Annotated in this window: 59 protein-coding genes and 1 tRNA gene (1 of these 60 only partly in view); 37 read left to right on the forward strand and 23 right to left on the reverse strand. The window is 42.8% G+C overall.

Features of this window, described 5'->3' with window-relative positions; translation table 11 throughout:
- On the forward strand, window positions 1-1,432 hold the 3' portion of the coding sequence (locus ACKWCA_RS08520) for a glycoside hydrolase family 32 protein (protein WP_413977754.1). 68 nt of this gene lie to the left of the window's left edge; only the last 1,432 of its 1,500 coding nucleotides appear in the window; its start codon lies off the left edge, out of view; the stop codon is at window positions 1,430-1,432.
- Here the strand turns inward: ACKWCA_RS08520 and ACKWCA_RS08525 are convergent, their stop codons facing one another.
- The 4 genes from ACKWCA_RS08525 to ACKWCA_RS08540 all read right to left on the reverse strand — a co-directional run bounded on the left by ACKWCA_RS08525 (window position 1,433) and on the right by ACKWCA_RS08540 (window position 4,502).
- Window positions 1,433-2,719 carry an ADP-ribosylglycohydrolase family protein gene (locus tag ACKWCA_RS08525; RefSeq protein ID WP_413977755.1) on the reverse strand — a complete coding sequence of 429 codons (1,287 nt, stop codon included), beginning with the start codon at window positions 2,717-2,719 and terminating at the stop codon, window positions 1,433-1,435. It abuts the gene before it with no gap.
- Window positions 2,716-3,687 carry a phosphotransferase gene (locus tag ACKWCA_RS08530; protein ID WP_413977756.1) on the reverse strand — a complete coding sequence of 324 codons (972 nt, stop codon included), beginning with the start codon at window positions 3,685-3,687 and terminating at the stop codon, window positions 2,716-2,718. The genes ACKWCA_RS08525 and ACKWCA_RS08530 overlap by 4 nt, the downstream gene beginning before the upstream one ends.
- A gap of 10 nt (window positions 3,688-3,697) precedes the next feature.
- The gene (locus ACKWCA_RS08535) at window positions 3,698-4,144 is read right to left on the reverse strand and encodes a DinB family protein (RefSeq protein WP_413977757.1); all 447 of its coding nucleotides are present in this window, start codon (window positions 4,142-4,144) and stop codon (window positions 3,698-3,700) included.
- 187 nt (window positions 4,145-4,331) lie between these two features.
- Window positions 4,332-4,502, reverse strand: coding sequence for a DUF6747 family protein (locus ACKWCA_RS08540; protein ID WP_413977758.1), 171 nt, complete (start codon window positions 4,500-4,502; stop codon window positions 4,332-4,334).
- Window positions 4,503-4,911: 409 nt separating this feature from the next.
- Between ACKWCA_RS08540 and ACKWCA_RS08545 the strand changes: the two genes are divergently transcribed.
- The 14 genes from ACKWCA_RS08545 (at window position 4,912) to ACKWCA_RS08610 (ending at window position 15,278) form a co-directional block, all read left to right on the forward strand.
- Window positions 4,912-6,180, forward strand: coding sequence for a tyrosine-type recombinase/integrase (locus ACKWCA_RS08545; protein ID WP_413977759.1), 1,269 nt, complete (start codon window positions 4,912-4,914; stop codon window positions 6,178-6,180).
- Window positions 6,177-6,914, forward strand: a complete 738-nt coding sequence (locus ACKWCA_RS08550; protein ID WP_413977760.1) for a hypothetical protein — start codon at window positions 6,177-6,179, stop codon at window positions 6,912-6,914. Before ACKWCA_RS08545 ends, ACKWCA_RS08550 begins: the two co-directional genes overlap by 4 nt.
- A gap of 88 nt (window positions 6,915-7,002) precedes the next feature.
- The gene (locus tag ACKWCA_RS08555; protein ID WP_413977761.1) at window positions 7,003-7,281 is read left to right on the forward strand and encodes a helix-turn-helix domain-containing protein; all 279 of its coding nucleotides are present in this window, start codon (window positions 7,003-7,005) and stop codon (window positions 7,279-7,281) included.
- Window positions 7,282-7,342: 61 nt separating this feature from the next.
- Window positions 7,343-8,191 (forward strand): BT4734/BF3469 family protein, encoded by an 849-nt coding sequence (locus tag ACKWCA_RS08560; RefSeq protein WP_413977762.1) that lies wholly within the window; start codon window positions 7,343-7,345, stop codon window positions 8,189-8,191.
- Window positions 8,192-9,430 (forward strand): VapE domain-containing protein, encoded by a 1,239-nt coding sequence (locus ACKWCA_RS08565; protein ID WP_413977763.1) that lies wholly within the window; start codon window positions 8,192-8,194, stop codon window positions 9,428-9,430.
- Window positions 9,431-9,881: 451 nt separating this feature from the next.
- Window positions 9,882-10,139 carry a hypothetical protein gene (locus tag ACKWCA_RS08570; protein ID WP_413977764.1) on the forward strand — a complete coding sequence of 86 codons (258 nt, stop codon included), beginning with the start codon at window positions 9,882-9,884 and terminating at the stop codon, window positions 10,137-10,139.
- 11 nt (window positions 10,140-10,150) lie between these two features.
- Entirely contained in the window at window positions 10,151-11,401 is a 1,251-nt protein-coding gene (locus tag ACKWCA_RS08575) for a terminase large subunit domain-containing protein (RefSeq protein ID WP_413977765.1), read from the forward strand.
- A 158-nt stretch (window positions 11,402-11,559) separates the two neighbouring features.
- The gene (locus ACKWCA_RS08580; protein WP_413977766.1) at window positions 11,560-11,703 is read left to right on the forward strand and encodes a hypothetical protein; all 144 of its coding nucleotides are present in this window, start codon (window positions 11,560-11,562) and stop codon (window positions 11,701-11,703) included.
- A gap of 41 nt (window positions 11,704-11,744) precedes the next feature.
- Window positions 11,745-11,885 (forward strand): hypothetical protein, encoded by a 141-nt coding sequence (locus tag ACKWCA_RS08585; RefSeq protein WP_413977767.1) that lies wholly within the window; start codon window positions 11,745-11,747, stop codon window positions 11,883-11,885.
- Complete coding sequence (locus ACKWCA_RS08590; protein WP_413977768.1) at window positions 11,885-12,469, forward strand: hypothetical protein; 585 nt, start codon at window positions 11,885-11,887, stop codon at window positions 12,467-12,469. The genes ACKWCA_RS08585 and ACKWCA_RS08590 overlap by 1 nt, the downstream gene beginning before the upstream one ends.
- Window positions 12,466-12,681, forward strand: coding sequence for a hypothetical protein (locus ACKWCA_RS08595; RefSeq protein WP_413977769.1), 216 nt, complete (start codon window positions 12,466-12,468; stop codon window positions 12,679-12,681). The genes ACKWCA_RS08590 and ACKWCA_RS08595 overlap by 4 nt, the downstream gene beginning before the upstream one ends.
- Before the next feature lie 68 nt (window positions 12,682-12,749).
- On the forward strand, window positions 12,750-13,019 hold the full coding sequence (locus ACKWCA_RS08600; protein WP_413977770.1) for a hypothetical protein: 270 nt from the start codon (window positions 12,750-12,752) through the stop codon (window positions 13,017-13,019).
- Window positions 13,001-14,497: a hypothetical protein gene (locus ACKWCA_RS08605; RefSeq protein WP_413977771.1), complete on the forward strand. Its 1,497-nt coding sequence runs from the start codon at window positions 13,001-13,003 to the stop codon at window positions 14,495-14,497. The genes ACKWCA_RS08600 and ACKWCA_RS08605 overlap by 19 nt, the downstream gene beginning before the upstream one ends.
- A 37-nt stretch (window positions 14,498-14,534) precedes the next feature.
- Window positions 14,535-15,278, forward strand: coding sequence for a hypothetical protein (locus ACKWCA_RS08610; RefSeq protein ID WP_413977772.1), 744 nt, complete (start codon window positions 14,535-14,537; stop codon window positions 15,276-15,278).
- 370 nt (window positions 15,279-15,648) lie between these two features.
- Here the strand turns inward: ACKWCA_RS08610 and ACKWCA_RS08615 are convergent, their stop codons facing one another.
- On the reverse strand, window positions 15,649-16,467 hold the full coding sequence (locus ACKWCA_RS08615; RefSeq protein WP_413977773.1) for an SOS response-associated peptidase: 819 nt from the start codon (window positions 16,465-16,467) through the stop codon (window positions 15,649-15,651).
- Between the two features lie 89 nt (window positions 16,468-16,556).
- Here ACKWCA_RS08615 and ACKWCA_RS08620 point away from each other — a divergent pair, with 89 nt between their 5' ends.
- Window positions 16,557-16,841 (forward strand): hypothetical protein, encoded by a 285-nt coding sequence (locus ACKWCA_RS08620; RefSeq protein WP_413977774.1) that lies wholly within the window; start codon window positions 16,557-16,559, stop codon window positions 16,839-16,841.
- A 98-nt stretch (window positions 16,842-16,939) separates the two neighbouring features.
- Window positions 16,940-17,269, forward strand: coding sequence for a YegP family protein (locus ACKWCA_RS08625; protein WP_413977775.1), 330 nt, complete (start codon window positions 16,940-16,942; stop codon window positions 17,267-17,269).
- Window positions 17,270-17,343: 74 nt separating this feature from the next.
- Here ACKWCA_RS08625 and ACKWCA_RS08630 read toward each other — a convergent pair whose 3' ends face one another.
- Entirely contained in the window at window positions 17,344-17,631 is a 288-nt protein-coding gene (locus ACKWCA_RS08630; protein WP_413977776.1) for a helix-turn-helix domain-containing protein, read from the reverse strand.
- 151 nt (window positions 17,632-17,782) lie between these two features.
- Between ACKWCA_RS08630 and ACKWCA_RS08635 the strand changes: the two genes are divergently transcribed.
- From ACKWCA_RS08635 to ACKWCA_RS08645, 3 genes are read left to right on the forward strand one after another with little or no spacing between them, the layout of a single operon-like run.
- Window positions 17,783-18,091 (forward strand): SH3 beta-barrel fold-containing protein, encoded by a 309-nt coding sequence (locus ACKWCA_RS08635; protein ID WP_413977777.1) that lies wholly within the window; start codon window positions 17,783-17,785, stop codon window positions 18,089-18,091.
- A gap of 15 nt (window positions 18,092-18,106) precedes the next feature.
- The gene (locus ACKWCA_RS08640) at window positions 18,107-18,478 is read left to right on the forward strand and encodes a hypothetical protein (protein WP_413977778.1); all 372 of its coding nucleotides are present in this window, start codon (window positions 18,107-18,109) and stop codon (window positions 18,476-18,478) included.
- A gap of 1 nt (window position 18,479) precedes the next feature.
- Window positions 18,480-18,773 carry a hypothetical protein gene (locus ACKWCA_RS08645; protein WP_413977779.1) on the forward strand — a complete coding sequence of 98 codons (294 nt, stop codon included), beginning with the start codon at window positions 18,480-18,482 and terminating at the stop codon, window positions 18,771-18,773.
- An 83-nt stretch (window positions 18,774-18,856) separates the two neighbouring features.
- On the opposite strand, the gene ACKWCA_RS08650 is transcribed toward ACKWCA_RS08645, so the two are convergent.
- A tRNA-Phe gene (locus ACKWCA_RS08650) sits at window positions 18,857-18,929 on the reverse strand.
- A gap of 126 nt (window positions 18,930-19,055) precedes the next feature.
- Here ACKWCA_RS08650 and ACKWCA_RS08655 point away from each other — a divergent pair.
- From ACKWCA_RS08655 to ACKWCA_RS08685, 7 genes are all read left to right on the forward strand, one after another.
- Window positions 19,056-19,784 (forward strand): type III pantothenate kinase, encoded by a 729-nt coding sequence (locus ACKWCA_RS08655; protein WP_413977780.1) that lies wholly within the window; start codon window positions 19,056-19,058, stop codon window positions 19,782-19,784.
- Window positions 19,785-21,089: a hypothetical protein gene (locus ACKWCA_RS08660; protein ID WP_413977781.1), complete on the forward strand. Its 1,305-nt coding sequence runs from the start codon at window positions 19,785-19,787 to the stop codon at window positions 21,087-21,089.
- A 40-nt stretch (window positions 21,090-21,129) separates the two neighbouring features.
- On the forward strand, window positions 21,130-22,503 hold the full coding sequence (locus tag ACKWCA_RS08665) for a tetratricopeptide repeat protein (protein ID WP_413977782.1): 1,374 nt from the start codon (window positions 21,130-21,132) through the stop codon (window positions 22,501-22,503).
- 1 nt (window position 22,504) lies between these two features.
- A complete protein-coding gene (lptC, locus tag ACKWCA_RS08670; RefSeq protein ID WP_413977783.1) occupies window positions 22,505-23,131 on the forward strand; it encodes an LPS export ABC transporter periplasmic protein LptC in 627 nt (208 codons plus the stop codon).
- Entirely contained in the window at window positions 23,124-23,327 is a 204-nt protein-coding gene (locus ACKWCA_RS08675) for a hypothetical protein (protein ID WP_413977784.1), read from the forward strand. Before lptC ends, ACKWCA_RS08675 begins: the two co-directional genes overlap by 8 nt.
- A 2-nt stretch (window positions 23,328-23,329) precedes the next feature.
- Window positions 23,330-24,619 (forward strand): hemolysin family protein, encoded by a 1,290-nt coding sequence (locus ACKWCA_RS08680; RefSeq protein WP_413977785.1) that lies wholly within the window; start codon window positions 23,330-23,332, stop codon window positions 24,617-24,619.
- Between the two features lie 180 nt (window positions 24,620-24,799).
- On the forward strand, window positions 24,800-26,923 hold the full coding sequence (locus ACKWCA_RS08685) for a peptidylprolyl isomerase (RefSeq protein WP_413977786.1): 2,124 nt from the start codon (window positions 24,800-24,802) through the stop codon (window positions 26,921-26,923).
- A gap of 51 nt (window positions 26,924-26,974) precedes the next feature.
- Here ACKWCA_RS08685 and ACKWCA_RS08690 read toward each other — a convergent pair whose 3' ends face one another.
- Together ACKWCA_RS08690 and ACKWCA_RS08695 are read right to left on the reverse strand one after the other, a co-directional pair.
- Entirely contained in the window at window positions 26,975-27,883 is a 909-nt protein-coding gene (locus ACKWCA_RS08690) for a GYDIA family GHMP kinase (protein WP_413977787.1), read from the reverse strand.
- Window positions 27,883-29,259: a hydroxymethylglutaryl-CoA reductase, degradative gene (locus tag ACKWCA_RS08695; protein ID WP_413977788.1), complete on the reverse strand. Its 1,377-nt coding sequence runs from the start codon at window positions 29,257-29,259 to the stop codon at window positions 27,883-27,885. Before ACKWCA_RS08695 ends, ACKWCA_RS08690 begins: the two co-directional genes overlap by 1 nt.
- A 94-nt stretch (window positions 29,260-29,353) precedes the next feature.
- Between ACKWCA_RS08695 and ACKWCA_RS08700 the strand changes: the two genes are divergently transcribed.
- Together ACKWCA_RS08700 and ACKWCA_RS08705 are read left to right on the forward strand one after the other, a co-directional pair.
- The gene (locus ACKWCA_RS08700) at window positions 29,354-31,519 is read left to right on the forward strand and encodes a S9 family peptidase (RefSeq protein ID WP_413977789.1); all 2,166 of its coding nucleotides are present in this window, start codon (window positions 29,354-29,356) and stop codon (window positions 31,517-31,519) included.
- Between the two features lie 18 nt (window positions 31,520-31,537).
- Window positions 31,538-33,070, forward strand: a complete 1,533-nt coding sequence (locus ACKWCA_RS08705) for a peptide MFS transporter (protein ID WP_413977790.1) — start codon at window positions 31,538-31,540, stop codon at window positions 33,068-33,070.
- A gap of 14 nt (window positions 33,071-33,084) precedes the next feature.
- Here the strand turns inward: ACKWCA_RS08705 and ACKWCA_RS08710 are convergent, their stop codons facing one another.
- From ACKWCA_RS08710 to surE, 5 genes are all read right to left on the reverse strand, one after another.
- Window positions 33,085-35,097 carry a ComEC/Rec2 family competence protein gene (locus ACKWCA_RS08710; protein ID WP_413977791.1) on the reverse strand — a complete coding sequence of 671 codons (2,013 nt, stop codon included), beginning with the start codon at window positions 35,095-35,097 and terminating at the stop codon, window positions 33,085-33,087.
- A 42-nt stretch (window positions 35,098-35,139) separates the two neighbouring features.
- Window positions 35,140-35,709, reverse strand: coding sequence for a C40 family peptidase (locus ACKWCA_RS08715; RefSeq protein WP_413977792.1), 570 nt, complete (start codon window positions 35,707-35,709; stop codon window positions 35,140-35,142).
- Between the two features lie 175 nt (window positions 35,710-35,884).
- The gene (lpxB, locus tag ACKWCA_RS08720; protein WP_413977793.1) at window positions 35,885-37,006 is read right to left on the reverse strand and encodes a lipid-A-disaccharide synthase; all 1,122 of its coding nucleotides are present in this window, start codon (window positions 37,004-37,006) and stop codon (window positions 35,885-35,887) included.
- Window positions 37,007-37,038: 32 nt separating this feature from the next.
- A complete protein-coding gene (locus ACKWCA_RS08725; RefSeq protein WP_413977794.1) occupies window positions 37,039-37,338 on the reverse strand; it encodes a hypothetical protein in 300 nt (99 codons plus the stop codon).
- Between the two features lie 49 nt (window positions 37,339-37,387).
- Entirely contained in the window at window positions 37,388-38,167 is a 780-nt protein-coding gene (surE, locus tag ACKWCA_RS08730; protein WP_413977795.1) for a 5'/3'-nucleotidase SurE, read from the reverse strand.
- A gap of 197 nt (window positions 38,168-38,364) precedes the next feature.
- Here surE and ACKWCA_RS08735 point away from each other — a divergent pair, with 197 nt between their 5' ends.
- Complete coding sequence (locus ACKWCA_RS08735; RefSeq protein WP_413977796.1) at window positions 38,365-40,524, forward strand: carboxy terminal-processing peptidase; 2,160 nt, start codon at window positions 38,365-38,367, stop codon at window positions 40,522-40,524.
- A gap of 124 nt (window positions 40,525-40,648) precedes the next feature.
- The gene (locus tag ACKWCA_RS08740; protein ID WP_413977797.1) at window positions 40,649-41,467 is read left to right on the forward strand and encodes a DNA/RNA non-specific endonuclease; all 819 of its coding nucleotides are present in this window, start codon (window positions 40,649-40,651) and stop codon (window positions 41,465-41,467) included.
- Window positions 41,468-41,490: 23 nt separating this feature from the next.
- Here ACKWCA_RS08740 and rodA read toward each other — a convergent pair whose 3' ends face one another.
- From rodA to ACKWCA_RS08780, 8 genes are all read right to left on the reverse strand, one after another.
- Entirely contained in the window at window positions 41,491-42,774 is a 1,284-nt protein-coding gene (gene rodA, locus ACKWCA_RS08745; protein ID WP_413977798.1) for a rod shape-determining protein RodA, read from the reverse strand.
- A 6-nt stretch (window positions 42,775-42,780) separates the two neighbouring features.
- Window positions 42,781-44,703, reverse strand: coding sequence for a peptidoglycan D,D-transpeptidase FtsI family protein (locus tag ACKWCA_RS08750; protein WP_413977799.1), 1,923 nt, complete (start codon window positions 44,701-44,703; stop codon window positions 42,781-42,783).
- Window positions 44,700-45,209 carry a rod shape-determining protein MreD gene (locus ACKWCA_RS08755; protein WP_413977800.1) on the reverse strand — a complete coding sequence of 170 codons (510 nt, stop codon included), beginning with the start codon at window positions 45,207-45,209 and terminating at the stop codon, window positions 44,700-44,702. Before ACKWCA_RS08755 ends, ACKWCA_RS08750 begins: the two co-directional genes overlap by 4 nt.
- On the reverse strand, window positions 45,202-46,023 hold the full coding sequence (gene mreC, locus ACKWCA_RS08760) for a rod shape-determining protein MreC (RefSeq protein WP_413977801.1): 822 nt from the start codon (window positions 46,021-46,023) through the stop codon (window positions 45,202-45,204). Before mreC ends, ACKWCA_RS08755 begins: the two co-directional genes overlap by 8 nt.
- A 75-nt stretch (window positions 46,024-46,098) precedes the next feature.
- Window positions 46,099-47,127 carry a rod shape-determining protein gene (locus tag ACKWCA_RS08765; RefSeq protein WP_138657482.1) on the reverse strand — a complete coding sequence of 343 codons (1,029 nt, stop codon included), beginning with the start codon at window positions 47,125-47,127 and terminating at the stop codon, window positions 46,099-46,101.
- Window positions 47,128-47,192: 65 nt separating this feature from the next.
- Window positions 47,193-48,722: a bifunctional phosphoribosylaminoimidazolecarboxamide formyltransferase/IMP cyclohydrolase gene (gene purH / locus ACKWCA_RS08770; protein WP_413977802.1), complete on the reverse strand. Its 1,530-nt coding sequence runs from the start codon at window positions 48,720-48,722 to the stop codon at window positions 47,193-47,195.
- Window positions 48,723-48,909: 187 nt separating this feature from the next.
- Window positions 48,910-49,365: a GAF domain-containing protein gene (locus ACKWCA_RS08775; RefSeq protein WP_413977803.1), complete on the reverse strand. Its 456-nt coding sequence runs from the start codon at window positions 49,363-49,365 to the stop codon at window positions 48,910-48,912.
- A gap of 98 nt (window positions 49,366-49,463) precedes the next feature.
- Complete coding sequence (locus tag ACKWCA_RS08780; protein ID WP_413977804.1) at window positions 49,464-50,573, reverse strand: hypothetical protein; 1,110 nt, start codon at window positions 50,571-50,573, stop codon at window positions 49,464-49,466.
- A gap of 250 nt (window positions 50,574-50,823) precedes the next feature.
- On the opposite strand from ACKWCA_RS08780, the gene ACKWCA_RS08785 reads away from it, so the two are divergent.
- The 6 genes from ACKWCA_RS08785 to ACKWCA_RS08810 all read left to right on the forward strand — a co-directional run bounded on the left by ACKWCA_RS08785 (window position 50,824) and on the right by ACKWCA_RS08810 (window position 57,014).
- Entirely contained in the window at window positions 50,824-51,243 is a 420-nt protein-coding gene (locus ACKWCA_RS08785) for an HYC_CC_PP family protein (RefSeq protein ID WP_413977805.1), read from the forward strand.
- A 127-nt stretch (window positions 51,244-51,370) separates the two neighbouring features.
- Complete coding sequence (locus tag ACKWCA_RS08790; RefSeq protein WP_413977806.1) at window positions 51,371-52,093, forward strand: heavy-metal-associated domain-containing protein; 723 nt, start codon at window positions 51,371-51,373, stop codon at window positions 52,091-52,093.
- Between the two features lie 29 nt (window positions 52,094-52,122).
- On the forward strand, window positions 52,123-54,393 hold the full coding sequence (locus ACKWCA_RS08795; protein WP_413977807.1) for a TonB-dependent receptor: 2,271 nt from the start codon (window positions 52,123-52,125) through the stop codon (window positions 54,391-54,393).
- Between the two features lie 79 nt (window positions 54,394-54,472).
- Window positions 54,473-54,829: a heavy-metal-associated domain-containing protein gene (locus ACKWCA_RS08800; RefSeq protein WP_413977808.1), complete on the forward strand. Its 357-nt coding sequence runs from the start codon at window positions 54,473-54,475 to the stop codon at window positions 54,827-54,829.
- Window positions 54,830-54,981: 152 nt separating this feature from the next.
- Window positions 54,982-55,935 carry a hypothetical protein gene (locus tag ACKWCA_RS08805; protein ID WP_413977809.1) on the forward strand — a complete coding sequence of 318 codons (954 nt, stop codon included), beginning with the start codon at window positions 54,982-54,984 and terminating at the stop codon, window positions 55,933-55,935.
- 20 nt (window positions 55,936-55,955) lie between these two features.
- On the forward strand, window positions 55,956-57,014 hold the full coding sequence (locus ACKWCA_RS08810) for a DUF3179 domain-containing protein (RefSeq protein ID WP_413977810.1): 1,059 nt from the start codon (window positions 55,956-55,958) through the stop codon (window positions 57,012-57,014).
- 25 nt (window positions 57,015-57,039) lie between these two features.
- On the opposite strand, the gene ACKWCA_RS08815 is transcribed toward ACKWCA_RS08810, so the two are convergent.
- The gene (locus tag ACKWCA_RS08815; RefSeq protein ID WP_413977811.1) at window positions 57,040-57,369 is read right to left on the reverse strand and encodes an RrF2 family transcriptional regulator; all 330 of its coding nucleotides are present in this window, start codon (window positions 57,367-57,369) and stop codon (window positions 57,040-57,042) included.
- Window positions 57,370-57,671: the final 302 nt, after the last annotated feature.

Here is a 57,671-nt window from a genome sequence, read left to right on the forward strand (position 1 = left end):
CGATCCGAATGGTATGGTGTATCATAAAGGCGTCTATCACCTGTTTTATCAATATTACCCAGATGATATCGTTTGGGGTCCTATGCATTGGGGACATGCTACCAGTGAAGATTTAGTGCATTGGCAACACAAGCCGATCGCTCTTTTTCCGGACAAACACGGATTGATATTTTCCGGGAGTGCCGTGGTCGATTTTAACAATACTTCCGGGTTCGGCACAACAGACAATCCGCCATTGGTTGCCATTTTCACCTACCATTTGATGGAAGGGGAGAAAGCGGGGAGAACTGATTTTCAAACCCAGGGCATCGCATACAGTTTGGATAACGGCGCTACTTGGACAAAATACGAAGAGAATCCGGTGATTGGGAATCCTGGAATCAAGGATTTTCGAGATCCGAAGGTTTTTTGGGATGCTGAAAACGACCAATGGATGATGAGCTTGGTCGCCGGTGATCATTTGCAACTCTGGGCATCGGAGGATCTAAAGAATTGGTCGAAACGCAGTGAATTCGGAAAAGACAAAGGCGCACACGGTGGCGTATGGGAGTGTCCGGATCTCTTTCCTTTGAAAGTCGCGGGTAGCGAAGAAGAAAAATGGGTGTTGCTCATCAGTATCAACCCCGGAGCGCCAAACGGAGGCAGTGGGACGCAATATTTCATCGGCGATTTTGATGGTAGCCAATTTACCACCGAACAGACCGAGGTCAAGTGGATCGACTGGGGAACTGACAATTACGCGGGGGTAACCTACAATGTGCTTCCTAAAGGGTTTTATGGCGAAACCTATACGAATGATCCCGGACAAGACCGGATTTTTATCGGTTGGATGAGCAACTGGACCTATGCTCGTGATACTCCTACGGAGACTTGGCGTAGTGCCATGACGGTGCCGAGAAAACTAACGTTGAGAAAAGTAGGTCAGGGGTATGATCTGTTCAACTATCCCATTGCCGATTTAGATACGATTATCGACGCAGTGGCACCATCGGACATCATAATCGAGGCAGAAAAAGGAAAGGATTTCAAGTTTGATCAACTCAATCAAGCGGAGGTAAAATTCAAAACGACCAAAGGTGATCTCTCATTTGGTTTTCAAAATGACCTGAAAGAAACACTTCTGTTGACGTTCGATACAGACGAAAACCTATTTTCTTTAGATAGAAGTACCTCTGGAGAAGTCGATTTTCAGGAAGATTTTGGTAAGGGAATTCAAAAAATGCCCGTACCTGATTTGCCGAATGGTGAGTTTGAAGTGCGCATCCTGTTGGATGCCTCATCTATAGAAGTATTTCTAAATAAAGGCCAATATGTGATGACCGCACAGCTCTTTCCGAGAGAAAATTACGATACACTTCACGTAGAGAATACCTCGAATGTATCGATGAAGCTTGGCGATTTTGCGATAAGCCCAGTTAACCGTATTTGGTAGTCAAGGCCCGACCAATTCTTTGGCCAAGGCTTCCAAATCGATACCGATCTGTTCTCTACTGACCAGCACCACCTCTTCCCTTAGGGCTTTGGGTAAGTTCGAATACCCTTCTTTGGCTCCGAGAATCATTCCCGCGACCGCCGCAACGGTATCATTATCACGCCCGTAGTTGACAATGAATTGCATGGTTTTATCAAAATCACCTTCCCCGAACTGGAGTCCGGTAATCAAAATTTGCCAAATCTCGCCGGCATGAAAAGCAATACCTTTTTTATCTTTTTCAAGTAATTGGTACACCATCTCTTGACGCACCCATTCTTTTTGGGTTCCGGGAAACTCTTCCGGACGTCTAAAAACCAAGGTGTCTTTAGCTACTAAAGAATCAATGAGAACCAAATTTTTGATGCGAAGTACATTTTTTACCGAAGCATCGGCCGTGGCATGTGAAATTCTACCCACCAACCTGCTGTCCTGATAACCATAAGGATCGATAAAGGTCGCGGTATTGATAATGGAATCCATATTTTGGGTACGCATTGCCATTTGTGTCATCGCGGCAACCAGTGCCGAAATATCCTTGGCATAACCCAAATCGAATAAGGTGTGATCGTAAGCCATGGTGTACGCTTCTTCAGGATTCGGTGCTACCAATCCGAACATGGGGGTGTATAATTGTCCTGCACATGACATTTCACCGCCATAAAATCTATTTTGCGCCCTCTGGTAGGCTTCCGCACTTTCTTGATACGCTAAAGTGACGCGAGCCCATTCTTTTATCCAATCGATTTTTTCATTTTGATCGTCCAACAAATCAGGATTCGTCCGTATTCTAGAATCTGATAGGCCTGCAGCCAATTCGCCATAATAGCTGGAAATAAATTTCGCGAAAAGTTCAGGATTCAAGGCGTCGCCATGGGCCGAGAAGTATTTCACCATAGCATATTTCCACCGGGTATCGTCTGTAGTGGCACCGGGCAAAAGATTGTGTTCCCATGTGCCTTCCGGTGATTGCTCGCGTACGGCAGGTGTTAGCCCTGTGATGTATTGATACTTCAATTGAATATCATTGCGATGCCACATTTCGGTAGAGGCACCCATGGCATCACCGATTGCAGAGCCAACAAGAGCACCCAGTACTTTGTCATAGCGCTGGTCTTTCGACAAGTCGAAGGTTTCGGACGTGTAGGTGGTTTTTGTCGGACTATTGATTTCGATGTTGGTATCGGCCTCTTTACAGCTCAAGAAGAAGGCTAGGAAACTTAAGACAACGAGTTGCATTTTTTTCATGACAGCACCATTTTTCGGGCGAGTGTCAAAAGATACTGTTTTTCATCAAGAGTTCGTTCCAAAGGTAGTTGGGCCAGACCAATGATGCGTCGCATAATTTCGATTCCTGCGACTTTGGCGATCAAGGTCTTTTCGGCCTTGCCTTCGTACGACTCAAAAATGAGGTCGATGTAGCGTTCATCTGCCGTGGCCATGATACAGTGTGCTGTCATAACGCCTAAATCAAATTCGGCGAAGCCTGAAAAGCCGAATTCAGGATCGATGATGTATAGGTGGTCTTCAGCGGTCATCCAACTACCGGGATAGTAATCGCCATGCAACAGGGTATCACCTGACGAGAGGTACTTTTCTCCGATTTCACCAATAATCGATTTGAGGTGTTCGTCCTGTTTGTACCCCATGGAGAGCTCTTGCAATCCTTCTTGAATATCATTGAGTTGAAATCCGTTATCCGTTAAAAAGGGGAGCACGAAAATATGTTGGTGATTCAACCTTCGCATCTCCAGATTTTGCGGAAAATCTTTGGGGACTTTGGTGCGGTGTATGTGACCAATGGCGCTCATGAGTTGCTCCAGAATGACCGGGGCTATTGAGCGGTCCGAATAGAGGTAAGACATGTCTTCGCAATCGCCAAGATCTTGTAATAACAAAACATGCTCTTCTTCATCGTACCCTAGTATTTTTGGAAGGTGGGCAGCCAAAGCTTCATTTTGCAATACGTTATAGAACTGGTGCTCCACGGCAATCCGATCAACAGGTGCTTCAATTTGTTGGTATTTCTGTACAAAGGGGCGTGACTGTTTGAGAATGAAAGATCGTTCGTCCAAGATAATGCGAAGTACGACATTCATATTGCCCTCTCCTGGTTTTTCGACAGCTAAGATGCGTTCATCTGAAGTAATCCAATCTCTGGCGACTAGGTAACTGTGCAGTGTTGTTGTAGAAGTGTTGTTGTCTAAATAATTCAAAATGCGATATTTAATGGTCCAATAATCGGCGATGGTAGTTGATCTGTCCTAAGTGGTAGGTGAGGTGAGTCGCCAAATGTGTCAAAAAATAACCCGTGGTCATGGTTTTTTTGAATACAGGTATCGGATATTCTTTGTTGAGGTCCTCTTCCGACAATTCCTCAAGCGTACATTCGATCATGGCCATGGTACCATCGATCTGCATCAACAGTTCCTCTTTAGGTACGTCGCGTAGTGAAAACTCCAATTCACGTTGCCGTACATAGCCCGTGTTGCCCAGTTCCGTTCCTATAAAGGCATTTAAATTTCCTAGTAAGTGAAGACATAGGTTGCCTCCGCTATTGCGAATACCTTTGTTGGTAGTCCACAGATGATGTTCATGGTGATAGGCTTCGATTTCCCTTTTTAATTTTTGAAGATCCCTTTGGAACAGTGATTTGAGTATCGAGATATGCATAAACGAAATACGGGTCGTTGTAATTATATGGATTGCATCGCGGAAAATAATAAAAGCCGCGACTAAATATAGCGCGGCTTTTTCAATAAATACATATGGGCACGATCAAAAATGTAAATGATGCCAACAAGGTGTCAACATGCAAGTTTCCATGTTTAGAAACCTTATATTCTTTTTAACTGTTAAGCTAGTCAAAAGCAAAACCGGTCGAGACTCTAAAAATAAAGGCGTAGAGCACAACAATGAACATGATAAAACTGAACCATGCAAAAATTTTAAAATACCTCTTCACAACGAAGTTTCCGAGGTTTTTAAATCCATCAAGATAGATTTCTTTCAATAGTAAAGCTACTTTCATAATCTGGTTATTTTAGGGATTAATAGGGGACAAAGATTTAACCTTTGGTTTGAGTAAAGGAAAAATTCAGACCAAATGAACGCAATGCTTGTTGATCGGTCTGGTGCAGGGATAAAATTCGAATAATCGGGATGAACGGTTGTCGGACAATTCTTCACGAATTGGCAAACGGCATTAAAATGCGGTAAGTGGCACAGCAGGTCTTCGGGAAAACCATTGGCAAACAAAAAATCCCCGCAAAAGCGGGGATCTAGTGTGGTGCCTCCAGTTATTGAACTATTTGCAGGTTAATAACTCCTAACAACTCCAATACCTTTGAACCCTATAGAAACCGGGTATTTCGTAAATTTAAATATAGATAGGAAACATGTTTAACCATAAGATTTCTGTCAACTAAATTGTCAACCGTATGTCAACTATAAATTCCACATTCTTTTTAAAAAAGCCAAAATCGGATAAGGAAACATTGATACTCTTCTCGTCATACTTCAAGTTCGAGGAAAAGAAATTCGTTTACTCCACGGGAGAGAAAATCAACCCAAAATCATGGGATTTCAAAAACCGTCAACCAATAGCGCACGGAAAGAATAAATCAGGGGAATACAGCTCGATAAGAAGGCAGCTTAATCGTTACACGGATAAATTCGGCGAGCTTCAAGCTAGATCCAAGATATATGGTGAGGAGTTCACTTCTCAAATTGTTCGTATCGAATTCGATAAGGAATTCAAGAAAGCCAAATCAGGTAAGAACCTGTTTTTCAAAGCCTATGACAAGTTTATGGAGGACAATCAAAAACAGCAGAAATGGTCGCTCAATACGATTAAGAGATATAACAACATCAAAGGTATCTTGGAGGACTTCGAGCGGGACACGGGCTACAAGTTAAGTTTTAAGAGCATTACAAAGCGTTTTCACATCGAGTTCACCGAGTACTCGATGAACGTAAAGAAACACGCGACAAATACCTTTAGGAGGAATTTGGGACTGTTCAAGACCTTCATGTTCTATGCCTTGGATAACGGGTATACCTATCAGGACGATTTCAGGAAATTCCAGAAGATGAAAGAGGCATTTACGGAGAAGGTAGCGCTCAAAGCGGAAGACCTGGCCAACATTATGGAACATCAGTTCGAACTTCCGAGGTTGGAGCGGGCTCGAGACGTTTTCGTTTTTGCATGCACAACCGGAATGCGATTTGGGGAACTCAAACTCATAGGTCGCCACAATGTAATAGACGGTAGCATTTTATTGAAGGAGGAGAAAGGCGTGAACAAGAAACCAAGGGAAATTCCTCTGAACAATGTTTCCGAGATGATATTACGGAAATACGACTATGATCTTCCCCTGATAGCGAACCAAAAACAGAACAAGTATATTAAAGAGGTTTTCGAAGCTGCGGGATATACACAGGAGTCTGAAAGAGTAATCGTCAAAGGTAAAACAGTCGTTCGTGAAAAGATGCCGCTATTCGAAAGAATTAGTACTCATACCGCACGAAGAACCTTTATAACGATGATGAAGAGACAGAAAGTCTCCGATAAGCTTATTGCTTCAATTTCAGGCCATAAGGATCTGAAAACATTAAACACCTATTATCAGGTGGACCAAGAGGCAAAGAAAGAGGCTGTGGCAGATGTGTTCGATAATATTGTTCAACCATTAAGAAAAGTCAATTGAAAAGACCGGCCAAAAGGAAGAAGGACGACACGGCGGAGATTGAAGTTAAACTCAAGCACTTGTTCGCGAAGGATAAGTTTGCCAGGGTGAAACCGAATGGGACGAACGTTAATGAAATTTTCGAGAACAACCTCAAGATTTGGTTGCTCAACAATAGTGACGAAACTCAGGTGCTTCATGGTGAGTCGGTCGTTATCTCAAATGGAGTTATGGAAAATCCTGAAAATGTGATAACAGGCAACACAAAAGAAGGTTTTGAATTAACAGCAACTGATTTTATCAGCGCGGAACTAGATTTTCTTTCCGGCCTTAGTGCCAATTACTATTCAATTGTAGAGGGCAAACAATTAGCTATTTACAAGGGCTATCTAGAGCAACAAAGGAAAGTTAAGGCCGAATTTAAAATATCATTCCGTGACTCTTTCTACGAGGTTTCGGATTACGAAAAGGTTATGGCGCAACTAAATGAATACAGTATAGCCAGTAAAGTTGGAAACAAACACACATGGAATGTCGGAAGCGAATCTAGGTTGACCTTGATGACTGCATTTTACGATACATTACTTGACAACGGCTTAATTAGAAAACATCGCACACTTCAAGAAGCTGCTGACGCAATTAACAATCACTTCCACATAAATTATCATCGTGGGTATTTTAAACGTCATAGAGAGTATGAATGGTATGAAGGAATGCGAAACGACTTCCATTTTATACCAAAAAGAGTTAAATAATCAGTTTCTACTGTTACCGTAACTTGTAACAGATAATTACATATCCACATATATAAATTAGCCTTGTATAACTATAAAAACAAGGCATATGTATCTACCATTAGAGGAGCTGCTGGAGGCTCAAAAATCAAATTCCAGTCGTCTACAGAGAATTGAGCAACTATTGCTGAGTAATCCCATAAAAAGATATTCCCCTCAAGAAATCTCAGAAAATACGCCCCTTAGCACTCAGACAGTGCTCGCCGCAATTAAGGACGGTAGAATCAAAGCTCAAAGATTCGGAAGAAAGTATTTGATAACCGCAGAAGAGTTTGAACGGGTTTGTAAGGATGCAAAATCCTTAAAATATAAACGTTCGGTAGCTTAAAGAAAAAAAGCCCAGAATAGTCCACCAAAGACTCTGGGCTTAACTTTTTTACATAAACGGTATGGAGACAAATTTACTAAAAAACACGGTAATATCACAATTTAATAGGGTTAGCGATACCTTAGGGGAGAAAAGGGAACTAGAACTCGTATTGAATGAAATCAGATCAAATAAATATGTAAAGCTTATAAGTGGAATTCGCGCTACTAGCGAAAAAAAGAGGCGCACTTCATTGAAAATGCAATTGCCGGCCGTCACCTTTGCCGGAACTTTTTCAAAAAGGGCTAAAGCCTTTTGTACACAACCATCAGGGTTGATTTGTCTTGATTTCGATGGCCTGAGGAATGCGGGTATCGTAAAGGAAAAACTGGCCAGGAGCAAGTATTGTCTTTGCATATTTATATCCCCTTCGGGAAATGGTCTAAAAATGCTCGTACGCATTCCTTTGGTAATAGGCGACGAACGTTATAAGGAATATTACAATGCCGCACTTCTTCATTATGGTGACTTCAGGCCCGATACCTCCACGAAGGATATCTCCAGGTTGTGTTTCCTCAGCCATGACCCTAAACTTTACCTGAACGAAAACGCAGAGGTCTTTACAAAAAGGTTTATCGCTCCGGTCTCACGTCCAAAAGTCAGGAACCTTAAATCCATTGGTAGTGCCACCGAGGGCGCAAGAATCAAAGGACTTTTCAAATGGTGGAAAAACAACCACTGGGATCCATCCGCAAGGAACAATAGTCTGTACAAGCTTGCTGCTGCCTTTTGTGAATACGGTGTATCCCTTGATTCTGCATGGGCGGTTATCAGGACATACGAAGAGCCGGATCTCGATCAATATGAGCTTAAAAAGCTAACGGATTCGGCCTACAAGAGAATAACGTTCAACGCAAAAGAATTTGTTTAGATGGAGGCAGTGAAGAAAATGGATGTACACTCAAAAGCGATGAGCAAAGTAATTGAGATAACCAAGAATGATAAAATCGACAAGCTAGAACAGTTTCTCAAAAGATTCGGCTTACGACATAATTCAATTACTCGGGAAATCGAATTAGATGGTGACGCGATTATCGATAGGGATATCAACACCATCTACACCAAAGCCATGCGCGAGATTAACTATAATATAAGCAAAAACAAAATATGGGACTACATCAACAGCGACTTCACTAAAACGTATAATCCGTTCCTGGATTTCTTCGAAAAGTACCAAGAGATGAAACCTGTGGGGCGGGTAAAAGAACTGCTGGATTGTATCGAATACGAGAAACCCGATCTTTCATTGGACAGCTTGTCCGAGGACGAATCAAATGCTGATTTCTTGGAGGTGTTCATGGAAAGATGGCTGCTAAGCATTATTGCATCTATGCACGGGACATACTCTTTACTTGTACTTGTCCTCACCGGGCCACAGGCAAGCGGTAAGAGTCGGTTCTTCCGGGAGTTGCTTCCCATAGAACTGAGACCCTACTATGCGGAAAGTAAATTGGACAGCGGGAAGGATGATGAGATATTGATGGCCAAGAAACTGATCGTTCTAGATGACGAGTTTTCCGGGAAGTCCAAAAAAGAGGCCGCAAAGCTCAAAGATCTTTCCTCAAAGGATTCCTTTACGGTCAGGAAGCCTTATGGCAAAGCACATGAGACCCTCAAGCGCCACGCTGTACTATGTGGAACTAGTAATGAGGAACAAATACTCAATGACCCGACCGGAAACCGAAGGCTTATCCCTATCAACGTGAAAAGCATAGACCTGGAGAAGTACTCCAAGATTGATAAGGTAGAACTCTTCATGGAACTATACCATACCTATCAAGAAATCGGCGACGGGTGGATGTTGGGACGAAATGAAATCGATTACCTAAATAAATGTACTTCGAGAAACGAGCAGCCCGACGTGGTTAAGGAGATGGTGCAGCAATACTTCGAACCAGTAGAAATGGAAGGTGGAAGGGCTATTAAACTCACTTCTACTGAGATAAAGAACAAGCTCGAAACAAGGACAAGGGAAACCATCAGTATCTACAAATTGGGGAGCATTATGAAATCCCTTGGGTACAGACAGGTGAAAGTGTACGACAGTAATACAAAGAACAGCAAAAGATGCTATTTGATGATAGATAAGACTAACGAGAGCCAATCATGACACTATTGACAATATGTAATGACACGATACGAACTCAACGGATGCGGGGGCTGAGGAGCATATCTTGTCACCTTGTCATCATGTCACTTGTTTTTGTAAAACCATACGCCTATACCCCTCTCTATATTAAACTAATATTTACCCTTTTATAATGACACTACTGACAAGATACTTTGGGAGGTCAACAAACATGGGACATAGGTTCGTGTCAATTGGTACAAATTCAAATGACAAGACAGTGACAAGAATGACAAGGTTCGAGGACATAGAAATACCACTGGGCGCCCCCATTTCCATCGAAAAATTGAATAAAAATCATGCTTTATACCAACCAACCTGTCAACTAAAATTGTAAAACATTGAAAATCAATAATATAAAATCACATATGTGGTGCCATAAAGTATCGAACCCCAAAAAAATATCATTATTAATCAATTAATTATCAAAGATATGCAAGGAGGAAAAAGACCCGGTGCGGGCAGACCTAAAGGGTCTAAGAACAAAAAGACCGAAAGGATACGCGAGCATTTCGAGAAGTTCATTTCGGACAACTTGGTACAAATGCAAGAGGACTATGATAAACTGGATCCGAACCAAAGATTGCAGTTCATCTCATTATTGACGAAGTATGTCCTACCATCGATGAAAGCCGTAGAAATGACCGGAACAGTTGAAAGCCCTGTGATAGATATGAGCAAATGGAAATAAGACCTCCAAAGTTGACATCCTATCAGAAGGAGATTATCTTTTCAAAGGCGCGGTTTACTATAACAGAGGCAAGTACCAAGTCAGGCAAGACCTATAGCCACATTGTATGGCTATTCATGAAGGCCCACGAGAAAGGTATCGATCATGATGGTCGCAACTATTGGTGGTGTGCTCCAATATACAACCAGGCCAAGATAGCTTTCGATAGATTCAGGAAGTATCTTTCACCTTCCGGTATATACAGGTTCAATGAGACCCACTTGGTCATATATTGCCCCAATGGAGCAAGGATATATTTCAAGTCGGCCGAAAAACCCGATAACCTTTATGGGGAGGATGTGTTTGCTGCTGTGTTTGACGAAGCTCCTAGGGCAAAAGAGGCTACGTGGCACGCACTTCGAACGACCTTAACTGCAACCGAGGCATCCTGTAAACTTATAGGCAACTTCGGAGGACAAAGCAATTGGGTACATCTGCTAAAAGAAAAGGCCAGTTCCGATGACACTTATGAGTACTTCAGGATAACTTGTTGGGAGGCCATAAAAGAGGGCATTATTTCAGAGAAGGAAGTGCAACAGGCTAAGAGAGACCTTCCTGAAAAAACATTCAAGGCTCTATACGAGGCCGAGGCCAGCGAAGATGAGGGTCAACTTATTAGCTATACGGCCATCAAGAAAATGTTCGAGGAAAGAGAGCTTAAATTCGAGAGGAGATATATTACCGCGGACATCGCAAGGTTCGGAAAGGACAGTACAGTCATAATGGTCTGGAGTGGTTTCACGGTTATCTATGTTAAGTCCCTACAGTCATCCTCGATTGATCAATGTGTGGAAGCCATCAGATCCATACAAAGGCTGCACGATGTCGATGTCAAAGATGTAATCGTGGATGAGGACGGTGTGGGCGCGGGTGTCAAAGATTATCTAAAATGCAAAGGCTTCGTTAACGGTTCAAAAGCTGTTAGGATAAAAGGCAAGGAGGAGAATTTCGCCAACCTAAAGACCCAGTGTTATTTCAAACTGGCCGAAATGATAAACGATGGACTCATACATGTCAGGTGTTCTCCGGAAGTGGAGAAATCGTTATCCCAAGAGCTGGAGTGGGTAAGGCTGCCCAAGGAAATCGACACTTCGAAGATTACGATACTTAGCAAGGAAAGAATAAAAGAATATTTAGGCCGTTCCCCGGACTATTCCGATGCGCTAATGATGAGGATGTGGTTCATTCTTCGGCCGAACTTTGGCATATACGCCGTTCGTTAGCGAAAAAAGCATTTCCGAGTAATGTTGTAAAATAATGATAATCAAAAAGATACGAAGTATTATTAGCCAATAAACCATTATTTGCGTCTTATATGTGTAAAAAAGTTTGAAAAATAGACAAAAACACAACTTATGTGTTATATGTAAAAGCAGGAAACATGGAATCCGAAACCAAATTACAGAGGCACGTCTATCTCACAGTGGACAATATCGAAAAAATAAAGCGTGTATCGAAGACCTTAGGTATAACCTACTCCGGGTCTATCAATTATATGCTCAATAAAGTGGAACTGCCGGAATGAATGGCTTCTCGGTCTTAAGGAATTAAATCTCAAAAAAAGATATGAAGATTAAACAACGTCCCGATTTCCTGGAAATAGCTCTAGGAAAGGCAAGGGTAGCGAACGCAAAATACGAAGCGAAACACGGTAATCCCTTTATGAAGATCCTAAGGGATTCGGAACTATTTAAAAAGAAGAAGTAATGGAAGATAGAATTATTGGATACAGGGACGACGCGTACGACCCATTATCGAAAAGGGAGAGCGCCCTTAGAGAGGCTCACGAGACTTTGGTTACAAAAACCGAAGCGATACAGGGAAAAGAAGGGATTGATGATTATTTGCTGTTAATCGAAGACCCTGTAAAGTATAATATCGATAAGTTCTTCGAGAACTACGGAAGCAACGAACCGCCTCACACGAATAGAGAGCGTTTCCTTAGATCAAAGGTAGATGCGAACCTATTGGAATTGGGTAAGATCAAATCTACGATTAACGACCTGACCAAAAGGATGATGAAGTATGCCCCTACTATCGCAAAAGATGGCATTACCTATAACCTTGAATCCATGAAAAAGGATTTCGACCTAATCCTAGATCCCGCAAAAGAAGATGAATACAACGCCTTGCAGAAACTCCTTGCTGCGGCCTTGGAGCTTAAAGAGAACCACGCGGAGTACAGTACAATGTGTAGGGCAGTGGATATAGTGAGCTACCACCCCGGGCTAAGATGGGAGATGAGCAAAAACCAAGTCTATATCGACGCTCGTCGTTACGCAAAGAAATGAACTTAAGATACAAGGAATACCGAATAAAGAATTACAATAAGTACAGTGATTCCCAACTGCATGAGGAGCTTAGGACACAACGTTCGAGACTGCGAAAGATAGACCCGGAAACGATGCGGGAAGAGGAGGAAACCATCCTTCTGAACATCGCCTTGAGCATTGACGAACTGAAGTCTCAACTGTGGTGTAGAAATAATTCAAAATTTTTCTGATTTCTTCATTTTTTTATTATTAACCATCCCCCTTGCTGTTATGGTGAGGGGGATTTAAAAAAAATCTTATGCCTCGTGTCAAGAAAAAACAAATTCAGGTTAAGGACTATGTTGATTTCTCTATCGATGAGATTATTACGGAGTTTACAAAGCTTAATGAGTTGAGCATGACGAATCTCGATCTCGGCCCTATTGAGATAATGACCCAAAGCTTCCACATAATATCGGAGCAATTGGAACTGATCGAGGAAATGAAAAGAAGAACAGGATTGAACAACAGGGAACTTAACTCATTGTTCCCTAAAATCGACAAGAGCCAATGGTTACCAAGACAATAACGATAAACGTTCAGGACGGGGAACTTGATGAACTGAACAAGGATCTCCGAAAGACCAAATCGAATATCGACAAAGTAGAGGATTCCGCGCAGAAAGCGGACGGGGGACTCAAGAAAGTCGGGGAGAACAGCGGGGCCATAGCCACGTTGGACGCGCTCACAGGTGGGGCCGCCTCTAGGATACGTGACGCCGCCGAGGCAAGTAAACTTTTCTCGATCAACCTTAAAGGTGTACAGGCGGCAATCGCCGCTACCGGAATAGGTGCCCTAGTTGTTTCATTGGGGCTTATAGTGGCCTATTGGGACGATATAAAGGGAGCGGTCACCGGGATCAATTCGGAACTTAACGACCAGATCGAGCTACAGGCGCAAATAACGGACGAGGCCCGCTTCCAATTAAAGTCCTATGAGGCTGGTGAAAATGTCCTTCGTTTGCAAGGGAAGACGGAGAAAGAGATTATCGAATTAAAGAAAGAACGCATCCAACAGGTGCTCGATACTACGAAAGTCGAGCTTGAGTACCAGAAACAACAATTGGAGGGCCAACTTGAGGCCGAGAAGAACGCTAAAACCATATTTTATGCGGTAACGGAAGCGGGGAACCAGTTCTTTACGTTCATCGCGCGGGGTATGGACTCATTGTTGTCCAACCTTGGTATAGATATAGGGCTTGAGGGCAAGGTAGGCGAGATCCGGGGCAGTGTCTTCGACTCCCTATTCGGAAGTGCGGAGTCCATAGAGACCCGTAAAAAGGAGATAGAGGAACTGACCCTTGCGATCATAGGCCAACAGGACAAACTGGCCGCTATGGAGCTTGCTAGGCAAGGTGAAGGCTCCAGGGGGCCGGATCAAGAGACCGCAGCAATCCTTCCATTAACGGGATTGGCCGGCTTCGATAGCCTTGACCAGACACTTAGCGCCGAATTCGATGCTATTTTTCTTGCCGAGACCGCTAGGACCAACCTTGAAAGGGAGCAGAGCGAAATTAGAAAGACCATAGCCGAAGGGGAGAAAGAGGCAAAGATACTGGCCCTGCAACAAGTGGGCGCGATATTCGAGAACCTATCCAGTATTGCCGGCAAACAGACCGAGGTAGGTAAGGCATTGGCCGTGGCCTCTACGCTGATCAATACCTTTGTTTCGGCGACCTTGGCATATAAGGCGGGACTTGAAACGGGAGGGCCGCTAGGAATCGCATTAGGGATCGCTTCATCGGCGGCGGCAGTAGCTGCCGGACTTCAGAACGTCAAGAAGATACAACAGGTAAAAGTGCCGGGCGGTGGCGGTGGCGGATCCATCGGGCCTACACCTAGTGCCCCTCCGGCATTCAATGTCGTTGAGAGCAATCCCCAAAATCAATTGAACCAAAGTTTATTGGAGCAGAACGATCAACCGGTTCAGGCATTCGTGGTTGAAGGCCATGTGACAACTGCCCAGGCATTGAGAAGGAATGCGATTGAAAGTTCTAGTTTAGGGTAATTCTGTAGGGAGTTTATTTTTGATATATTTATCAAATATGAAACAGAACTGGAATAAAATTACAAGAGGTTTGTTATGGTATTTGCTGTTGATGTGTGTTGAAATCATTGTTATTGTTTCGGTATTCATATACTTTTTCAAAGACCAAGAGGTTTCTAATAATATTGCGGACTGGGGAAGCTTTGGGGATTTTATAGGCGGGGTTCTGAATCCATTAATCGCCTTTTTTAGTCTCATCTTATTGGGTACTATTACTTGGTTACTGGGTAAAAGGAATGAAGATAGCAGCTTAGAGCTTAATTTGAGGTTGAAGAAAATAGATGCTTATGAGCTAATTGTAAAGCAGGTTTCTGCCGTGCATGATTTTCATAATGTACTATTTAATTATGCTCTACTCATGAAAAGCATTGGAAAAAGCAAAGCGACTCGATTACAAATTGTTGAGTTACTTCAAGGGAAGGCAAAAGAAATGAACCAAATAACCGCTCAGTGCGGAAAAGTCAGGACTATAATCGAATCCTATTCATACAGGTTTTCACATTTATTCAGAAGAAATCTAAAAGATTTGAAATTCGATGATCTTGTTGATAAAGTTAGGGTTTATGTTGAAATATGTGAAAGAATGAACGTTGTCGCTCAACACATAGGTCTTAATGATTCAGAGGATGACAGATTGACCCAAGAATTTAACGAATTAGCTGAAGAAATGATGGGGCTGAGGTCGGAATTTCTAGAATCATATATGACATTTGCGTATGAACTGAGAAAGGAATTGAGCTAAACCAGATCACGTTTTTACTCCCTTTGATAGACTTTTTGTACCTGCCACCCCAATTAGTTGTTGTGCGCCGTACCCACTGGTGGGGACGGAAAAGGACAGGGGTTTGATTAAAAAAGTTAAATGCTAATTGTCCCCGCATACTTATCCATTCTAAAGCCATGAATGAATGGATGCAGTCCTAGTATTTTGTCTGTTTCAACACATAACTCTATCTCGACAAAGAATTTGTGCAGTGCGTATAAAGTAAACTTGCTATCTATGCTGCAATAGTTATTTAAGTGTGTTCCATTATCCCAGAGCACGTCCCACTGCTCTTCCTTAGATAGCGATAAATAATCTTCCAAAGTCATTTGGTCAGTAGTTTAAAGGATTAGCCGAATAGATCCTGTTGTGGTTTGTTCTCGTAATCGATAGCTATTTCGAGATGATGAACTGGAGTGGTTATATCCGGTCTGTTGGAATCCTCATTAGGTCTGTAAAGATCCCTGCTTATGGGTTGGGCATAAATAAGCTCGTCAGGCATGTCATTATCGATCAAATTTTCAAGGTCGCTTCGTGATGAGCTACTATCCAACCATCCCTCGACCTGATCATCATGTAATATTACCGGCCTTCTTTTCTTGGTATGGTGGATTTTCTCAAAAAGTGGTGTCGCCGGTTTGGTGATAATCGCGAACGTGGCGTGCCCATCTTTTGTAAAACTATAGATACCTGCAAGTTTCGTTATTTCCTTATCCCGTCTTTCAAAGAAGAAAGGTATCGAAAACGGTTTCTTGACATGGGTAACGCGATAGGGTTCATAAAATCCAGTTACCGGAACGATACATCTTCTATTCTCGGCACTATCCATGAACATACGTGAAGTAAATATCTTTTCACTTGTGGCGTTCAGACCGGAACCCACCCCTCTTGTATCGGCATAATACCGTTCCGCATTCTCTCCCAGCTCCCAGCTTGGAATGAACCCCCACATCAATGGCGCAAGGAATTTGGGGTTCTCCTGGGGCTGTATGGCCATTATAGGGTGAATGGATTCCTTTGTCCCGCCCTTCAATGACTGCCTTGCAAAACCGTTGATATGGTATTGCTGAAGGTCGTCATCATCAAGGTATTCGGGTAACTTAGCAACGGCGTTCAAGGCTTTCTCCAGTTCCGAAAGGGGCTTTCCCTGTTGGGTCGAATAACACATGTTCATTGGTTTAGGATCAAGATAAAAATTTTTGTGTTAAAACAGATCGTGTTCTTTCAAAATATGGAAATATACCTAATATTTGGAATATGTCCGAACCATATAATGTACATCGCGAACTTGTCGCCCTGTGGATCAGGCAAGCAGTCCATTTCGAAGGGGATTTTATGGTGAAGAACGCGGGCAGAAGTTATCTTTCCGTAGTCAAGGGTAAAGCAGTGTTCTGTGATAATGGGCTTCTCACCAACTATAGAAGAAAGCCAGAAGTATTGGAAAAGATATTGCATGGATTGGTAGACAAGTATCATAATTTCACACATAGCGGATACTATTACTTTTATTCAAGAGGGGAATGGCGGCGGTTCAAGCCTTGAATTAACGATGTTAAATTTCCTATTTGATTGAAAATGTTCTTTTTAAATAATAATTTTAGGAAGATCCAGTTATCAATTAAACTTAAAAACAAAAACCAATGGGAAAATTCGAAATCAAAAAGGACAAATCCGGCCAGTTCAGGTTCAACCTTAAGGCGGGTAACGGCCAAGTAATCTTAAGCAGTGAAGCCTACAAAACAAAATCATCCTGTGACAACGGTATAGAATCCGTTAGGAAGAATTCGCAAGATGACGGGAAATACGATAGGAAAACTGCAAAGGACGGAAGCCCGTATTTTAATCTAAAGGCATCAAATGGTCAGGTTATAGGAAGTAGTGAAATGTATTCAGGTACTTCCGCTATGGAAAACGGAATAACCTCTGTGAAAAAGAACGCTCCCGATGCATCCGTGACGGATAATTCATAGTATATTTACAATCACTCTTAATATCCCGAAAGGGTTGTTATATGAAAGGCGGCCCTTGTTCAAGGCCGTCTTTTTTATTCTCCTTTCGTAAGCTCAAGCAGCTTTTCAAGATCTTCTGTCGAGCCAATTTCGTGAATTGTGTTTCCAACTTTTACGAAACCCTTTATCGGAATGTCCTCGTTCGAAGAAACAAAGAAGTCTTTTACATCTACCCTCAGGACTTCGGCGATTTTACCCAAGGTCTCAATGGTGGGGTTGCCATTTATATTTCTACTCAACGACACCCTATTGATGCCTAAGGTGTTGGCGATTTCCTCCATCGAAATTCCTTTCTCCTTCGCGACTTCCTTTATTCTCAACACTGTATATGGATTAACAATTAACTATACAAAGTTACAAATTAAATATAATTTAACATTAAATAGTTAAATATATTTGTATACGTAACTTTTAAATGCTACATTTGAATTATAATTATAGCATTAAAGAGTTAATTTTTTTAAAACCACCATCATGGACAAATCACATTTATTCAAACAAGCCTGGGTAATCGCAAAGGCGACAGGCAAATCATTCCGTATCGCACTAGTAAAGGCTTGGAGCATCTACAAACTGAAAATGGAAATGCTCAAGCGCAAGGTAAAGATAGCGTACGAGAAAAAGGACGGCAGCCTACGCTATGCAATGGCAACCATGCAATCCAAGTTCCTAGGGGATATCAAGGGGCTACGCGCACCCAATCCCAAAGTAGTTACCTACTATGACCTTGATTCAATGGCGTTCCGTTGCTTCAAGGCGGAGAATCTAATCCAAGTCTATTAATCTATAAACCAAAACATGAAAACAATCGATAAAAAATTAAAGGAAGAGATCATTCTTGATATTCTAAATGACCATATCATTTGGCACCGATTAAAAAGAGGAATGAGAAAAATACTGAACGCTTACCATCCCGGAGGAGATGAAATCGAATTCGAGACAGATTGGAAATATGTCGGGTATGGCTCCGCCCTCAAGTTAATGGGAGTTGACAATATCCCAACAAAAAAGGGTGCGGACATCCATGAGAACTTTTATGATATACTTCGTGGGGTCTTGAAAAGTGATGAAAAATCAAGCGTACTAGCCAAAAGACTCTACAATGATTGGCTGGCTGAAATCGTAAGATTTTATACGGATGAACTGGAACTAAAACCACAAAAACAATAACATGAAAACCACTATTTCAAAGGAAAACGCAATTGACATCCTGGAACAAGTAATAGTATCCCGGAGTTTTAAAGAGAAGATGGATAAAGCAAGTATAAACTTGGACAATTACTGGGAGAACATAAATGCTTTTACTAGGGGTCTTTTCAATATCGAAGAGGAAGACGAAATTGATGACATGGTACACGAAATATTCTCAATGACAGTGCTCCATCCATACGGTTCAGCAAAGAAAAAAGCGGAAACCCTATATTTCATATTCTCACAAATAGCCTTATCACAAGCAGCAAAGTGAGAATGAGGTATTTAAATATGTCAACCGGATTGTCAACCAAAAATAGAAACCCCCGTAGTTATTGAAACTACAGGGGTTTAAGGTGGTGCCTCCAGGAATCGAACCAGGGACACATGGATTTTCAGTCCATTGCTCTACCAACTGAGCTAAGGCACCATACCATTTCTAGAAGCGAAACATATTCGCCCAAAACGGGGTGCAAATATAATTTCAAATTTAGGATATACAAACAAAAACCGTAAAAAAGGAAATTGTTTTTTCTGAAATTATGATCTTTGATACATGAACCTGATTGTCGACGTTGGAAATACAGCCACCAAGCTTGCCGTGTTTCACGGTCAAAAGCTGTTGTTTGATACAGTTTTGGAGAAAAAGGGACTTATCGATGAGGTGAAGGAAATCTTTGATCAATACCCCAATATTCGTAGGGCCATGGTTTCTTCGGTGGGTGAGTTCGATACAAAGCAATTGGCCGCCCTTTCCATTTTTTGTAAAGTGTATGTCTTGAATCATACCACACGTACTCCATTTAAAAATTCGTATGCTACCCCACAATCTTTGGGTGTGGACCGTATTGCCTTGGCCGCTGCGGCTTTTTATCGAAATCCCAATGGCAATATCTTAGTGGTGGATGCGGGTACCTGTATCACATATGATATGGTGAATGACTACGGCGAATATCTTGGCGGGGCCATTTCACCTGGAATCCATATGCGCTATCGCGCCATGCACGATCAAACTGCGAAATTGCCACTATTGCGAAAGGAAATACCTATGGATCTCATTGGAAATTCAACCGAAACCAGCATGCATAGCGGCGTTGTCAACGGTGTCTGCGCCGAAATTGACGGGGTAATCGACCAATATAAATCGCGTTTTGCACATTTAACAGTTATTTTAACAGGCGGCGACTCCCAATTTTTGTCAAAACGATTAAAAAATACCATATTTGCGGATTCCAAATTTCTCCTTCGAGGACTAAATTACCTACTGGAATACAACAAGCACTGAATGATCAAAAAAATTGGATTTGCAATAGTGTGCCTGACCTTTTTCGGCGCGTATGCTCAAGATGGTACGGTATCTCCCTATTCCTATTTTGGTATTGGCGAATTGAGATCGACCACGACGATCGAAAACCAAATGATGGGTGGTATTGGCGTCTATACCGATAGTATACATGTCAATCTGCAGAATCCGGCGGCCTATGCCGACCTAGGGGTGCAATTTGGCGAAACATTTGGGTTAACGACATACACGGCTGGTGTTTCATATAACCAGCTTACCCTTTCAAGTGCTACGGCCGAAGAGAGTAGTAGCGTCACTAATCTTGAGTATTTGGCCCTCGCCTTTACGCTACGGGAAAATTTAGGTATAGGTATAGGTCTTATGCCGCTTTCATCGGTAGGGTACAACTTTGAATCCGCTATTGACGGGGTGGGAGATGACCCCAATATTGTCAACCGCTTTTCGGGCACAGGAGGACTTAATAGGGTCTATGCCTCTATCGGTTGGGGTATTACCGATAATCTGAAACTAGGGGTTACGGCCAATTTCAATTTTGGTACCTTAGAGAGTGAACGTCTGCAGCTGGTGGAAGATGTGCAATTGGCTACTTTCGATGAAAGATCATCGCGTATCAATGGGATGGACTTGAACTACGCGTTGAACTATACCCCGCGATTCAAGGATAAATACAGACTTCATACCTCTATTCGTATAAATACCCAAGCGAACCTGACGGCACGCAATACACAACGGATCGGTTCGGTAGTAGCCGATGAAGATAGCCCCGTCTTAGGTACGGAGCTAGAAAGTTCCGATGTAAACTTAGACGCGCTCGGACTCAAGGAGACCGCGGTAAAAATACCGACGACGCTGACCATGGGCCTCGGTTTCGGTGAGGATAGAAAGTGGTTTTTGGGAGGTGAATATAGTGTCCAGGATCTGGGTGATTATGTCAACCCGTTTTTGCAGTTCGAAAACCTACAATATCAAAATGCAAGTACCATCGCTTTTGGTGGTTTTTGGGTTCCCGATCATACGTCTTTCAAATATCTGAAACGCATTACATACCGCGCCGGCGTGCGGATGGAGAACAGCGGTATGCTTGTTAACGACACGGAAATAAACAACTTTGGCATAACTTTTGGAGTTGGACTACCACTGGGACGAAGTCTCTCAAACCTCAACCTAGGTTTCGAACTAGGACAACGAGGTACGACAGATGCCAATTTAATAGAAGAAGGATACTTTAAAATAAATGTAAGTCTTTCACTGAATGACCAATGGTTCCGTAAGGCAAAAATAAACTGAGAAAAATTTAGTACATTAACCGCTTTAAACAGATATCAAAATGAAAACAACATTCTACTCTACGGTATTTATGCTTCTTGGATGTATGATGATGGGTAATGCCCAGGCTCAAAATCCGGAGTGTATGACCAATCTTTCAATTTACACTGAGCACGTAAAGGTGAAAAACTATGACGCTGCCTATACGCCATGGAAAATGGTTTATGAGACCTGTCCTGAACTGAATTATGCGAATTTTCTGTATGGAGAGCGAATCCTTAAGGATAAGATTAAAAAATCGTCTGGAGCTGAAAAAGATGGTTATATCAGTGATTTATTGGCGCTTTTCGATGGTAGCATGAAGTATTTTCCAAAGAAGGCCAAATTGGCTTCGGTCATTATAGATAAGGTATTGTTGAAATACGACAACAAAATGATTTCTGATGATGAAATCTATTCGATGTTGGGCAAGGCTTTTACTGAAGATTTGGCCAACTTTAAAAATCCAAAAGCCCTCTATCTGTATTTCTCAAGTTTGGTAGATTTGCACAAATCAAATAAGAAAGATCTTCAAGAAGTTTTCGATGTATATGATAACGTTACCGAAAAAATCGAGGACGAGAATGCAAAGCTTACAGGTGCAATTGCGAAGTTGATTCCAAAAGATTCCGCTGGTACCTTGACCTCAAAGGAGAAAAAAAGGTTTAAGGCATATAATACCAATTCCGCATCCTTTGGTAAGATTGCAGGAAGTATCGATACCAAGCTAGGTGATTTGGCCGACTGTGGAAACTTGATTCCGTTATATCAAAAGAATTTTAGTGAAAAGAAAGGTGATGTGGTATGGGTGAAAAGAGCGGTGAGCAGAATGTTCAACAAAGAATGTACGGATGATCCCTTATTTAGTCAGATGGTCGAGGTTCAGGCCGAACTAGATCCATCAGCCGATGTTTATGTGTATCTCGGAACTTTAAAGTCAAAAGCCGGTGATACCCAAGGGGCCATTGCCGATTTCGACAAGGCGTTGGAATTAGAAACGGATGCTCGAAAAAGATCTAATATCGCTTACAAAGTTGCTACGCTCTTCAGAAGAAAAGGCAGCAAGTCGTCGGCTAGAAAATACGCCCAGAAAGCGATTGATGCCAGTGGTTCAAATGGAAAAGCGTATTTGTTGATTGCAAACCTTTATGCGACCAGTGCCAACAATTGTGGTAAAGATACCTTTGAGAAAAGGGCAATGTACTGGAAAGCAGCGGATATGGCTAGTAGAGCGGGGCGTGTAGATCCTTCCCTTGGTTCAAGAGCTAGGAAATCGGCCAGCAGTTATCAGCAAAAAGCTCCGGACAAAGCGATGATTTTCCAGAAGGGAATGTCAGGTAAAACCGTATCCTTCAGTTGTTGGGTCGGAGGCAGTGTAAAAGTGCCTAATTTGTAAAATGAACTTACTTTTAAAGTTGAATATACCAAGCATTGCCATGATTTTCATGGCAATGCTTTTTTGGTCTTGCTCGGATAACTATACCCGGGTAGGTGATGAAGCACAAAAAAAAATCTTCCCTCAAGGGATAGCCGAGAATTTTGTCATGACCTACACCGAAGTTAGGGAGAACCTAGAGCCCGAAGATTCGGAACCTTCTCGAGTCATTTCCGTTCTTACGAGTGATAAAAGCGAGGATTTTACGAATTTGACGTTTCCGTATCAGACCTTTCCCGATGGTTTGGTTCTTGATATCTACGACGCCGAAAATAGAAAAAGTGTAATACGGGCAGATTATGGTATCATCTATTCTGCAACTGATTTAATAGATTTGCGTGGTAATGTGGTTGTAGACAGTTACGATGGAAAAAAATTGGAATCACCACAACTTTACTATGATCAAATCAATGAATGGATATTTACTCAGGAAAAGTTCAAGTATACAAACCCTGAGGAAGGTACCATTATGGATGGTGAGGGAATGGATCTCAAATACGACAAAAGTCTAAGCTATGTCAGCGCGCATAAAACATACGGACTTATGTTAATCAAAGACGAAGCACTCAAAGAAGATACTGATGAATAAATACCTTAAATACACAATTTATGTGAACTTGGTAGTGGCCGTACTCTCGGCTATCATGGCCTTTAACACATGGAATACAGATCGTTCAAGATCGTATATTTTTATCTTTTTGGCGGTGATTACCGGCTTTATGTTCTTTTTTAGAAGGCATTACCTGAAGAAATTTGAACAAAGAAAACGTGACAACCAACAGTAGCCTTGGATACCTCTATAGTTATTATTGTCCTTTCCTTATTGTTTTCCGCCTTTTTTTCGGGTATGGAAATCGCCTTTATATCGGCCAATAAGATTCATATAGAGATTGAGAAAAAGCAAGAGGGCTTTCTAGCGAATATACTGACCAGACTTACCAAGAAACCTTCCAAGTTCATAGCAACCATGCTGATCGGCAATAATATTGCCTTGGTTATCTATGGTATTTTTATGGGCGACTTTCTAACGGATTGGCTCCTGCACTTTTCCATGAATAGCGACATAGGCTTTTTGACCTATTTGACGGAGTTCAGTTTACTCACCAAAACGATAATATCCACCTTGGTCATCCTGTTCACTGCCGAATTTCTGCCCAAGGTGCTATTTCAGATCTATTCGAACACCTTGCTTAAATTGTTCGCATTGCCGGCTTATCTATTTTACCTTTTGTTTTCGTTGATTTCTGAATTCGTGATTAAAATCTCTGATTTTATCTTAAAGGCCTTCTTCAAAACCGAGGGCGATGAGGTGCAATTGGCGTTCAGCAAGTTGGAATTGGGCGACTATATCACGGAACAAATGGAAACCGTAGAAGAGGAAGATGAAGTGGATTCGGAGATTCAGATTTTTCAAAATGCACTGGAATTCAGTGCGGTAAAGGCACGTGAAGTTATGGTGCCTCGAACTGAGATCATGGCCGTGGAACTGCATGAAACCCCTAAAAACCTCACCAGGATCTTTTCGGAAACCGGGTATTCGAAAATCTTGATTTTTAAAGATACCGTAGATAATATCATCGGCTATGTGCATTCCTACGAGATGTTCAAAAAACCGAAAACGGTAAAAAGTATCCTCCTGCCCGTCGAGTTCGTACCGGAGACCATGTTGATTCATGACATTCTGAATGTGCTGACCAAAAAGCGTAAAAGTATTGCAGTGGTTTTGGACGAATACGGTGGTACTTCGGGGATCATAACCGTGGAAGATATCGTAGAGGAACTTTTTGGGGAAATAGAAGATGAACACGATACCACAGATTTGATAGAAGAACAGATCGAAGATCGTACGTATAAGTTCTCCGCAAGGCTTGAGGTAGACTTCCTAAATGAAAATTACAAGCTTGAACTACCTGAGGGAGATGAATACGAGACGTTGGGAGGGCTCATCGTAAACGAAACCGGTGAAATTCCTGAGCAGGACACCGAGATAACCCTGGAAAATTTTCGTTTCACTATCCTTGAGGTCTCCAATACAAAAATCGATTTGGTCAAACTTGAGGTGTTGGAAGGGGAATAAAAACGAATTCCGGTTAAACCTATTTTCTGTTGATTTATACCATAATAAAAGGCGTCAACTATAATGATAGCTAACTGATTATAGGGCTATTTACTGGTGGAATAAATTTGAACAGATGAAAAGAAAATGGTAATTTCGCACCCCAATAGTGAAGAATAGAATTTAAAACATTCCATAAAGATGGCGATTTTAGAAAATATAAGAAAACGAACCACCATATTGATATTGATCATTGGTATGGCGTTGTTCGCATTTGTGATTTCAGGTGTTTTCACAAGTAGTAATTTTGGTGCCGGAGGTAAGGTCGGTTCTACAGTGGCGGAAATAAACGGTAATGAAGTATCCATAGACGCCTTTCGACAAAAAGTAGAAGCTGCCTCCAGAAGGGTAGGGCCGAATGCATCTTCAATGCAAACCATAAATCAAGTTTGGGACCAAGAAGTCAGAAATTCCATTTTGGGTGAACAGTTTGAAGATTTGGGAATCAATATCGAAGAAGACCAGATCATGAACTATATCAAGACCATGCCTGGATACAACCAAGCGCCTCAATTTCAAAATGAGGACGGTATTTTCGATGAGAACAAGTTCAGGGAGTTTATTTCGGAGATGAGCGTTAACAACCCTCAGCAGTATGAATTATGGCTGCAAGATGAGCAGAATATTATTCAAAGCAGTAAGGAGCAAACCTATTTCAATTTGGTCAAGGCCGGAGTGGGAGCGACCTTGAAAGAAGGGGAGTTGGAATATAAGTTGGCCAATGATAAAGTGGATATGCAATACGTGCGTATTCCGTTCGCTTCAATTGCAGACAGCACCATAAGCGTGACGAAAAGTGAGATCGCTGAATATATCAATGCCAACAAAGAAGATTATAAACAAGAGACCTCAAGAGACATTCAATTTGTGAACTTCGAGGAAAAGCCCTCTGCGGCCGATGAGGCAGCGGTCGAAGCCAGTGTCACCAAATTATTGGACGATACCATAGAATATAACGAGCAGACCGATAGAAACGATACCATTACCGGTTTCCGAAATACGACGGATTACGCGGCTTTTTTAGATCGTAATTCAGACATTAAATTCGATACCATTTACAAGGCCAAGAAAAGTTTGCCCTCTTCATTTGCCGATACTTTGATGACACTTCAGGCTGGGGAACTCTTCGGACCCTATCGTGATGGAGACTATTTCAAAGTGTCGAAAATGGTCGATAGAAAACCGAACGGATCTGTAAAGGCAAGTCATATACTCATTACGTATGAGGGTGCGCAGCGGGCGAATGCCGATATTAAAAGAACCAAGGAAGAGGCCGAGGCCAAAGCCAATGAGCTCTTGCGCGATGCGAAGAAGCGGGATGCCGATTTTGCTCAGTTGGCCCGTGACAATTCCGATGGTCCTTCTGCCCCTACCGGAGGTGATTTGGGCTTTTTCCAACAAGGTACCATGGTGCCCGCATTTAACGATTTTGCCTTTGGCAATTCCGTTGGTAGCATCGGTTTGGTCGAAACTGACTTTGGGTTCCACGTCATCAAGGTTGATGATAAGGAAGACATTGTACAGATAGCCACTTTGGCACGAGCGATCGAAGCTTCTGAAGAAACCAGCAATACGCTGTTCACCGACGCGACCAAGTTTGAAATGGAAGTTGGTTCAGGTGACAAGGTGTTTACAGAATTGGCTTCTGAAAACCAATATTCTGTAATGCCGGTATATAAGATCAAGTCTTTAGACGAGAACCTGCCTGGTCTTTCCAATCAACGTACAATTGTGCAATGGGCCTTTAACGATGAAACCGAAGTGGGTGACATTAGACGGTTCAATGTCAATAACGGATATGCCGTTGTTCAATTGGTTAAAAAGTACAAGGAAGGTGTAATGTCGGTCGAGGACGCTTCGGCTACCGTACTTCCGAAAATAAGAAAAGAGCGCAAGGCTGCACAGATTATCGGACAGCACCAAGGGAAATCAATGGACGCTATTGCAAGTGACGCTTCCCAATCCCTTTCTAATGCTACGGGCTTGACGGTTAAATCCCCAACGATTCCAGGTGCCGGTAGTGAACCGGCTGTGGTGGGGGCAGCTTTTGCCATGAAGGATGGAGAGACTTCCGACCTGATCGAGGGCAATACAGGGATCTTTATGATCAAAGTGACCAAGAAGGAAGAAGCGCCTAAATTGGATAACTACAGTACGTACGCAAATACGTTGCGAACCGCAACGGCGAATAAGGTCAACACAGCGGTTTATAATGCCTTGAAGGAAGCCTCGGAAATTGAGGATAACAGGGCTACATTTTACTAGGCCAAGAGATCATCCAAAAATTAAAACCCCGGTAGTTGCTATCGGGGTTTTTTATAAGATCATTTTTTGAAAGGGAACCACAATGGGGTATCCCTTTTTTTGGAAGTAATCAGGACTCTTATCAAGTCCGGTAACCAGCACAAAATCCCCTCCCCAGGCACCCAAACTTTTAACGTACCCTTGATAATCCGAAAACAATTCCTGTTGTATCGTCGGAATACCAAGCGCTTCGGATAGCAGCGTTTCATGGGTTCGAATAAATCGTTCAAAGTGTTCCATGGATGAACAAGCTATCATTTCGATGGTCAACGTACTGATTTTTTTAATTAATGCCACCTTATCGATTTCCCTCTCTCGATAGGCGACAATGGCATCCCTGCTATTTCTTTTCCTGTTCAAGTGTACAAAATGGACGGAATTCAAAAATGTAGGAGGTTTGGCTAGTTCCGTCACGATGGGTACCCCATTTTTTAATTGATATGAGATAGGGGTGTTGTGTGTGGCACATGCAATGTCGTAACCACTACCTGAAAAGGCATTCCATAACAGTTGAAAGGGGTCGATCCGGGCCCATTGGGCTATAGTACTGATGAGGGTAGAGGAAGAACCTAGTCCCCAATCCCTGGGAAATGTCAATTCAGTTTCTATGGTATATCCTTTCGAAGCGTTCAGAAAATCGGGATTTAATCTTTGGGCCTCGGTGAGAAGTTTCTGAAGGGTATGTGAAGTGTTGGTATCAGAACTGGAGATTTCGATCAATGAACCTTGTTCAAAGACAGCTGTGAACCATGGAAGACTCTTTTCATCCAGACTTTTCCATACGATTGTTCCGGAATTGGTTTCGAAAACACGCAGGTGCTGACCGAACTTGGTGGGCATGGCCCAGGCCACCGCACCATCGAGTACGGCATATTCGCCGGAAATCAATAATTTACCATGGCCATAAAATTGTTGTGGCATTAGTTCCGGAGCTTTTCAAATGCATCAACAACGGCACTGTGGGTCGCCGTATTTTTTTTGAAGTGTTCGATCAACGTCTTCTTTTCCGTGTTGGTCGCCCCCAATTGGTTCAAGATATTCAAGAGATGCATCTTCATATGACCTTCTTGTATTCCCGTGGTGACCAAAGAACGCACCGCAGCAAAATTCTGGGCCAGACCTGCTACCGCCACAATTTGCATAAGCTCTTCGGCAGAAGGGTGCTGAAGGACTTCCAGCGACCACTTCACTAACGGATGGAGACTGGTCAAACCGCCAACTGTGCCAAGGGCTAAGGGAATTTCTATCGAAAATGAAAAGATACCGTTTTCAACGGCTGCGTCGGTTAGGCTCGAGTAGCGGCCATTTCGGGCGGCATAAGCATGCATTCCAGCTTCTACTGCTCTAAAATCGTTTCCGGTAGCAAGAATAACGGCATCGATTCCGTTCATGATCCCCTTGTTGTGGGTCACGGCCCTATGCGGTTCCACTTTGGCGATCGCGACCGCCCGAACCATTTTCTGGGCAAATTCCTGAGCGGAAATCGAATCGCTTACCAGTAGCTCTTTGACAGGACAAGAAACCTCGGCCCTGACTAAGCAATCGGGTACGTAATTGCTCAAGATACTCATGACGATTTCGATATCCTTCTCGGCTTCCGTAAAATCTGTATAGGCCTTTGCCTCTTCCTTAAAGGTCGAAGCGAATTGCTCTAGACAAGAATTGATGAAATTGGCACCCATAGCATCACGAGTCTCAAAAGTGCAATGCAACTGGAAATAGTTGTCGAGTAGATCCGATTGGTCTCGCAAGACGATATCGGTAACACCGCCTCCTCTTTTTTCCATGTTTTTGGTAATGGATGAGGCCGATTGCAATAATTTGGGTTTCACCTTTTGAAAGAACGATCGCAGTTTCCCGGTATCCCCGGTGAACATGAAATGAACTTGACCTACTTTTTCTGTCCCCAGTACTTTGGTCTTGAATCCACCACGTTCCAACCAAAACTTAGCGGCTTTACTGGCCGCCGCTACTACGGAGCTTTCCTCGATGGCCATTGGCAGTGCATAGAGCTTGTCATTGATAAGGAAATTCGGGGCAACACCCAGAGGCAGATAGTAATTGCTAATGGTATTTTCAATGAATTCATCATGCAATTTTTGAACACCGGCATCGGTATTCCAGTATGTTTTTAGAAGAGCCTTTGAAGCGTTCTTGTTTTGGGTATACTTCTCGGAAATCCAATCGACTTTTTCTTCTTTCGTCAGTTTTGAAAATCCTTCAATGGGCGAAATCATTGGGTAGCGGGTTTGTCGGTAAAGATAAGTATAAACGCGAAAAAGCCTTGTTATGGACATGATGTTATGTGACCATCGCTTTTTTAATCGTAAACCGAGGTTATTCGTATAATTATCACTAAACTTGAAAAATTTAACCAATTTCATCTATTACATGAAGAAATCAAACATGCTATTGCTTTTTGCCTTGATTACGTTCGTTACCACAAATGCGCAGACCAAGAAGATTACCGTTGAAGATATTTATAACGGTACATTTCGAACCGAGGGTCTTGACGAACTTCGATCGTTGAACAACGGAAAGGAATATACGGTCTTGAATATCGATCGAGCACGGGGGACTAGCCAAATAGATACCTACAGTTACCAAACGCTCGAAAAAAAAGAAACCCTGGTTTCTTCAGAGCTTCTCGAAGGCGTTTCTTCCTTCTCGAGCTACACGTTCAGTGCTGATGAAAGCAGGGTACTGCTTGCAACGGATGTAGAGCCCATTTTTAGACGTTCACGCTTGGGGCTTTATTATGTGTATGATATTGCCAGTAAATCGCTGACCAAAGTAGCTGAAACAAAAATACAGGAGCCTACTTTTTCACCTGATGGAAAACAGGTGGCGTATGGATTTAACAACAATCTGTATGTGTTCGATATTGACACAAAGACCACCAAACAAATAACGGAAGATGGCGTTAAGAACCGGATTATCAATGGTATTACCGATTGGGTATATGAAGAAGAGTTCGCTTTCGTAAGAGCATTCGAGTGGAATTCAGACGGCACAAGAATCGCCTTTTTAAGATTTGATGAAAGTAAGGTCCCGCAGTTTTCCATGGACGTATATGGCACCGAACTGTATCAAAGACAAGAGGTGTTCAAATATCCAAAAGCCGGGGAGGAAAACGCTGTTGTTTCGCTACATCTGTATGACATGGCTACGGCGACGACCTCGAATGTCGATTTGAATGGAGCCCATTACATTCCGCGGCTAAAATGGATGAACGATTCGAATCGTTTGAGTGTGCAGACCTTGAATCGGCACCAAAACCACCTTAGATTGTACGCGGTCGACGCAAGGTCAAATGCGGCGAACCTTCTGATGGAGGAAAAAGATGAAGCCTATGTGGACGTGACCAACGATTTGACATTTTTGCCAGATGATAGTTTTATTTGGACAAGCGAACAAGATGGTTGGAATCATATCTATAGATACAGTAAGGAAGGGCCTTTGATGAATCAAGTGACCAAAGGAGCTTGGGAGGTGACCAGTTATTACGGGTATGATGCGAAGAAAGACCGCATCTACTATCAGTCCACCGAAAATGGTTCTACGAATCGGGGCGTCTATAGTATCTCGAGCTCAGGTCGGAGTAAAAAGGAATTGGCAGTAGAAGAAGGAACAAATCGCGCCGATTTCAGTGCGGACTTCACCTACTTTATCAATACCTTTTCTAGTGCTACCATACCTCCCAGATATACGTTGCATAAATCCAACTCCGGAAAGAAGGTAAAGGATATCAAGAACAACCAGGCAGTACTTACCAAGCTCAGCAATTACCAAATGGGGCCCAAAGAGTTTTCGACCTTGGCGATAAACGGTAATGAGTTGAATATGTACATGCTCAAACCGGCAGATTTCGACCCCTCAAAAAAGTATCCGCTTCTGATGTATCAATATAGTGGACCCGGTTCTCAGAACGTATCGAATTCCTGGAATGATACTAGTGATTATTGGCACCAAAGCTTAGTGTCGGAGGGCTACATCATTGTGTGTATTGATGGCCGCGGGACCGGATTTAAGGGCCGCGATTTCAAAAAGGTGACCTATCTCAACTTGGTGAAGTATGAGACAGAAGACCAAATAACGGCGGCTAAAAAATTGAGTGAGTTGCCTTATATCGATGAAGAGCGCACCGGAATTTGGGGCTGGAGTTTTGGGGGTCACATGGCCACGAACTGCATTTTAAAAGGGAATGACGTTTTTGAAACTGCAATTGCAGTGGCACCCGTTACCTCATGGCGCTTTTACGATACCATCTATACCGAGCGTTTTATGCGTACTCCGGCGGAAAACCCAAGTGGATACGATGACAATTCGCCATTCAACTATCCTGAGATGCTGAAAGGTAACTATCTACTGGTGCATGGTTCAGGGGATGACAATGTACATGTACAGAATTCGATGCGTATGATCGAGGCCCTGGTGCAAGCGAACAAACAATTTGACTTGGCCATCTATCCCGACAAAAATCATGGTATTTATGGCGGAAATACTAGAATTCATCTGTTTAATAAAATGACCAAATTCATAAAGGAAAATCTTTAACCAACCAAAAGTTATAACATGAGTGATTCGACCAAGTTTTCAAACCAAAAAGAGATTCTAGGGCACCCGCAAGGATTATTCTATTTATTCTTTGCCGAATTGTGGGAGCGTTTTAGCTTCTACGGAATGCGTGCACTGTTGACCTTGTATATGGTCAACGTCATTTTCGAAGCGCTTTCCACTAGGGATTACGCCGCCGCCGCTGTTTATGCCTCTTATGGTTCTTTGGTGTACGCCTCAACGGTAATCGGGGGGAAAATATCAGATTCTATTTTGGGAATGCGACAGTCGATTTTTTTGGGTGGTATTCTCATGTCTCTCGGCCATTTTGTACTCGCGATTGAAAACGATATTGCCTTCTTTTTGGCCTTGGCATTCATTATTGTTGGAAATGGTTTTTTTAAACCTAATATCTCAACCTTCGTAGGAACCTTGTACGAGGAAGGCGATACTAGAAAAGACTCGGGGTTCACCATATTTTATATGGGTATAAATATTGGTGGAGCCATCTCACCATTATTATGTGGTTGGCTCGGTGCTACCTATGGCTGGCACTACGGTTTTGGATTAGCGGGAATAGGGATGTTAACAGGCCTCTTGTTTTTCTGGAGTGGAATCAAAAAGAACGTTTTCGGGGATCGGGGACTACCACCTAGCCAAGAAGTATACGAAAAGAAAATCATGGGAATACCCCAAAAGACCTTAATTCCCATATTATGCTTTCTAGCTGCGCCCATAATTGCATTTTTACTCTATTCCTATAAGTCTTTAGGAGGAGAGGGTACCCTATTCGAAGAAACGAATATCGTCAACCTGCTCTTTTATGTCATCGGTATTCTCGTCATCCTCTATTTGGGTAGTATCATGCTAAAAGCTACTAAAGACGAGAGGAAGAAACTTTTCATGGCCGTCTTGATTACCTTCTTTATGACCATTTTTTGGGGCTTTCATGAGTTGCATGGTAGCGTAATCACTCTTTTTGCTGCTAGAAATGTCAATTTGACGCTCATAAATGCCAGTCAGACCAATGCGCTAAACTCGATATTTATCGTACTCCTCTCGATACCTATTTCGATAATGTGGACCTACTTGGCCAAAAAGAAAATCAATCCTAGAACTCCCTATAAATTCGGAATGGGGCTGGTTCTGGCGGGCTTGAGCTTTTACATTCTTTCGTTAAGCGGTGGCAGTGCCGATGAAAACGGAATGGTACCGTTTACCTATTTATTGCTTTTGTATTTCCTGATTTCCGTGGGGGAATTGTTTATGTCTCCGGTAGGACTTTCGAAAATAACGGATCTCTCTCCAAAAAGAATCGTGGCCTTTATGATGGGCGTATGGTTCTTATCTTCCGCCTATGCCTTTCAAATTGTCGGTTTCATATCCAAAGAGCTTGCTATTGAGAGCACTGATAGCAATGTAGGAGGTCTTGATACCCTGAACGTTTACTTAGACGGGTTCAGTCTTATCGCCAAATATTCCCTTGTGGCGGGTGCTGTGGTACTTGTATTCGCTCCGTTAATGAAACGACTGATGGGCAACGTGCATTAAGGAAAATAGGACTGTTAAAAATAAAAGGCTCCCTTTTCACCAGTATAGTGAAAAGGGAGTTTCCTTTTGGCGCAGGTGGCACGCCAACGGTTGACATAGCTTTTGTAGTTGCTGCCATCAGCAATTACCTGTTTTGGTCGAATCGAATCTAAAATACGCTCCAAATTGATTTTTGGGGATTGGATCAACACAAGGTATTCGACTTTTTCGTTAAGCGGAACGATGGCCGAGCTATCAATTAGGAGTAGCCGTTTATTGTCGATTCGATAGGCATTTTGCAGCGGTTCGTACCTGTGGTCTTGAATGCGCCTCCCTATACTGATGTCCTTGGTTATGTCATCCATTTTGTTGGTACTCCTGGAATAGACGGTAAGTCGCGCTCCGTTTTGATGAAGTAGTACGGAATTTTTGTTTTGATGGAGAAGAAAGACGTCCTGTCGTTGTTTTGTGTGTATGCTGGCATAGAGCAACCAGAACTGAAAGCCAACAATGGCCGTCAGCAGGGTAATGAGTCGAATAAAAATAGGTTTCGTGACCAGAAGGAGCAATGCAATGGTAATGATATATGCCAGTATAAGCTGGACCGCGTCAAAGGATATGTGCTTAAAAACAAAGGCTTCCTGATTCGCAACCCAGGCGATTACGGTATTCATCAGACGAATCATATGGCCATACCCTTCTGCCAAAAAATCGGGTAGTGTATTACTGACCGCTAAGACGAGTACTAGAATCCCCAATCCAAGAATAGTTCCTAAAAAAGGAACCACCAACAGGTTCGAAATAAAGAAGAGTCCTGGAAATTGATGAAAGTAGAAGAGACTTATCGGCAGTACCCCAATTTGGGCAGCAATACTGACCGCCAATAACTGCCAGATCTTGCGTACAACCCGGTTTTTAGGAAACCAAAATCGTTGCAACATCGGATAGATCCAAAGTATGGAAAAGACAGCTGCGTAACTCATTTGAAACCCTATCTGGAATAAAAGCATGGGATTGAACAGTAACAGTATAAAAAACATGGATAAGGTCAGAATGTTGAACGTATTACTGGGCCTATTGAGATAGAGCGCATAACCTACGAATGAGAACATCGTTACTGCACGCACGACTGATGCCGATAGGCCCGCAAGAAGAGCGAAACCCCATAACAAGACGATTAGGGTTATTAGTTTTAGAACCTTGCCGTTTCGGAGTCTTTCCAAAGGGCTGAGCAGAAATTGCAGTAGTAGTAACAGTATACCAATATGCAGACCGGAAACGGCAAGAATATGGACAGCCCCGGCATCTTTATAAGCATCATAGGTCTGAGCGGATATCGAATGACGTTGTCCCAATAATAACGCTTGAACAATGCTGAGTTCGTCTTCTCCGAAACGCGCTTCCCTAAGTTTTGTGACGAGTTTGTTTCTGAGGGAGGCTGCATATCCGAAAATAGTAGGCATCCGGGTTGATAATAGGAAGTAGGAATCGTGGGTGACCATGAGTTGATGTGAAATACCCAACCGCTGCATGTATCGCCGATAATTGAACTGATACGGATTCAAAGGGGAACGAATTTCCTTTAAGTTGTCTAGGGTAAGGAGTTCATCATCCACTTGAAGTGCTTTCTTGAGGGTGTCAATCGGAAGATTTAACACAATTTTTCCAGAAGTCGGATGACCGTCATGTTCCTTGACAAGGGCTATGTATCTGTGGTGAAAGGAATTCGATTTTAGCACTTCCCTGATTTTTAAGGTCAAAACACCCTTAGCGCTATTCGAGTAACGGCTGTAATGGTTCTTCTGGTTTTTCGGTTGCCATAGGGCGTATGACAGGGCTCCGATACTCATAGTAGTAAGGACCACAAATACTAAAAAAACGTGAGGTTGTCGTTGTTTTGCGTTCTGAAAAACAAAACCTAGACCAGTTAGCAAAAGCAAAGTGCATAGAAGGGCAGCGAGTAGAGGTACATCGAAATAGGTGCCAATGACTATCCCTGCAACGAGAGGGAGGGTCAATTTGGTGGAAGCGAACCGAAATAAATTCATAGCGTAAATTCTTACGCTAAATGTAGTAAATAATATAATTTGTTAGAGTACCCTCGTGGCCTTTACGAAAGCGTGGTTCCAGTAGCCCTCGCGCAAAGAAGAAACGATCACGCCTCTCGAAGTAGAGGCATGTATGAATTTGATGTCATCCCCTTCCACGGCCACTACCATACCCACGTGATTGATTCGACGTGCCCGTTTTCGGGTTTTAAAGAACAGGAGATCCCCTTTTACAACATTCCTGATCTTTACCTTCTTTCCCTCATCGGCCATATGGTACGAGACCCTTGGTAAACGTACATCATGTTCTGCAAAAGAGACGTAAAGCAATCCTGAACAGTCCATGCCTTTTTTGGTGGTACCTCCATATTTGTATCGTGTTCCGGAAAAGGTAAGCGCTGTATTGATGATATTATCGGCAACGGAATTTTTTGTTCGAGGATTGGTTTTTATAGTTTTTCGCGGTGATTTACGCTCTTCGGAGGGGGTCGCTTCAACTGTCACCTTCCGGGTCTTATTGTAATTTTTGTTTTTACTATAAGTGGTCTTTTTTTTGACCGCACCACAGTTCACCAACAAAATACCAAGGAATACGTACAGGAATTTTTGCATTTTCAAGAAGTGTCTCTAGCTCTTGAAACTCAAAATTAATGAAATTATTATAAGTACGACTTGATTCTGACCAGTCCGACAAGCGATTTAGATATAGGAATTAAAAAGAAGTGCAATGCAACTACTGAAATTGGTATGCCTACCGTGGGAAGTTTCAATACTTGTAGATTGGTTATCACGTATTTTTCAGGTTCTGAACAATCAGGGTTGCGGCGGTTTCGCTTGCGCCACTTCCCCCTAATTTTTTTTCTAATTCATCATAGGCCCCAAGTTGTACATTTCGTTTTGGACCGTCGAGAATCTGACGCAATTCTTTGGTCAGATTTTCAGTGGTCAGTTGCTGCTGGATCAGTTCTTTCACCACTTCGGTTTTCATGATCAAATTGACCAAAGAAATATATTCAAGGGTTATAATGCGCTTTGCAATCTGGTACGAGAGCCAATTGGCTTTGTAACAAACCACTTGGGGTACTTTGAAAAGTGCCGTTTCTAAAGTCGCCGTACCGCTGGTCACCAAGGCAGCATGTGACATACGCAGCAACTCATAGGTCTTGTTCGCTACAAAACCGACATTCGGATTTTGTAAAAAGGGTGCGTAAAACTCCTTGTCCAGACTGGGAGCGCCCGCTATAACGAATTCATAGGCCGAAAAATCGGAAATGACCGAAAGCATGGTGGTCAGCATTTTTTGTACTTCTTGTTTCCTGCTTCCCGGTAAGAGTGCTATAATCGGTTTTTCCGGGTCGATTCCATTTGTCTTTCGAAACTGTTTTTCGTTCGGCGTCGGTGTATTCTGAATCGCATCGATTAATGGGTGACCGACAAAATGCACGGGGTAACCGTGTTTTTTTTCATAGAACTCCTTTTCAAAGGGCAGAATGACATACATAGCGTCAATGTCTCGCTTGATTTTGGCGATCCGACCTTCCCTTGATGCCCAAATTTGGGGTGAGATGTAGTAGTTGGTCCGAAAACCTCGAGTTCTTGCCCACTTGGCAATACGAAGATTGAAACCTGAGTAATCGATGAAGATGATCACATCGGGCTGAAATTCGGCAATGTCGTGCCTACAGAATTTCATGTTCTTGAAAATGGCACCTATGTTCAAAAGCACCTCAAGAAAACCCATGAAGGCCATTTCTTTGTAATGTTTTACTAGGGTGCCTCCGGCTTGTCTCATTAAATCACCACCCCAACAACGAATATTGGCGTCTTTATCCTTGGCTTTTAGCGCCTTGATCAGGTTTGACCCATGAAGGTCCCCCGATGCTTCCCCAGCTATGATGTAGTATTTCATTTGAAGTTCTTGGGTCAGGCTACTATTTATATTTAAAAAACTTTGTGATAGAGTATGACCAACGCGGTCAGTATAGTGGCGATTAGTACCCCCTTGGCCCTATTGTCTCTTTTTATCCGTAGAAAAAGAAAAAAGGCGATGAGATTCAAAAGTGCCCCAAGTGCCAAAAGACTCCCTACATGACCTTGTTGCATTGCTGCTTGGAAAGTCTCTTTTATTCCCAATTCTGAGAACAATAAAATGTAAGTGAGCGTTCCGATAGCATTGGCGATGATTCCCACGAGAAACCCAATGATGATTTCTTTTTTAACGTTCTTTCTTGTCGGCAACATAATGATGGTTTGGTACGGTTAGCAATCGAGTATATTGTTTTTGGAATTTTCAACCATGCAGGTTCCAATTGTTGATGTGTTGTATGGCATGGTGCGCGGTGAGGTCGAATTGGGTAGGGACTACGGAAATATAACCGTTGGCCAACGCCCATTCATCGGTGTCTTCGCCCTTATCGAGTAGCTCGAATTCCCCGGTCAACCAGTAATAATCCTTTCCCATGGGATTTTTTCTTTTATCGAATTTCTCTTTCCAATTGGCACGTGCCTGTCGCGCTATTTTTATGCCTTTTATTTCTGATTGTTTCAGTTTGGGAATATTCACATTGAGTACGACCCCTTGTGGCATTTGATGGGTAATGGCTTCCTTGACAATCTTTTTTATATGTTTCTCGGCAGACTCGAAATCCGCATTCCAGCTATAATCGCATAACGAAAACCCTATGGCGGGCACCCCTTCGATTCCAGCTTCTATGGCCGCGCTCATCGTGCCGGAATAGATGACGTTTATCGATGAATTCGAACCGTGATTGATGCCACTGATACAGATATCAGGCTTTCGAGATAGCAACTCTTGAAGGGCCAATTTTACACAATCCGCTGGCGTACCACTACAGCTGTACTCTTCTTGGGCCCCGTTTTCTTCATCAATGGTCATCTTTTTAGAGTAGAGCGTGCTATCTAGGGTAATGGCATGACCCATACCCGATTGTGGGCTGTCAGGAGCCACGACCACCACATCGCCTAAATCTTTCATAAAACGAACTAAAGCGCGAAGTCCTGGAGCGGTAATTCCATCGTCATTGGTCACCAGAATCAAAGGTTTTGGCATTGGGTATAATTTATGGGGCAAAAATACGTTTTTAAACAAAGATACTATGGCTCATCCCAATTATTGAAAAAATTCCCGCCAGGCCTTAGAGTGGCATGGTTTTTTCAGTATCTTAGAGAATCGATTAAAACCTGATTTTTGATGTGACGGCCTAACCCAAATTTTTAACACGTTTCAGGACAACAAAAATGTATTTTATGAAGAAGAATTTAGCCATTGGCCTATTTGTGGTCTTAGTAGCGGCAGCCTCATGTAGTTTTACCAATAAGACCTTTGAAAATGATGATAAGGATAAGCTTCTATTGGACCTTATCACCTACGTGCTGAATAAGGGCCACTATGAACCAAAAGATATTAATGATGACTTTTCGGTAAACGTGTTCGAAGATTTTATCGATGTTATCGATCCTACCAAAAGATACTTTTTAGACTCGGATATCAAGGAGTTTGAACAGCAAAAGTTCCAAATCGATGACCAAATAAAGAATACGGATATCACCTTCTTCAACATGGTTTACGATCGTTTGATGAAACGAATGGAAGATGCCAAATCAATCTATCAAGAGGTATTGGAAGAGCCATTTGATTACGGTAAGGACGAGAGCATCAACATTGAATATGATGAAATGGCCTTCGCGTCATCAAGAAAAGATTTAAAGGAACGATGGAGGCAACAATTGAAGTATGCTACCTTGAACACCTACGATTCCAAGGTTTCGAACGGACAGTTGACTGCGGCTGATGAGGACCCTGATTTCGAAGGGAATGATACGCAAAACGATGCTAAGCCTATGGATTCAGTAGAAGCTGAGGTTTCTGCTCGGACTTCCACCAAAAAAACGCTGGATGAGTTTTTCGACTTTGTTAGCGACCTTCAAAGAAAAGATTGGTTCGTACAATACTTGAATACCATTGTAGACGAGTTCGATCCACATACCTTTTATTTTGCTCCTGAGGACAAAGAGAAGTTCGATACCAGTATGTCAGGAAAGTTTGAGGGTATCGGTGCACGTTTACAAAAAAAGCCCGAAGGAGCTAAGATAGTCGACATTATTTCAGGCGGGCCGGTTTGGCGCGATGCAAGCTTAGAGGTGGGTGACATTATTTTAAAAGTGGCACAGGAAGGAGAAGCTCCTGTAGATATTGTGGGCATGCGCTTGGATGATGCGATCAAGATGATCAAAGGCCCTGAGAGCACCATAGTAGAACTTACCGTACGAAAAATCGATGGATCGACAGACGTGGTCTCCTTAACACGTGATATCGTGGAATTAGAGGAGTCCTTTGCAAAATCGGCTAAGATTTCAAAAGATAATGTAAACTTCGGATTAATCAATTTACCTAAATTCTATGTTGATTTCAATGATTATACCGAACGAAATTGTGCTACGGATGTGGCGAAGGAAATTGAACGACTGAAACAAGAAGGCGCTGAAGGCCTTATTCTAGATCTTCGGGATAATGGCGGTGGATCATTGAAAACAGTGGTTGAGATGGCCGGACTCTTCATTAAAGATGGGCCAATTGTTCAAGTGCGTTCATCGGGTAAAGGCAAAGAAGTCTATGACGATAAAGATGAAAGGGTACAATGGGATGGGCCACTCGTTATTTTGGTCAACGAACTCTCTGCTTCGGCTTCCGAGATTTTGGCAGCGGCAATGCAAGATTACAAGAGAGCGGTTGTGATAGGAAGCAAACAGACTTTCGGAAAAGGAACGGTGCAAAATGTTATTGATTTGGGCAATATCGTTCGAAGCAATGAGCACGGCGACCTAGGTGCCATTAAGTTGACAACGCAAAAATTTTACCGCATCAATGGCGGGTCTACACAGTTAGAAGGTGTTAAAAGTGATGTCGTGGTACCGGACAAGTATAGCTACATTGATATAGGGGAGCGCGATCAGTCGAACCCCTTGAAATGGGATAAAATATCCCCAGCCGATTACGAACCATGGGATGGCTATATCGATTATGAGCAAACTATCGCGAATAGCTCGGCAAGAATGGCCATGAACCCCCAGATCAAGCTGATCGAGGAAAATGCAAAGTGGATTAAAGAGCAGCAGGAAGAAGATGTGATTTCCCTTAATTACGAAAGGTACAAAGCGGAAAAGGAGCGAGACAAAAAGAAATCCGATTATTTTAAAAAGATGAAGGAATATGATTCAAAACTATCCTTCGAATCGTTGAAATACGAACAGGAATTATTCACTCAAGACTCCGTATTACGAGAAAAAAGGGATCGTTGGCATAAAGATTTGGCTAGAGATGTATATGTAGAAGAAGCTATCAATGTGCTTCGGGATCTCAAAATAAACAATATCAAAAACGGAAAACTGGCCAGCGTTAAAGGGTAAGACCGACAGTATACCGAATGGAATGATGAACCCTGCTCTTTGAGCAGGGTTTTTTATGCAGTGATGATGCGGTCTCATCTGAAAATCATTGAAATTCAGGAGGAATTTGTTTTACATTTGAAAGATGGTGTATCGAAAAGGAAGCAATAGGAACAAGACACTTTATACCGTATTGCTCATCATATGTATTGTCGGTTTTTGGCTGTTCGAAAACTTCTATACGCCGGATAGCTATTCAGACCCTCAGAGCAACAATGGTTCCACGGTTGCTGATTATTTGCTGCCAGGGTCGACCTCAGGACAACTTGTCGTTCATGAACATTTTATGCTGTCTTACAATGAGAGTTATGAACAAGCGGAATGGGTAGGGTATTCGCTAAAAAAAGAGCACATGACCTACGATGACCGAAAACGACCCTATTTTATCGAAGACCCTAAAGTGAAAACCAAGTCTGCGGACTGGAGGAACTATAGGGGTTCGGGCTACGACCGTGGACACCTTTGCCCGGCAGGGGACCGAAGATTCTCTGAATATGCCTACAACGAAACCTTCTATACCAGCAATATTAGTCCTCAAGATCGTGATTTCAATGCAGGGCTATGGAATCGCCTCGAAATGCAGGTACGACGATGGGCCAAGCGATACAATGAAGTATTCGTGGTGACCGGCGGGGTGCTCGAACAAGGATTGGAAGAGATAGGAGAGGAGGATGTCGCCGTGCCAAGACATTTCTACAAAATTGTGGCAAAAGGTTCTAAAGCGAATTTACAGGTCGTGGGTTTTTTGATGGAAGGAAAGGAAAGTGCAAAACCGCTAAAGACTTTTTTGGTGCCAGTAGATAAAATCGAAGAATTGACCGGATTGGATTTCTTTCAAGGACTTCCTGATGCTTTAGAGAATTCGATTGAAGCCAAGGTGAGTACTTCGGCATGGGACTTTTAAGTTGTCAATTCTGCAAGTGCCGATTAGTATCCTTCTTTCAGGCGATTGGAATCCAAACGCAACATGATGAAAAGTAGTATGGTGAAAAACAGTAGTCCAGACCCGCCATAACTAAAGAAAGGTAAAGGAATACCAATGGTGGGCAGTATACCGATGACCATTCCTATATTGATAAAATAATGTACGAAGAGTATGGAAATGACACCGTAGCCGTACATACGGCTAAAGGGGTTTTTTTGCCTCTCGGCGAGGTAAACCAGACGCAGTAATAGAATGGTGAACAGCAGTACTACTGTAGAAGTGCCCACAAAGCCCCATTCCTCACCTATAGTACTAAAAATATAATCTGTTTCTTGCTCCGGAACGAAATCTCCCTTGGTACGAGTGCCTTCTAAGAAGCCTTTTCCAAATAGGCCGCCGGATTCAATTGCCTTTTCGGATTGATACGTATTGTAGCCAATCGATTTTCTAATACTTTCTAATTTCTCGGGATCTTTTTCAAGCCGTAGCCATAAGCTAAAACGATCACGGTGGCGTTGTTCAAAGACATTTTTGAAAACGAAATTTACCGATAGTGAAAAGAGAATGGCAATTACGGTAATTGTTACTACGGGTAATACGGGAAGTCTAAAGCTTTTTCGTTTCAATAAAAAGAAAAGAATAATGGCGAGTGCGAGAAATATGGTCACCCATATCGTGCCAAACTTTAGAGTGGCGATAAATACCAAACCGGCGAGTACGGCAAATCCGAGATAGTAGAGCGGTAATCCCTCTCTAAAAATAACAAAAACCATGGCAAAAAATACCAAAGCACTCCCGGGATCAGGTTGTGGAATGATTAATACTGCCGGAATAAACAATACCAAGAATGCATAGAGTTGATCTTTCCGGCGTTTGATGTCCGTTTGAATGTCGCTAAGGTATTTGGCTAGACCTAATGCTGCGCCTACCTTGGCCAATTCGGAAGGTTGGAAATTAAAAAAACCCAAATCATACCACGAAGTAGCTCCGGCAATGGTTTTGCCAAATGGAAAGAGTCCTAGTAATAACACCAAGGAAACGATATAGAGTAAACTTGAAAAACGTTCATAAAAACTAGCATCCAGTGCCAGTAATACAACGATGCCAACTACACTTGTTCCAATAAAAAAGAGCTGTTTTCCATAAAGGGTGCCAAAGTCAAACAACGATACATCTTCACTGGTAAAGGTGCTGGAGTAGATATTAACCCAGCCAATACTTACTAAGGCCAAGTAAATGAATACAGTTAACCAATCAAGTCGCTTCAGAAGACTTTTTCCAGACATACGGATCTATCTTGAAGGAATGGTATCCTTTTTGGGTTTTATCGCATGATTACTCCTCCAATTATACTCATTAATCTTGAAAGGTTTACCACTATAGGGCTTTGCATATTCAGATTCTAAGGTTGTTGAGAGCATAGTCTTTTCAAGGTCTTTTCGGGTAATCTCGCCCTTCAGGTATTTTTCGATCAATAGGGAGGCAATATGACCGGCATACCGAGCGCCATAGTACCCATTCTGTATGTATACCGCAATTGCAATTTTCGGATTGTCTACAGGAGCGAAAGCCACGAACACCGAGTTATCGGTAAGCTGTGTGCGTACGCTATCAATGACCGTGAAATTCTCTACGGTACCCGTCTTGCCAGCGATTTCGATATCAGGTATTTGAATATACTTTGCTGTTCCTTTGCGATAGACATCCGCCATTCCTTGAACAACGGGCTCGAAGTGCCTTTTGTCGATAGTGGTGTACTTGGGTTTAGTGAAGTTGGGATCGCTAATGTCTTTGCCCTCTACCTTTTTCAAGATATGTGGTGTGTAGTAGAAGCCTCTATTGGCAATAGCCGCGGTCATGTTCGCCAATTGAATGGGGGTAACATTGACCTCCCCCTGGCCAATAGCATTGGAATATGTGGTCACGGCAGACCATCGCGCGTCTCCTTTACCGTACCATTTGTCGTACAGTTGAGTGCTTGGCACGCTGCCCGGTCTTCCGGTATGAAGATCGGACCCCAAATAAGATCCCAGACCAAAACTTCTTACATGTTGTTCCCAGACATCCATGGCCCTCGCATTCGACTCGAATTGCTCGAACAATTTTTTGTAAACACCAACAAAATAGGCATTACAAGATTCGTGAATACCGTCATTCAATCGTCTTGTGCCTCCACCACAATGACAGCCTTTTTTATTTCTGCCGATATAGAAACCGTGGTAACAAGTAAAAGAGGTAGATGGGGTAATGGCTCCTTCTTGCAAGGCTATCAGTGCATTGATGGCCTTAAAAGGGGATCCCGGACTCTTTTCAAAGGATATGGATCGATCAAAGGTAGGTTTGGATATGGAATCGTAGTGTAATTTGCTGTAATTGGCCGAACGTTTTCGTCCTACCAAAAGCGAAGGTTTATAGGTAGGGCCCGAAATCATGGTGAGAATCTCACCCGATGAGGGCTCGATGGCTACGATGCCGCCCCACTTACCATGCATTAAGCGCTCACCGTACTCTTGAAGTTCCTTATCAATGGTAATGTGGATTTCCTTGCCTTGTTCTGGTTCTACATCCAGTACGCCATCTTTGTACCGGCCGATGTCCCGATTGAAACGATCTTTCTGAATGTATTGGATACCTTTTCGACCTCTTAAGGTGTCTTCATATACCTTTTCGACACCCGTACGCCCGGTTAATTCTCCCTGTACATAATAAGGGTTTTTACGTAAGTCACGTTCATTCACTTCACTAATGTATCCTAAGACGTTGGCTGAGGCGTTGGTATCATAATAGCGTAAAGACCTTTTTTGAATATAAAAGCCAGGGTACCTACGCATCTTTTCCTGAAGACGGGCATAATCTTGTTTTGATAGCTGGTGTACCAATACTGAAGGAAGTCTTGGGGAGTATACCCGTGCTCTTCGAAGTCGTTTTCTGAATCGTTCGATGTCGATATCCAATAACGAGCAGAACTCTAAAGTATCTAGGGATTTGACCTCTCTGGGAATGACCATCACATCATAGGCAGGGTCATTTCCTACTAAAAGCTTGCCATTACGGTCATAAATATAACCTCGCTCTGGATAGTCGTATATGGCTTTTATTGCTGGATCCTCAAGTACTTGGTCGGGTGAAAAACTGAAAATCTGAAGATAGGAGAGTCTACCGATAAATGTGATACCGATGATAATGATAATCGACGAAAGTAGAAACTTCTTCATTCTTTTGAAACACTAAAAAGTGAGCTGAATAGTAAGCAGAGCACCAAGGTGGCGAGTCCAATGGAAAAAACCTTTTTCAAAATTAGCAGCAAGTTCGCAAAACTGAAAATTTCCACAGTAAAGAATACCAGATGGTGTACTACTATTAATAACGCTAAAAACGCAAATTGTTGTACCGCAGTTGCATTACCTAACTTAAAACTTTGAAACTCATAGTTGACACCAAAAACAAAACGCATAATCGCAGGTCTTAAATAGGCTATTGTTACGGTTGAGGCAGCATGTATGGCCATAGAATCCGAAAAGAAATCAATAGATAAACCCAATAAAAAACTCAGTCCGATAAAAACGGCCCTATTTTCCTTTATCGGATACCAATAGAGAAACAAGATATATACCATAGGGTTGATATACCCAAAAAAATTCAATTGATTGAATACCAACACTTGCACTAAAACGAGTAGAGTGAAGCGAATGACATTGATAAAGTAATAATTGCTAATCATTTGAACGTGTTTCTTCCTCTAATTCCAGTATTTCGGCTCTATTGACATTTTTTAGGATATAGACGGTATTGATGTTGGTCATATCGTTAAAGAGATCGACATCAACACTCCAGAAACTTTGTGCCCTATCCAAATCGAATTTTTTAATGGTGCCTATCGGAATGTTTTCCGGAAAGATACTACTCATACCTCCCGTAACGATTGTATCGCCGACATTCAGTTGTACCAGCCTTGGAATATCGATCAGTTGCACGACATTATATTCTTTTTCGTCCCACACCAGCGACCCAAAATGATTGGTGTTTTTCAATTTCGCGTTGATATTTGAATTCACATTTAGAATACTCTGTACCGTAGCGAATCGGTTCGAGGTATTTTGAACGATGCCCAAAATACCTTTTGGGGTAATCACTCCCATGTCGAGTTTGACACTATCACGTTCCCCCTTGTTAATGGTGATGTAGTTTCTACGACCCGCATAACTGTTTTTGATCGCTTGCCCAGAGGCAATGGTATAGGAAGCCTGTGCCGAATCGAGCAGAATAGAGTCCACCGGCCTTTCGTTATTGAATAATAGGTTTCGCAGTCTTCTGTTCTCTTCCACTAGTTTTCGGTTTTCCTCATCGAGGTCAAAATAAGAGGAGATACTGTAAGAGGTCTCGTAGATGCCACCTGAAATCCAGCTAGAGGAGTTAAAAAAGCTCGATTGATGATAGGAATGGGATTGAATGGTAAAACCAAGGGCAACCATCAACAAAAAGAGATATAGAAGGAAGTTCTTATATCTGATGATAAAGTTGATGATTTGCTGCATGCACTTTAAATTTTATATAGCCCAAACTGGTTTGAGGCTATAAAAAGAAGAATGAATTTTTACAATTGCAGTCTGTTACTTGATCAAGATGCTCTTGTATCGTTCTAAATTTTTCAACGCGATGCCCGTACCTCTAACTACTGCTCTAAGAGGGTCTTCGGCAATGTAAACCGGCAAATCGGTTTTTTGCGAAAGCCTTCTGTCCAAGCCCCGTAGCATCGAACCACCACCAGCCAAATAGATCCCCGTATTATAAATATCGGCTGCCAATTCAGGGGGAGTTTGCGATAATGTTTCCATAACGGCATCTTCAACGCGAAGAATCGATTTGTCCAATGCTTTGGCAATCTCACGATAAGATATCTGCACCTGCTTGGGCTTACCCGTCAACAAATCTCTACCTTGAACCGATTTTTCGTCCGGGGGTGTCTGAAGGTCTTCCGTAGCGGATCCGATCTCTATTTTAATATTTTCAGCAGTGCTTTCCCCTACATAAAGGTTGTGCTGGGTACGCATGTAATAGATAATATCGTTCGTGAATACATCCCCGGCAATTTTTACCGATTTATCACAAACGATCCCGCCTAAGGCGATAACCGCGATTTCAGTAGTACCTCCTCCAATATCGACGATCATATTGCCTTTCGGCTGCATGATATCCAAGCCAATACCAATGGCCGCTGCCATCGGCTCATGAATCAAATAGACTTCTTTGCCATTGACACGCTCTGCCGATTCTTTTACGGCACGCATTTCCACTTCGGTAATACCTGAAGGAATACAAATGACCATGCGCAGTGCGGGGGGAAACCATTTCTTTTTGAGCGCAGGAATATTCTTGATGAACATATTGATCATCTTTTCCGAGGCGTCGAAATCCGCTATTACCCCATCTTTTAAGGGTCTGATCGTCTTTATGTTTTCGTGGGTCTTGCCTTGCATCATATTGGCTTCTTTGCCAACAGCGATGATTTTACCCGAAATTCGGTCTCTGGCTACAATGGACGGACTGTCAACAACGACCTTGTCCATATGAATGATGAGTGTGTTCGCGGTACCTAAGTCGATAGCGATTTCCTCGGTCAAGAAATCAAAAAATCCCATTTCTGCTTTGTTTGGTTATGTTACATGTATGCGTGGGGTGCATTTCATCGACAAAAGTAGTAAAATTAATGCTTGAAATGACGTGTGCCTGTCATAACCATGGCAACTTCATTTGCATTGCAATAATCAATACTTAATTGGTCTTTTATCGATCCGCCCGGTTGTATAACGCATGAAATACCGTTTTTATGCGCAATTTCCACACAATCTGGAAAAGGAAAAAAAGCATCACTTGCCATCACTGCTCCGGTAAGATCGAAATTGAAGGACTTGGCTTTGTGAATTGCCTGGTTTAGGGCATCTACGCGGGATGTTTGGCCTGTTCCACTCGCGCACAATTGCTTGTTCTTCGCTAAAACAATAGTGTTTGATTTGGTGTGCTTACAGAGTTTAGAGGCGAATATGAGATCTTCTATCTCTCTTTCCGTAGGTTCTTTTGAGGTTACTTTGGTCAAATCGGCCGGGGTATCCGTCTTGTGGTCTTTTTCTTGAACCAAAACCCCGTTCAGGCAAGTGCGGGCCAAAGTCTTTGGCATTTCCACTTCGTTTTGAGTCAGGATAATACGATTTTTCTTGCCCTTCAATAGTTCCAAAGCTTCCGTCGCATAGCTCGGTGCTATCACCACCTCGCAGAAAAGTTTGTGTATTTCCGCTGCGGTTTCCCTGTCAATTTCCATGTTGCTGATCAGAACACCCCCGAAGGCGGAAACCGGATCGCCGGCAAGAGCGTCGCTATAAGCCTGTGCCAGGCTATCACGTTGGGCCAAGCCACAGGCATTGTTGTGTTTGAGAATGGCGAAGGTCGGTTGTTCACCTTTGAATTCAAGCATTAGATTAACCGCGGCGTCTACGTCTAAAAGATTGTTGTACGACAGTTCTTTTCCGTGAAGTTTGGAAAACATGGCATCGAAATCACCAAAGAAAAACCCTTTCTGATGTGGATTCTCCCCATAGCGTAACACTTTTCCATTGGTCTCGCTGATCTTCAAGGCCGCTAAATCATGGTTCTGGTTGAAGTAGTTGAAAATTGCCGTATCGTAATGTGATGATATGTTGAATGATTTTGCAGCGAAACGTCTTCGGTCTTCCAAGGTGGTAGCACCATCCCCTTCGGAAATCATTTTCAATACCTCTCCATAATCCTCCATAGAGGAAACACAAAGTACATCCTTGTAATTTTTTGCAGCGGCCCGAATGAGCGAAATGCCCCCAATATCTATCTTTTCGATAATATCCTGTTCCGAAGCACCGCTTGCTACCGTCTTTTCAAACGGATACAGATCAACGATCACAATGTCTAACTGAGGAATTTCGAATTCTTCCAACTGGGCGATATCGCCGTCATGATCCTGCCGATTCAAAATGCCTCCGAAGACTTTGGGATGCAAGGTTTTGACGCGCCCCCCTAGAATGGAGGGATAGCTGGTTACTTCTTCAACAGGTACCACCTCGATGCCTAGATCTTTAATGAATTTTTCGGTTCCCCCGGTAGAATAAATGGTAATTCCCAATTCGTCGAATTTGCGGACTATGGGTTCCAAACCGTCTTTGTGGAATACTGAAATCAGGGCTGAAGTCGCTTTTTTGGTGCTCATGTTTTACGTGCTAGAGGTTGTGTTAATAAGCAGGTAAAATTACTTTTTTTGGAGGGAAGAAATCGGTCAGGTTATCAACAAAACACCGAAAGTTTTGAACGGTTTTCAGGAAGAGGGAGAAATCGCTGACAGGATGTATAATGTTCATATGCGAGACGAATTGTTGATGATGTGGTACGCGCATAGGCTATTCTAAAATAGCCGCTACCTTTTCGTTCACAAACTCTAAAAATCGTTCGTCCGCCTCTGAAAATGGATCTGGGGTATTCGAATCGATATCGATCTGTCCGATATTTTCACCATTGACGAATAATGGAATCACGATTTCGGACTTGACCGTAATGCTACAGGCGATGTAGTTGTCTTGAGCTTGCACGTCTGGCACCACAAAATTTTGGTTCGAAACGGCCACTTGACCACAAATGCCTTTTCCGAAGGGAATAATCGTATGATCGGTAGGTTCACCGACATAGGGCCCTAACTTCAATTCGTCTTTGTCACCATTCTTAAAGTAGAAACCGACCCAGTCATAATGGGCTACGGAATCTTTCAAGAGCGCACAGACCTCATGCAGCTTTTCTTCGACAGCACCCTCTTCGGTAGCTAAAATGGAAGCGACTTGATCACGCAATTTATCAAACATACGTTCTTTTTTTGCTGTAAAAATAAACTATTTAGAGACCAAAAAGAAAGGGGTGCATTAAAGACACCCCTTTGATAATCGATTCTTATGATAAAGCCTTATGGCTGTATTTTTACGTCAAATTGAATGAAGTCATTGTTGTTGAACCCGGCTTCGATTTCTGTGATTTTAATCAATCCTTTTTTACCGTAGTTATCGACAAATTCGATAACATCCCCTACAGCTAAATTGGTGATTTTTTGGCTGCTTGATGTTGAGATGCTGTCTAAGTCACCTGATAAGGCCACACCGTCAAAACTGGCAGCGTCAAGACTTGACAAGGCGAAGAAAGCCTCATTCAAGGTTTCGTTCTCCATATCTTCCTCGTCCATACCCGGCTTTAATCCCTCTACAGGAAAACCGAACGACTCATCAAAGGTGGCGGTTGAAGCAAACGAAGCATCTTCCCCATCAGAGACTCCCGAAGCACCAAAGTAGTAGCCGAAATCCCAGAACGCCCTGAATTCAGGTCCCTCGTTGATGCGGTATACTTCTTCGTTCAACAATGAAAAGAAAGACTCGGTGGTTCCGTCCGCGGCTGGTGCAAATAGTTTAATGTCGCTAAATGTACGAACAGCTGCTGCCGGGTTGGTGCCCGAACCTACGGTTACGGTAATCGTTCCAGCGCCTAGCGCCAGCCTTTTTGTAATATCCCTAAAATCCCCTTTTCCTTTTGTCGTCCAAAAAGTGTAGACAATTTGTCCATTGTCAATATCCGGCACAGGTAACTCGAAGGTGAAATCGATTTCCTTCTTGGTCGCACCATCTAAATCGATAGATCCATCGGCCTTAAGCGCTTTGTCCAAATCATCACTGTTCAAAGCAAAGTTGTTGAAGGGCATATCGCCTTGACCTGAAACATTTTGGGTGATGTACATGCGTCTTTGTGTGGTGGCATCTGAAGTGAAGATGATTCTACCTGCTACGGTAGTCCCTACTTGTCCACTGGCACTGGCTGAGGTCACGTTCATTGACGGATCGGCCTCATTGAACACGATGGTGGCTACTTCAGGTTCATTGTCATTGTCATCGTCATCGCCCCCGGTTTGATCATCGGGTAACGGCGTATCGAAAATGGAGCCATCATCTGAACTACAGCTGGTTACGAATAGGGCCATAGCAAATACGAGAAATCCGTATTTCAGACTTGATTTTAAATTTTTTTTCATGATTGATTTTTTGAGTTTCATAGATAAATTGTTTGAAAATGTCGATGAACTGCATTTAATGATTAGTTCAAAACCTTAACTAGTAAACCTGAAATAAAGTATGTGAAAGCACTGTTTTTTTTGAACAAGCGTATTCGTTGCCTTGAAAAAGGGGCGGATAAAGGGGCTGGAAGGTCATACGATGTGGGCTAAACTTTCGTTAAAGAAGGGATAAACGGACTAATTTGAATCCGTTATTTTGTATTTTTGTATGGTGAAAAAGGTAATTCATAAAACGGTATCATTGGCGATGGCATTGTTGCTTATGCTCTCTACGATTTCGTGGAAAGTCGAAAAGCATTATTGTATGGGCCGTTTGATGGATATAGCCCTATTTTCGGATGTCGATAACTGCGGCATGAACATGACCGGGCTTGAAGAGGATGAAAATCTAACGGAAAGTGAGAATTCTTGCTGTAATGATGAAGTTATTTTCATCGAAGGTCAACACGACTTAAAAGCTTCGGTCAACGACCTTGAAGCGGAGCAACAATTTTTCCTCGTAATTTTTGCCAATGCGTACAAAGCGATAATTGAAGCTGAGACGTTACGTTTTTATCCGCACGAACAATATCCCCCACCCCAACTGATCAAAGACATTCAACTGCTCGATCAGGTATTTCTAATTTGATTTATGTTCCCTTCCGTCTCGACGGAAAAAGGTTCCTTTTGCGTACTCAGGTCGTAATAGGACCAAATTCACGCATGAATTCGTGAACATGTTTCCCTTTTTGGGGACTACAATAAATCAATTCGTAATGAAATATACATACAACATCACAGGGATGACCTGCACTAATTGTGTAGCCACGGTTACAAGCGCGTTGTCGAAGATCGATGCCATTAGGCAAGTGAATGTCGATTTGGAAAAGGCGGAAGTCAAAATTTCAACGATTTCGCCCATTTCAATAGAGACCCTAAACAACCAGTTGTCGGATAAATACGTGCTTTCCGAAAAAGGGAAGTACGATCAGGGAGTCGTGTCTTCAAATAGCGTAGAACGTTCAAAGTTGCAACAGCTCAAACCGCTTCTTCTGATTTTCGCCTATCTATTCACAGCAGCTTTTCTCCTTAATTACAAAGACTGGAACACCATGGAGGCCATGCTTGATTTTATGGGGCTTTTTTATATCGTTTTTAGCTTTTTTAAGCTGCTCGATTTAAAGGGGTTCCCTGAGAGTTTTCGCATGTACGATCCTTTAGCCAAGAGACTTCTAGTTTATGGGTGGGTCTATCCCTTTATTGAGGTGGCCTTGGGATTAATGCTTCTCATGCGATTTCAAGTCACCGTCGCGTTGATTGCAACGGTAGTGATTCTTGGAGTAACGACGATAGGAGTAAGCCAGACGTTATGGGATAAGAAGCGTATTCGTTGTGCATGCCTGGGCACTGCCCTAAAACTGCCGATGACAGAGGCGACGTTTATCGAAAATGCGATCATGTTGGTCATGGCGTGTTCCATGCTATTCACGAGGTTGTAGACCTGTGAGGTTGTCAAATAAAAATACAAATGAAACGATATAGTTATTTAGTAATTTGCCTCTTGCCTTTGATTTCCTTGGCCCAAGATAGGGTAGAAGGTATGGTGATGGAGGCCAATTCGGAAAGCAAGCATATCGGCCTTTCCGGGGCCAATGTGTATTGGATGAACTCTCAGATTGGTACGATTACCAATGAGGAGGGATTGTTCAGTATTCCCTATTCAGCGGAGTACGATAAGTTGATTATTAGTTATGTCGGATTTGAATCCGATACCTTGAAGATTACCGAGCCCAAAATGATACATCATGCCCTTCGGGCTTCGAATGCTTTGGACGAGGTGGTAGTCGAAAAAGAACGGGACGCCGTTCAAAAAGCCTACTTCAGTTCACAGAACATTGTGACCGTGAATAGTGCCGAATTGTTAAAGGCCGCTTGTTGTAATCTGTCGGAAAGTTTTGAAACGAATCCGGCGATCGATGTCAATTTTTCGGATGCCTTGACCGGTACCAAGCAGATTCAGATGTTGGGCCTGACGAGTCCGTATTTGCTGATTACCCAAGAGAACATTCCCATGGTAAGAGGTGCGTCGCAAGCTTTCGGATTGACGTATACTCCAGGAACTTGGGTCGAAAGTATACAGATTACCAAGGGAGCGGGAAGTGTGGTGAACGGGTACGAGAGCATTTCGGGGCAAATAAATGCCGAGCTGGTCAAACCGCTGACAGACAAGCCATTGTTTTTCAACGGATATTTTAATCGCAATGGACGTATGGAACTGAATACCCATGTCAATCACAAACTGAACGATAAATGGAGTACAGGGATTTACATTCATGGCAACGCCAGAACCCAAAAAGAAGACCGGAATGCGGATGGGTTTTTAGATGCCCCTCTGGCCAATCAGATCAATGTGATGAACCGATGGCAGTTCCAAAACCCGGAAACTGGGTGGGTAAGCTTTTTTAACATCCGTTTTTTGAACGATGAAAAGCAGGTGGGCCAGATCGATTTTGATCCGGAAGCACCCAACGCAATACGGGGGTTTCAAACAAGTTCTTCAGTGAGCGCAGCCGAACCATGGGGCAGCGAAATCGACACACGCCGTTTCGATTCCTCTTTAAAACTGGGCTACGTGTTTCCCGAGTTGCCCTTTCAGAGTTTCGGGTTTCAGGCATCGTACAGCAACCATAACCAAGAATCGTATTTCGGCGTCAAGCGATACAACATCAATCATGAAAGTATCTACTCGAATTTGATTTTTAATTCCATCTTAGGAGATACCCAAAACAAATTCAAGACCGGGGTGACCTTTGCGTATGACGGTTATGAAGAGCTTGTCAATACGACTGCGTACGCCAGGGATGATGCCTCAGCCGGAGCTTTTTTCGAGTACAGTTTTGATAATCTGGAGAAGGTAAGCCTAACGGCAGGACTGCGAGTAGATACGCACAACCGTTTGGAAACCTTCGTCACACCCAGATTTCATATCCGGTATACCCCATGGGAAAAGGCAAGTCTCAGGGGTTCTTTCGGAAGGGGTAGACGAGCGGCGAATATCTTTGCGGAAAACCAGCAGTTGTTCGCATCTGCCCGGCAAATTCAAATTCTTGATTCTGAAGGAAGTGTGTACGGACTAGACCCGGAGGACGCCTGGAACTATGGCGTAAGCTTTTTGCAAGGGTTCACCTTTTTAAATAGACCAGGAAATATTACCTTGGATTTCTACAGGACCGATTTCGGAAACCAGGTGGTCGTTGATTGGGAAAACCCAAGGGCGATTTCTTTTTACAACCTTGATGGAAAAAGTAACGCCAACAGTTTTCAGTTTGAGGTAAACCATGAAGTGTTACCCAATCTTGAATTGCGTGCCGCCTATAAATATTATGATGTAAAAACGGATTATAGAAACGGATTGTTGCAAAAACCCTTGCTGGCCCAACACCGGTATTTCGCCAATGTGGGTTATCAGACCGGGGTCACGGAAAAGGGGGGGCAGTGGAAATTCGATTATACGTTACATTCGTTAGGGAAACAGCGTTTGCCGAATACCGATGTCAATCCTCCCGAATTTCGATTGGGAGAATTTGCCGAGGGGTATAGTCTAATGAACGCTCAAGTCACCAAGGTGTTTTCCACACAATTTGAAGTGTATGTGGGGGGCGAGAATTTGAGTAATATTCGACAGATGAACCCGGTATTGGATGCCGACAATCCCTTTGGCGCAAATTTTGATACCAGTATCATATATGCTCCGATTATGGGCCGTATGTTCTATGGAGGATTCCGATATAAAATATAGACAAGCAAGAATAAAGAGACCGTAAAAGTTAATTAACAAGTTTCTCCTCAGAGAGAAATAAAAAATGAAGTAGTTCAAGATGAAAAAAATAAGTGTAGTACTAGTAATGATGTTTTTCGCCGTGATGAGCTTCGCTCAAGAAAAAAACAAAAAAATGACCATGGAAGTTGATGGGGTTTGCGGAATGTGCAAGTTGCGCATCGAGAAAGCCGCTTTGGGGGTCAAAGGAGTGAAATATGCCCTCTGGGATATTCCTTCGCATGACCTGTCATTGATTTTCGATGAGCGTAAGACCGACCCTATGAAAATTAAAATGGCCCTGGTGGCCGCCGGGCATGATACCAAAGAGCTGAAAGCCACGGAAGAAGCCTACGGCAAGGTAATGCCCTGTTGTAAATACCGCGATGAAGCGGTGGTGAAGAGTCATGAGAATTGATGCTACAAACGCCTTTGCTCGCAAAGGCGTTTTTTAATTGATAGTGTCAATTTGATTTGACAGGTTGGAAGCTCGAACTCCCATATTCCCAATTTTGTAAGGAAGTCCATTTTTGTGGTACTAAATATAAGCTACCATAAAAATGGAATAATTTGCGTGTAGTTCTTCTGATTTCCCTTGGCTTTTTTTTAGGGCCGCTTGTCCATGGGCAAACCTGTTGTTCGGGCGGGGTACCCTTGTCCAATAATCTGGGCTTGCCCAATGAAGGTAAAAACTCATGGATTTTAGGGCTGAATTACGACTATAATAACCTCAATACACTAAATGCGGGTACCGAAGTCCTCGATGATGATTCTAGATTGCGAATAACCAATTCGCTACTATTCAATGTAGGGTATGCGCTAACCGATAGATTCTCTGTTGAATCCCTTTTCACTTGGGTCAATCAAACCCGCACCATTTCGCAATTCGGTAATGAGAGTTTTTCGGAGACCTCCGGAATAGGTGATGCCGTTTTTCTGCTGAAATATGCCCTTCCCAATGTTTTGGGCTCACAGACGGTCTTGAATTTTGGAGTGGGTACCAAAGCCCCCTTGGGCCGGTCCGATTTGACTACTTCAGAAGGGTTTCAACTCACTGCTGATTTGCAGCCTGGTAGCGGTGCCTGGGATGTTCTGGGATGGTTGGCCGTTTCAAAAGGTTTGAATTTTAGGCCGTCGGCCGTACTTTCCGGCAGTGTGACGTATCGAGAGACCGGTGCGAACAACTCGTATTTGAACAATAGTTCGGTCTATGAGTTTGGCAATGTATTACAGGCGAATTTGGGCTATACCGATCAATTCTTGCTTTTCAATATCATTTTTAATCCAGGGTTGATTTTCAAGTATAGAAAGGCACTTGCCGATCGAATAGATACCTCTGAAATACCCAATACAGGTGGAGAATGGGTTTTTGCACGGCCTGAGCTAGGGATTCAAATCAGTCCGAATATGGCCCTGAATACCAAGGTCGAGATTCCGGTGTATAGTTATGTTGAGGGCACGCAACTTACCCCTACCTTACGTTTTACCATGGGAATTTCGTTGATATTGAAAAAAAGGAGTTGAATATATTAAACTAACACGCTATGAAAACTATTCTTTATGTAATCGCTTTTACGGTACTACTGTTCAGCTGTAGCACCTCAAGTACACAAGAGACACCTCAGAACCCTGATTCCGGGGAAGTTGAAAACACATCTACGGAGTGGAGTATTCCTGTGGAAGAAGTACTGGATGGTGGTCCGGGGCGCGATGGGATACCGGCTTTGGAAAACCCAGTGATGATTACCGCAGACGAGGTTGTCATCCTCGATGACGTATTGGTTTTAGGATACAAAAACGGTAATGATATCCGTGCGTATCAGCATACGATATTGGATTGGCATGAAATAGTGAATGATGATATCGGCGACGTTTCCTTAGCGGTGACCTATTGTCCACTGACGGGTACAGGAATCGGATGGAACAGAGTAGTGGACGGACAGAAAACGACCTTTGGGGTTTCCGGCCTGCTGTATCAGACGAATTTGGTGCCCTTTGACCGAGCGACCAAAAGTAACTGGTCCCAGTTGTTGAATGAATCGGTCAATGGTAGTTTAAGTGGCAGGAAGGCCGAACTGATTCCACTTGTAGAAACCGACTGGAAAACCTGGAAAACAATGTTTCCCGACACCAAGATAATGAGTTTGAATACGGGCTTTTCACGAACTTATGGCGTATATCCGTATGTTGATTATAGAACCAATGATTCGTTCTTCCTATTTCCCACCCCTAAAGATTCCAGACTGCCTTTTAAGGAAAGAGTACATGCTATAGTCGATGACACCGATGCCAAAGTCTATCGATTTTCCGACTTTGACACCTCCAATATTATCGTTGATTCGTTTAAGGGAAAGACCTATTTGATTGTGGGTAGTGCACAGTTTATAGCATCTTTTGAGTTGGAAGGCAATCAGGGCTCAACACAGTTCACTTATGTGTTCGATGAAAACTCCCAAGCGGTTTTTCAAGATAGCCAAGGAACAGAATACAATGTATTCGGGGAGTCTATTTCCGGATCGGGTCGACTGAAAGCTTCATCTTCCTTTATGGGGTATTGGTTTTCGATTCCCGCGTTTTACGAAACCGAGATTTATGGCGGTTAAGGAGGGTTATTTGAACTTTCATCACTTATAGCGGCAAAAAACTCGTTCCATCTTTGACCCTGCTGACCAGATCTTGAATTGTCGTTTCTTCCAGATTTTTTAAAAAATTGGTCTTTGTCTCTCCTACCAAATGGTGCATTGGGCATGGGTGACTTTCATCACATAAGTTCAAGCCTAAGATGCATGACTTCAACCGATGGTCGCCATCGATTACCTGTATTATTTCAATAAGTGTCACTCTTCTGTTTTCCTCGGTCAGGTAAAAACCCCCTCCCGGTCCTCGAGTAGAAGATATCAGTTTATGGCGTGATAGTGCAGGCTTAACACCCGCCTTGACTCTCCTGAAATTGGACATCTCGGCCTTGCTAGGCTATACAGGTGCCGTGTTTAAGCAGTTCTTTGGCACGAACCAAGGTCTGGTGCTATCAATGCTGATGTTGGTTTTATGGACGCTTGTGCCGATTTGGAGGTTACTTGTCAAAGCGGGGAAAAAGGACTTTTAGGGGAATTCGAATAGCGAAAGGGTCCGCTTTAAAACACCGCAATCATCAAGAAGCTGTTACGGTATCGTTTTGGTCAACCTACTCGATTTCCGTTTTTTATTTATAAGGAGGCTAGTGCTAGAATCGTTTGTAAACCTATAGTATCCGAATAATT

Source organism: Maribacter corallii (genome assembly GCF_047345415.1).
Classification (GTDB): Bacteria; Bacteroidota; Bacteroidia; order Flavobacteriales; family Flavobacteriaceae; genus Maribacter_C.

Coding starts and splice junctions, on each gene's coding strand:
- ACKWCA_RS08665 (WP_413977782.1), top strand. CDS start 21,130: ATGAAAACAACATTCTACTCTACGGTATTTATGCTTCTTGGATGTATG.
- ACKWCA_RS08635 (WP_413977777.1), top strand. CDS start 17,783: ATGGACAAATCACATTTATTCAAACAAGCCTGGGTAATCGCAAAGGCG.
- ACKWCA_RS08645 (WP_413977779.1), top strand. CDS start 18,480: ATGAAAACCACTATTTCAAAGGAAAACGCAATTGACATCCTGGAACAA.
- ACKWCA_RS08565 (WP_413977763.1), top strand. CDS start 8,192: ATGGAGGCAGTGAAGAAAATGGATGTACACTCAAAAGCGATGAGCAAA.
- ACKWCA_RS08795 (WP_413977807.1), top strand. CDS start 52,123: ATGAAACGATATAGTTATTTAGTAATTTGCCTCTTGCCTTTGATTTCC.
- ACKWCA_RS08690 (WP_413977787.1), bottom strand. CDS start 27,883: ATGCCACAACAATTTTATGGCCATGGTAAATTATTGATTTCCGGCGAA.
- ACKWCA_RS08715 (WP_413977792.1), bottom strand. CDS start 35,709: ATGCAAAAATTCCTGTACGTATTCCTTGGTATTTTGTTGGTGAACTGT.
- ACKWCA_RS08775 (WP_413977803.1), bottom strand. CDS start 49,365: ATGTTTGATAAATTGCGTGATCAAGTCGCTTCCATTTTAGCTACCGAA.
- rodA (WP_413977798.1), bottom strand. CDS start 42,774: ATGTCTGGAAAAAGTCTTCTGAAGCGACTTGATTGGTTAACTGTATTC.
- lpxB (WP_413977793.1), bottom strand. CDS start 37,006: ATGAAATACTACATCATAGCTGGGGAAGCATCGGGGGACCTTCATGGG.
- ACKWCA_RS08605 (WP_413977771.1), top strand. CDS start 13,001: ATGGTTACCAAGACAATAACGATAAACGTTCAGGACGGGGAACTTGAT.
- ACKWCA_RS08555 (WP_413977761.1), top strand. CDS start 7,003: ATGTATCTACCATTAGAGGAGCTGCTGGAGGCTCAAAAATCAAATTCC.
- mreC (WP_413977801.1), bottom strand. CDS start 46,023: ATGCAGCAAATCATCAACTTTATCATCAGATATAAGAACTTCCTTCTA.
- ACKWCA_RS08780 (WP_413977804.1), bottom strand. CDS start 50,573: ATGAAAAAAAATTTAAAATCAAGTCTGAAATACGGATTTCTCGTATTT.
- ACKWCA_RS08800 (WP_413977808.1), top strand. CDS start 54,473: ATGAAAAAAATAAGTGTAGTACTAGTAATGATGTTTTTCGCCGTGATG.
- ACKWCA_RS08700 (WP_413977789.1), top strand. CDS start 29,354: ATGAAGAAATCAAACATGCTATTGCTTTTTGCCTTGATTACGTTCGTT.
- ACKWCA_RS08655 (WP_413977780.1), top strand. CDS start 19,056: ATGAACCTGATTGTCGACGTTGGAAATACAGCCACCAAGCTTGCCGTG.
- ACKWCA_RS08525 (WP_413977755.1), bottom strand. CDS start 2,719: ATGAAAAAAATGCAACTCGTTGTCTTAAGTTTCCTAGCCTTCTTCTTG.
- ACKWCA_RS08540 (WP_413977758.1), bottom strand. CDS start 4,502: ATGAAAGTAGCTTTACTATTGAAAGAAATCTATCTTGATGGATTTAAA.
- ACKWCA_RS08625 (WP_413977775.1), top strand. CDS start 16,940: ATGGGAAAATTCGAAATCAAAAAGGACAAATCCGGCCAGTTCAGGTTC.
- ACKWCA_RS08750 (WP_413977799.1), bottom strand. CDS start 44,703: ATGAAGAAGTTTCTACTTTCGTCGATTATCATTATCATCGGTATCACA.
- ACKWCA_RS08595 (WP_413977769.1), top strand. CDS start 12,466: ATGAACTTAAGATACAAGGAATACCGAATAAAGAATTACAATAAGTAC.
- ACKWCA_RS08815 (WP_413977811.1), bottom strand. CDS start 57,369: ATGTCCAATTTCAGGAGAGTCAAGGCGGGTGTTAAGCCTGCACTATCA.
- ACKWCA_RS08810 (WP_413977810.1), top strand. CDS start 55,956: ATGAAAACTATTCTTTATGTAATCGCTTTTACGGTACTACTGTTCAGC.
- ACKWCA_RS08790 (WP_413977806.1), top strand. CDS start 51,371: ATGAAATATACATACAACATCACAGGGATGACCTGCACTAATTGTGTA.
- ACKWCA_RS08755 (WP_413977800.1), bottom strand. CDS start 45,209: ATGATTAGCAATTATTACTTTATCAATGTCATTCGCTTCACTCTACTC.
- ACKWCA_RS08695 (WP_413977788.1), bottom strand. CDS start 29,259: ATGTCCATAACAAGGCTTTTTCGCGTTTATACTTATCTTTACCGACAA.
- ACKWCA_RS08620 (WP_413977774.1), top strand. CDS start 16,557: ATGTCCGAACCATATAATGTACATCGCGAACTTGTCGCCCTGTGGATC.
- lptC (WP_413977783.1), top strand. CDS start 22,505: ATGAACTTACTTTTAAAGTTGAATATACCAAGCATTGCCATGATTTTC.
- ACKWCA_RS08615 (WP_413977773.1), bottom strand. CDS start 16,467: ATGTGTTATTCGACCCAACAGGGAAAGCCCCTTTCGGAACTGGAGAAA.
- ACKWCA_RS08765 (WP_138657482.1), bottom strand. CDS start 47,127: ATGGGATTTTTTGATTTCTTGACCGAGGAAATCGCTATCGACTTAGGT.
- ACKWCA_RS08560 (WP_413977762.1), top strand. CDS start 7,343: ATGGAGACAAATTTACTAAAAAACACGGTAATATCACAATTTAATAGG.
- ACKWCA_RS08685 (WP_413977786.1), top strand. CDS start 24,800: ATGGCGATTTTAGAAAATATAAGAAAACGAACCACCATATTGATATTG.
- ACKWCA_RS08535 (WP_413977757.1), bottom strand. CDS start 4,144: ATGCATATCTCGATACTCAAATCACTGTTCCAAAGGGATCTTCAAAAA.
- ACKWCA_RS08640 (WP_413977778.1), top strand. CDS start 18,107: ATGAAAACAATCGATAAAAAATTAAAGGAAGAGATCATTCTTGATATT.
- ACKWCA_RS08740 (WP_413977797.1), top strand. CDS start 40,649: ATGGTGTATCGAAAAGGAAGCAATAGGAACAAGACACTTTATACCGTA.
- ACKWCA_RS08580 (WP_413977766.1), top strand. CDS start 11,560: ATGGAATCCGAAACCAAATTACAGAGGCACGTCTATCTCACAGTGGAC.
- ACKWCA_RS08785 (WP_413977805.1), top strand. CDS start 50,824: ATGGTGAAAAAGGTAATTCATAAAACGGTATCATTGGCGATGGCATTG.
- ACKWCA_RS08735 (WP_413977796.1), top strand. CDS start 38,365: ATGAAGAAGAATTTAGCCATTGGCCTATTTGTGGTCTTAGTAGCGGCA.
- surE (WP_413977795.1), bottom strand. CDS start 38,167: ATGCCAAAACCTTTGATTCTGGTGACCAATGACGATGGAATTACCGCT.
- ACKWCA_RS08675 (WP_413977784.1), top strand. CDS start 23,124: ATGAATAAATACCTTAAATACACAATTTATGTGAACTTGGTAGTGGCC.
- ACKWCA_RS08545 (WP_413977759.1), top strand. CDS start 4,912: ATGTCAACTATAAATTCCACATTCTTTTTAAAAAAGCCAAAATCGGAT.
- ACKWCA_RS08710 (WP_413977791.1), bottom strand. CDS start 35,097: ATGAATTTATTTCGGTTCGCTTCCACCAAATTGACCCTCCCTCTCGTT.
- ACKWCA_RS08590 (WP_413977768.1), top strand. CDS start 11,885: ATGGAAGATAGAATTATTGGATACAGGGACGACGCGTACGACCCATTA.
- ACKWCA_RS08660 (WP_413977781.1), top strand. CDS start 19,785: ATGATCAAAAAAATTGGATTTGCAATAGTGTGCCTGACCTTTTTCGGC.
- ACKWCA_RS08705 (WP_413977790.1), top strand. CDS start 31,538: ATGAGTGATTCGACCAAGTTTTCAAACCAAAAAGAGATTCTAGGGCAC.
- ACKWCA_RS08610 (WP_413977772.1), top strand. CDS start 14,535: ATGAAACAGAACTGGAATAAAATTACAAGAGGTTTGTTATGGTATTTG.
- ACKWCA_RS08725 (WP_413977794.1), bottom strand. CDS start 37,338: ATGTTGCCGACAAGAAAGAACGTTAAAAAAGAAATCATCATTGGGTTT.
- ACKWCA_RS08585 (WP_413977767.1), top strand. CDS start 11,745: ATGAAGATTAAACAACGTCCCGATTTCCTGGAAATAGCTCTAGGAAAG.
- ACKWCA_RS08600 (WP_413977770.1), top strand. CDS start 12,750: ATGCCTCGTGTCAAGAAAAAACAAATTCAGGTTAAGGACTATGTTGAT.
- ACKWCA_RS08570 (WP_413977764.1), top strand. CDS start 9,882: ATGCAAGGAGGAAAAAGACCCGGTGCGGGCAGACCTAAAGGGTCTAAG.
- purH (WP_413977802.1), bottom strand. CDS start 48,722: ATGAGCACCAAAAAAGCGACTTCAGCCCTGATTTCAGTATTCCACAAA.